This is a genomic window from Kaistia algarum (assembly GCF_026343945.1).
GTDB lineage: Bacteria > Pseudomonadota > Alphaproteobacteria > Rhizobiales > Kaistiaceae > Kaistia > Kaistia algarum.
This window is the reverse complement of record NZ_JAPKNJ010000001.1, coordinates 1,792,979-1,850,428: the sequence shown is the minus strand read 5'-3', so window position 1 is coordinate 1,850,428 and position 57,450 is coordinate 1,792,979. Positions and strand designations below refer to the sequence as shown.

50 protein-coding genes (2 of these 50 only partly in view) are annotated in these 57,450 nt (G+C 65.2%); 33 read left to right on the top strand and 17 right to left on the bottom strand.

The features are described from left to right. Positions 1–68 carry the final stretch of a DUF3833 family protein gene (locus OSH05_RS08980; RefSeq protein WP_104219522.1) on the top strand. 436 nt of this gene lie to the left of the window's left edge, so the window shows 68 of its 504 coding nt (coding positions 437–504); the start codon falls outside the window, past its left edge; its stop codon occupies positions 66–68. A 74-nt stretch (positions 69–142) separates the two neighbouring features. Here the strand turns inward: OSH05_RS08980 and OSH05_RS08975 are convergent, their stop codons facing one another. The 5 genes from OSH05_RS08975 to OSH05_RS08955 form a co-directional block, all read right to left on the bottom strand. After that, a complete protein-coding gene (locus tag OSH05_RS08975) occupies positions 143–1,153 on the bottom strand; it encodes an ABC transporter permease (protein ID WP_104219523.1) in 1,011 nt (336 codons plus the stop codon). After that, complete coding sequence (locus OSH05_RS08970; RefSeq protein WP_104219524.1) at positions 1,150–1,947, bottom strand: ATP-binding cassette domain-containing protein; 798 nt, start codon at positions 1,945–1,947, stop codon at positions 1,150–1,152. Before OSH05_RS08970 ends, OSH05_RS08975 begins: the two co-directional genes overlap by 4 nt. Before the next feature lie 72 nt (positions 1,948–2,019). Continuing rightward, on the bottom strand, positions 2,020–2,967 hold the full coding sequence (locus tag OSH05_RS08965; protein WP_323181447.1) for a substrate-binding domain-containing protein: 948 nt from the start codon (positions 2,965–2,967) through the stop codon (positions 2,020–2,022). Positions 2,968–3,217: 250 nt separating this feature from the next. Next, complete coding sequence (locus OSH05_RS08960) at positions 3,218–4,087, bottom strand: sugar phosphate isomerase/epimerase family protein (RefSeq protein ID WP_104219593.1); 870 nt, start codon at positions 4,085–4,087, stop codon at positions 3,218–3,220. Between the two features lie 47 nt (positions 4,088–4,134). Further along, a complete protein-coding gene (locus OSH05_RS08955; protein ID WP_104219526.1) occupies positions 4,135–5,160 on the bottom strand; it encodes a Gfo/Idh/MocA family protein in 1,026 nt (341 codons plus the stop codon). 234 nt (positions 5,161–5,394) lie between these two features. On the opposite strand from OSH05_RS08955, the gene OSH05_RS08950 reads away from it, so the two are divergent. From OSH05_RS08950 to OSH05_RS08885, 14 genes are all read left to right on the top strand, one after another. Next, on the top strand, positions 5,395–6,429 hold the full coding sequence (locus OSH05_RS08950) for a substrate-binding domain-containing protein (RefSeq protein ID WP_266352126.1): 1,035 nt from the start codon (positions 5,395–5,397) through the stop codon (positions 6,427–6,429). A 315-nt stretch (positions 6,430–6,744) separates the two neighbouring features. After that, positions 6,745–7,749, top strand: a complete 1,005-nt coding sequence (locus tag OSH05_RS08945) for a LacI family DNA-binding transcriptional regulator (RefSeq protein WP_266352125.1) — start codon at positions 6,745–6,747, stop codon at positions 7,747–7,749. Beyond that, on the top strand, positions 7,746–8,756 hold the full coding sequence (locus OSH05_RS08940) for a Gfo/Idh/MocA family protein (RefSeq protein WP_104219529.1): 1,011 nt from the start codon (positions 7,746–7,748) through the stop codon (positions 8,754–8,756). Before OSH05_RS08945 ends, OSH05_RS08940 begins: the two co-directional genes overlap by 4 nt. Beyond that, positions 8,757–10,349 (top strand): acyl CoA:acetate/3-ketoacid CoA transferase, encoded by a 1,593-nt coding sequence (locus OSH05_RS08935; RefSeq protein WP_104219530.1) that lies wholly within the window; start codon positions 8,757–8,759, stop codon positions 10,347–10,349. Positions 10,350–10,359: 10 nt separating this feature from the next. Continuing rightward, positions 10,360–11,139 (top strand): enoyl-CoA hydratase/isomerase family protein, encoded by a 780-nt coding sequence (locus OSH05_RS08930; protein ID WP_104219594.1) that lies wholly within the window; start codon positions 10,360–10,362, stop codon positions 11,137–11,139. 1 nt (position 11,140) lies between these two features. Next, positions 11,141–12,655, top strand: coding sequence for an aldehyde dehydrogenase family protein (locus OSH05_RS08925; protein ID WP_104219531.1), 1,515 nt, complete (start codon positions 11,141–11,143; stop codon positions 12,653–12,655). A 55-nt stretch (positions 12,656–12,710) separates the two neighbouring features. Continuing rightward, positions 12,711–13,961 (top strand): ABC transporter substrate-binding protein, encoded by a 1,251-nt coding sequence (locus OSH05_RS08920; protein ID WP_104219532.1) that lies wholly within the window; start codon positions 12,711–12,713, stop codon positions 13,959–13,961. 196 nt (positions 13,962–14,157) lie between these two features. Continuing rightward, a complete protein-coding gene (locus OSH05_RS08915) occupies positions 14,158–15,120 on the top strand; it encodes a carbohydrate ABC transporter permease (RefSeq protein ID WP_104219533.1) in 963 nt (320 codons plus the stop codon). After that, positions 15,117–16,052: a carbohydrate ABC transporter permease gene (locus OSH05_RS08910; protein ID WP_104219534.1), complete on the top strand. Its 936-nt coding sequence runs from the start codon at positions 15,117–15,119 to the stop codon at positions 16,050–16,052. Before OSH05_RS08915 ends, OSH05_RS08910 begins: the two co-directional genes overlap by 4 nt. Before the next feature lie 25 nt (positions 16,053–16,077). Further along, positions 16,078–17,193 (top strand): ABC transporter ATP-binding protein, encoded by a 1,116-nt coding sequence (locus OSH05_RS08905; protein ID WP_104219535.1) that lies wholly within the window; start codon positions 16,078–16,080, stop codon positions 17,191–17,193. Positions 17,194–17,653: 460 nt separating this feature from the next. After that, the gene (locus OSH05_RS08900; protein WP_104219536.1) at positions 17,654–19,162 is read left to right on the top strand and encodes a GMC oxidoreductase; all 1,509 of its coding nucleotides are present in this window, start codon (positions 17,654–17,656) and stop codon (positions 19,160–19,162) included. Further along, on the top strand, positions 19,159–19,926 hold the full coding sequence (locus tag OSH05_RS08895; protein ID WP_104219537.1) for a 3-ketoacyl-ACP reductase: 768 nt from the start codon (positions 19,159–19,161) through the stop codon (positions 19,924–19,926). Before OSH05_RS08900 ends, OSH05_RS08895 begins: the two co-directional genes overlap by 4 nt. A gap of 67 nt (positions 19,927–19,993) precedes the next feature. After that, a complete protein-coding gene (locus OSH05_RS08890; protein ID WP_104219538.1) occupies positions 19,994–21,649 on the top strand; it encodes a GMC family oxidoreductase in 1,656 nt (551 codons plus the stop codon). Beyond that, positions 21,646–21,954, top strand: a complete 309-nt coding sequence (locus tag OSH05_RS08885; protein WP_104219539.1) for a Dabb family protein — start codon at positions 21,646–21,648, stop codon at positions 21,952–21,954. The genes OSH05_RS08890 and OSH05_RS08885 overlap by 4 nt, the downstream gene beginning before the upstream one ends. 13 nt (positions 21,955–21,967) lie before the next feature. On the opposite strand, the gene OSH05_RS08880 is transcribed toward OSH05_RS08885, so the two are convergent. The 3 genes from OSH05_RS08880 to OSH05_RS08870 are packed head-to-tail and all read right to left on the bottom strand — an operon-like array spanning position 21,968 to position 27,502. After that, positions 21,968–25,249: an error-prone DNA polymerase gene (locus OSH05_RS08880; protein WP_104219540.1), complete on the bottom strand. Its 3,282-nt coding sequence runs from the start codon at positions 25,247–25,249 to the stop codon at positions 21,968–21,970. Beyond that, positions 25,246–26,658: a Y-family DNA polymerase gene (locus tag OSH05_RS08875; protein ID WP_104219541.1), complete on the bottom strand. Its 1,413-nt coding sequence runs from the start codon at positions 26,656–26,658 to the stop codon at positions 25,246–25,248. The genes OSH05_RS08880 and OSH05_RS08875 overlap by 4 nt, the downstream gene beginning before the upstream one ends. After that, positions 26,624–27,502 (bottom strand): ImuA family protein, encoded by an 879-nt coding sequence (locus tag OSH05_RS08870; protein WP_407660356.1) that lies wholly within the window; start codon positions 27,500–27,502, stop codon positions 26,624–26,626. The genes OSH05_RS08875 and OSH05_RS08870 overlap by 35 nt, the downstream gene beginning before the upstream one ends. Positions 27,503–27,692: 190 nt before the next feature. On the opposite strand from OSH05_RS08870, the gene OSH05_RS08865 reads away from it, so the two are divergent. Continuing rightward, positions 27,693–28,526: a sugar phosphate isomerase/epimerase family protein gene (locus OSH05_RS08865; RefSeq protein ID WP_266352124.1), complete on the top strand. Its 834-nt coding sequence runs from the start codon at positions 27,693–27,695 to the stop codon at positions 28,524–28,526. Here OSH05_RS08865 and OSH05_RS08860 read toward each other — a convergent pair. Continuing rightward, positions 28,514–29,173: a DnaJ domain-containing protein gene (locus OSH05_RS08860; RefSeq protein WP_165801606.1), complete on the bottom strand. Its 660-nt coding sequence runs from the start codon at positions 29,171–29,173 to the stop codon at positions 28,514–28,516. The two genes, OSH05_RS08865 and OSH05_RS08860, sit on opposite strands and share 13 nt — an antisense overlap. Before the next feature lie 101 nt (positions 29,174–29,274). After that, positions 29,275–31,725, bottom strand: a complete 2,451-nt coding sequence (locus OSH05_RS08855) for a transglycosylase domain-containing protein (RefSeq protein ID WP_207778759.1) — start codon at positions 31,723–31,725, stop codon at positions 29,275–29,277. A 198-nt stretch (positions 31,726–31,923) separates the two neighbouring features. Between OSH05_RS08855 and OSH05_RS08850 the strand changes: the two genes are divergently transcribed. From OSH05_RS08850 to OSH05_RS08840, 3 genes are all read left to right on the top strand, one after another. Then, a complete protein-coding gene (locus tag OSH05_RS08850; protein WP_104219596.1) occupies positions 31,924–34,131 on the top strand; it encodes a primosomal protein N' in 2,208 nt (735 codons plus the stop codon). 88 nt (positions 34,132–34,219) lie between these two features. Then, on the top strand, positions 34,220–35,197 hold the full coding sequence (locus OSH05_RS08845; RefSeq protein WP_104219544.1) for a nucleoside hydrolase: 978 nt from the start codon (positions 34,220–34,222) through the stop codon (positions 35,195–35,197). A 42-nt stretch (positions 35,198–35,239) separates the two neighbouring features. Next, entirely contained in the window at positions 35,240–36,289 is a 1,050-nt protein-coding gene (locus OSH05_RS08840) for a hypothetical protein (RefSeq protein WP_104219545.1), read from the top strand. Positions 36,290–36,302: 13 nt separating this feature from the next. Here the strand turns inward: OSH05_RS08840 and OSH05_RS08835 are convergent, their stop codons facing one another. Further along, complete coding sequence (locus tag OSH05_RS08835) at positions 36,303–37,196, bottom strand: carbohydrate kinase family protein (protein ID WP_104219546.1); 894 nt, start codon at positions 37,194–37,196, stop codon at positions 36,303–36,305. A gap of 141 nt (positions 37,197–37,337) precedes the next feature. On the opposite strand from OSH05_RS08835, the gene OSH05_RS08830 reads away from it, so the two are divergent. The 4 genes from OSH05_RS08830 (at position 37,338) to OSH05_RS08815 (ending at position 41,149) form a co-directional block, all read left to right on the top strand. Continuing rightward, on the top strand, positions 37,338–39,404 hold the full coding sequence (locus OSH05_RS08830) for a M3 family metallopeptidase (RefSeq protein WP_104219547.1): 2,067 nt from the start codon (positions 37,338–37,340) through the stop codon (positions 39,402–39,404). 86 nt (positions 39,405–39,490) lie between these two features. Then, positions 39,491–39,694, top strand: coding sequence for a hypothetical protein (locus OSH05_RS08825; RefSeq protein WP_104219548.1), 204 nt, complete (start codon positions 39,491–39,493; stop codon positions 39,692–39,694). A gap of 64 nt (positions 39,695–39,758) precedes the next feature. Next, complete coding sequence (locus tag OSH05_RS08820; protein ID WP_104219549.1) at positions 39,759–40,079, top strand: hypothetical protein; 321 nt, start codon at positions 39,759–39,761, stop codon at positions 40,077–40,079. Between the two features lie 101 nt (positions 40,080–40,180). Continuing rightward, on the top strand, positions 40,181–41,149 hold the full coding sequence (locus OSH05_RS08815; protein ID WP_104219550.1) for a YihY/virulence factor BrkB family protein: 969 nt from the start codon (positions 40,181–40,183) through the stop codon (positions 41,147–41,149). A 24-nt stretch (positions 41,150–41,173) separates the two neighbouring features. Here OSH05_RS08815 and OSH05_RS08810 read toward each other — a convergent pair whose 3' ends face one another. Together OSH05_RS08810 and OSH05_RS08805 are read right to left on the bottom strand one after the other, a co-directional pair. Then, positions 41,174–41,314 (bottom strand): hypothetical protein, encoded by a 141-nt coding sequence (locus OSH05_RS08810; protein ID WP_165801607.1) that lies wholly within the window; start codon positions 41,312–41,314, stop codon positions 41,174–41,176. A 24-nt stretch (positions 41,315–41,338) separates the two neighbouring features. After that, a complete protein-coding gene (locus OSH05_RS08805; protein WP_104219551.1) occupies positions 41,339–41,611 on the bottom strand; it encodes a helix-turn-helix domain-containing protein in 273 nt (90 codons plus the stop codon). Positions 41,612–41,762: 151 nt separating this feature from the next. Here OSH05_RS08805 and OSH05_RS08800 point away from each other — a divergent pair, with 151 nt between their 5' ends. Further along, positions 41,763–42,629, top strand: a complete 867-nt coding sequence (locus OSH05_RS08800) for an NAD(P)-dependent oxidoreductase (protein WP_104219552.1) — start codon at positions 41,763–41,765, stop codon at positions 42,627–42,629. A 42-nt stretch (positions 42,630–42,671) separates the two neighbouring features. Here the strand turns inward: OSH05_RS08800 and OSH05_RS08795 are convergent, their stop codons facing one another. Then, positions 42,672–44,096: a mannose-1-phosphate guanylyltransferase/mannose-6-phosphate isomerase gene (locus OSH05_RS08795; RefSeq protein WP_104219553.1), complete on the bottom strand. Its 1,425-nt coding sequence runs from the start codon at positions 44,094–44,096 to the stop codon at positions 42,672–42,674. A 277-nt stretch (positions 44,097–44,373) separates the two neighbouring features. On the opposite strand from OSH05_RS08795, the gene OSH05_RS08790 reads away from it, so the two are divergent. The 3 genes from OSH05_RS08790 (at position 44,374) to OSH05_RS08780 (ending at position 48,416) form a co-directional block, all read left to right on the top strand. Next, positions 44,374–46,434 carry an ATP-dependent helicase gene (locus OSH05_RS08790; protein WP_104219554.1) on the top strand — a complete coding sequence of 687 codons (2,061 nt, stop codon included), beginning with the start codon at positions 44,374–44,376 and terminating at the stop codon, positions 46,432–46,434. Between the two features lie 64 nt (positions 46,435–46,498). After that, positions 46,499–47,482 (top strand): D-erythronate dehydrogenase, encoded by a 984-nt coding sequence (gene denD, locus OSH05_RS08785; protein WP_104219555.1) that lies wholly within the window; start codon positions 46,499–46,501, stop codon positions 47,480–47,482. A gap of 157 nt (positions 47,483–47,639) precedes the next feature. Further along, positions 47,640–48,416, top strand: coding sequence for a hydroxypyruvate isomerase family protein (locus OSH05_RS08780; protein ID WP_104219556.1), 777 nt, complete (start codon positions 47,640–47,642; stop codon positions 48,414–48,416). On the opposite strand, the gene OSH05_RS08775 is transcribed toward OSH05_RS08780, so the two are convergent. Genes OSH05_RS08775 through OSH05_RS08765 form a run of 3 tightly spaced genes read right to left on the bottom strand, consistent with a single transcriptional unit; the run spans position 48,406 to position 49,967 of the window. After that, the gene (locus OSH05_RS08775) at positions 48,406–48,846 is read right to left on the bottom strand and encodes an EVE domain-containing protein (RefSeq protein WP_104219557.1); all 441 of its coding nucleotides are present in this window, start codon (positions 48,844–48,846) and stop codon (positions 48,406–48,408) included. The genes OSH05_RS08780 and OSH05_RS08775 overlap by 11 nt on opposite strands. A 5-nt stretch (positions 48,847–48,851) precedes the next feature. After that, positions 48,852–49,220, bottom strand: a complete 369-nt coding sequence (locus OSH05_RS08770; RefSeq protein ID WP_104219558.1) for a VOC family protein — start codon at positions 49,218–49,220, stop codon at positions 48,852–48,854. A 48-nt stretch (positions 49,221–49,268) separates the two neighbouring features. Further along, positions 49,269–49,967, bottom strand: coding sequence for a helix-turn-helix transcriptional regulator (locus tag OSH05_RS08765; RefSeq protein ID WP_104219559.1), 699 nt, complete (start codon positions 49,965–49,967; stop codon positions 49,269–49,271). A 139-nt stretch (positions 49,968–50,106) separates the two neighbouring features. Here OSH05_RS08765 and OSH05_RS25250 point away from each other — a divergent pair, with 139 nt between their 5' ends. The 6 genes from OSH05_RS25250 to OSH05_RS08730 all read left to right on the top strand — a co-directional run. After that, positions 50,107–52,059, top strand: coding sequence for a DUF924 family protein (locus tag OSH05_RS25250; protein ID WP_104219560.1), 1,953 nt, complete (start codon positions 50,107–50,109; stop codon positions 52,057–52,059). Positions 52,060–52,240: 181 nt separating this feature from the next. Further along, a complete protein-coding gene (locus tag OSH05_RS08750) occupies positions 52,241–53,593 on the top strand; it encodes an extracellular solute-binding protein (RefSeq protein ID WP_104219561.1) in 1,353 nt (450 codons plus the stop codon). A gap of 62 nt (positions 53,594–53,655) precedes the next feature. Further along, the gene (locus tag OSH05_RS08745; RefSeq protein ID WP_104219562.1) at positions 53,656–54,540 is read left to right on the top strand and encodes a carbohydrate ABC transporter permease; all 885 of its coding nucleotides are present in this window, start codon (positions 53,656–53,658) and stop codon (positions 54,538–54,540) included. A gap of 7 nt (positions 54,541–54,547) precedes the next feature. Then, positions 54,548–55,462, top strand: a complete 915-nt coding sequence (locus OSH05_RS08740) for an ABC transporter permease subunit (protein WP_104219563.1) — start codon at positions 54,548–54,550, stop codon at positions 55,460–55,462. Positions 55,463–55,477: 15 nt separating this feature from the next. Then, positions 55,478–56,581: a sn-glycerol-3-phosphate import ATP-binding protein UgpC gene (locus OSH05_RS08735; RefSeq protein ID WP_104219564.1), complete on the top strand. Its 1,104-nt coding sequence runs from the start codon at positions 55,478–55,480 to the stop codon at positions 56,579–56,581. 20 nt (positions 56,582–56,601) lie between these two features. Then, a protein-coding gene (locus OSH05_RS08730) for a sugar phosphate isomerase/epimerase family protein (RefSeq protein WP_104219565.1) crosses the window boundary here: on the top strand, positions 56,602–57,450 show its 5' portion. It continues 69 nt past the right edge of the window; 849 of the gene's 918 nt are visible here — the first part of the coding sequence; it begins with the start codon at positions 56,602–56,604; the stop codon falls past the right edge of the window.

Here is a 57,450-nt window from a genome sequence, read left to right as displayed (position 1 = left end):
ACAAGGCGGTGATCTACACGCTCGGCATTCCGGTCGGAAGCGTCGAGGCGAAGCTCGTCCGCCGCTGAGTCCGGCTCTATTCACGGATGGGATTGGGAGCCCGGCGACCCGTCAGGCGACAAGGCTCCCGTCCGATAAACGTTCACCGATACCGGATCTGATTCCAACGATGCCCGATGAGGGAGAGGATGATGATCAGGCCATTGAAGAACTGCACGTAGAAGCCAGAGAGGCCGCCGGCGACAATACCTGTCTGGATGAAGGACACGATGAGGGCGCCGATCGCACCGCCCGCGACGGTTCCAACGCCGCCCCAGGTGGGGGTTCCGCCGACAAAGACGGCCGCCAGGGTCGGCAGCAGATAGGCGTCGCCCGCCGAGGGCCACCAGGTGAAATTGATCATGGTGGAGAAGATGCCGGCGAGCGAAGCGCCGAGACCCATGAAGGCGAAGGACGCGACGCGCACGCGCTTGGTGTCGATGCCCATCTGCGCGGCGCTGTCGGGATTGTCCCCGACGACCCGGATGCGGGCGCCGAAGCGGTGGCGGTTGAACAGGAGGATGGAGAGCGCGACGAAGAGGAGCGCCCACACCATCTGGATCGGGAAGCCGGCCACCTGGCTGGAGAAGATCCTGAATGCCCAGCTGCTCGACAACGTCGGCATGGCGATCGACTTGCCCTCGGTCAGGATCATGATCAGGCCGCGCAAGAGGAAGTTCATCCCGAGCGTGGCGACCAGCGAGGAGAGGCCGGCATAGACGACCACGGCCCCGACGCCGAAGCCGAGACCCATGCCGACGATGATGGCGCCGATGATGCCGAGGAACGGATCGAAGCCGGCCTGGACGAGAAGCGCGAAGATCCAGGCGGAGAAGCCCATGGTTGCGGGGAACGAAAGGTCGATCTCGCCGACGGTGACGATGAAAACCATCGGCACGACCAGGAACAGGGCGACCGGCAAGGTGAGCAGGACGGAGTTATAGATCGGCCAGGAGGAGAAGATCTTCGGCGAGAAGGCGAAGAAGATCGCCATCATGACGACGAAGACGCCGAGCGTGCCGAGCCAGGCCCGGTTGCGGGAGAAGAACAGCTGCAGCGGCGTGTCGCGCCGCGATGCCGGGGCCTGTCGGCCCACTTCGGAAATGTGGGTCATGCGGCGGCTCCGTCATGGAGAGCGAGATGGGCGAGCGGGTTGATGCCGATCGGATGGGCGATGTGCTCCATGAAGCCGATCAGCTTCTCGGCACTCTCGACTTCGGCCTTGGTGGCGGAAAGGGCGACTCTGCCGCGATCCATGACGATGAAGCGCTCGGCGATGTCGTAGACGTGGTGGATGTTGTGGCCGATGAACAGGATCGAGCGGCCGCTTTCGCGCACGGTGCGCACGAAGCGGAAAACCTTTTCGGTCTCGGTGAGGGAGAGAGCGGTGGTGGGCTCGTCGAGGATGATCAACTCTGCCTTGTTGTAGATCGCACGGGCAATGGCAACGCCCTGGCGCTCGCCGCCGGAAAGCTGGCCCACGATCGAATCGGGCGAGAACACCTTGGAGGTGAAGCCAATCTCGCGCATGAGGCGCTCGGCCTCGGAATATTCCTTGGCGACCCTCAGTACCCCGAGCGGGCCGGTGATCTCGCGGCCCATGAAGATGTTGCGCACGATCGTCTGCTGCACGGCCAGCGCGCGGTCCTGGAACACCGTCTCGATGCCGGCATCGCGCGACTTGGCCGGGCTCCAGCCGGGGACGGGCTTGCCGCGAACGAGGATATCGCCGCTGGAGGGGCGCACGGCGCCAGCCAGGATCTTGATGAGGGTGGATTTGCCGGCGCCATTGTCGCCCAGCAGTCCGACCACTTCGCCGCGATCGACATGGAGGCTGACGCCGCCGACCGCGAAGACGTTGCCATAGGATTTCTTGATGTCGCGGAGCTCGATCAGCCGCTCGACCATGGGGTGCTCCCGCTCAGGAAGGGAAGGGTCGGCGAGGCGGCATGAAGCCGCCCCGCTTTTCGGTCGGCGCGACTAGCGCAGGCCTTCTGTGGCGAGGTCGGCGACCGCCTTGTAATTGTCGGGCGTGACGAAGCCGGCGCCGGTATCGACATTGAGCGGCCCGAGGCCATAGGCGACCTGACCGCAAAGGCTCAGGATCGGCAGATAACCCTGCAGGAAGGGCTGCTGGTCGGACGTGAGCTGGACCCAGCCATCCTTGAAGGCGGAGACGATCTGCGGCGAGGTGTCGAAGCCGATATTGGCGATCTCGCCCGGCTTCTTGCCGACGGTCTGCATGTAGACCGGGGCGTTGCCCAGCATCTGGCCGCCCGGATAGGCGATGAGCTTCGTCTCCGGATTGGCGAGCAGGCCGGCGCTGATCACCGGAATCGCGAGGTTGGGATCGCCGGCCATTTCGGGGGTCGCGTTGAGCTTGACGACCTTGAGGCCGGCATCCTCGAGCGCCTTGGCGGTCGCCGCTTCGCGGATGACGCGGTTTTCCTGCGACCAGTCGGCGATGATCAGGGCCGTGTCGCCGGATTTGAGGCCGAACTGCTTGACCGCCTGCTCACCGAGCGCGCGTCCCTGCGGATCGAGATTGGCGCCGACATAGCCGCCGCCGAACTTCGCACGCACGTCCGGAACGTCGACGTTCTGGTATTCCATCTTGATGCCGGCCTTGGCGGCCTCCTCGGCCAGCGGCTGGATCGAGGCCGAACCGGGATGGCCCATCATCGCGATGCCGTTCGGCGCCGCCGCGATTGCCTCGCGCAGCTGCTGCACCATCTTCTCGATCTGCCAGCCGGAGAAGATGTAGTCGACCTGCGCGCCCGTATCCGCCGCCGCCTGCTTCGCCCCATTATAGACGATCGAACCGAAGGCATCGCCCTCGGCGCCGCCGACGAAGAAGCGGATGTGAACGTCCTTGCACCACTTGTCCCGCAAGGCTTCCGCCGATGCCGGGACCGTGGAGAGCGCCATCAGGACGCCGATCGAGACCGCACTCAGAAGCCCGCCGAAGCGCGCGCCACGCCTATCGAATTTCATGGTTCTTCCTCCCTCTGGATCGCCTGCCGGCCGTCATGGTTGCGGCAGCCTTCGATGATCTCGAGGCGCCTCTACGCCTCGAAATCCACGCGCTTCGGACATGCGCACCACGCTTTTGCGTGGCGCCTCCTCCCATGTCCGCCTTCCGCTGCGGCCTGGCGCCTCTTCGCCCGGCCGTCGCGGTTCAGGCCGGGTCGGCGACGAAGACTGCGCCGCCCCGCGCCTCTTTCAGATGGTTCAGCGACCGGACCTGGCCGGTCATCTCCAGCGCATCGCGGTAGACCGGATCATGCCAGCCCTCGATGTCGATGGTGCCCTTGTATCCGGCGAGGCGCAATTCGCTGATGATCCGCGTCCAGTCGCTGTCGCCGAAACCGGGCGAGCGCATCTGGACGAACGGATATTTGCCGAACACGCCATGCTCGCGGATCACGTCCCAGCGGATCGTCGCGTCCTTGCCGTGGACATGGAAAAACTTCGGCGCCCATTTGCGGATCTGCGGCACCGGATCGATCAGATAGACCATCTGGTGGCACGGCTCCCATTCGAGACCGATATTGTCGTCCGGCGTCTCGTTGAAGAGCAGTTCCCAGGCGTCGGGATTATGGGCGAGGTTCCAGTCGCCCGTGGCCCAGTTGCCGTCCATGGCGCAGTTTTCGAAGGCGAGGCGCACACCCTTGTCCGCGGCGCGCTTGGCGAGATCGCTCCACACTTCCCTATAGCGCGGGAGGCTCGCCTCGATCGGCTGGCCGCGCAGGCGACCGGTGAAACCGGCGATCGTCTTCGCGCCGAAGAGATGGGCGTTGTCGATCAGTGTCTTCCAGCCGGCAAGCGTCTGCTGATCGATATCTGTCGTCTCGAGCGGATTGCCGAACATGCCGAGCGTGTCGATGACGACGTCCTGATCGCCGATGGCTTCCTTCAGCTCATTGGCAAGCGTCGGAATGTCCTTGTCGCCGATCGTCTGCCAGAAGAACGGCTCGATCGATTCAAAGCCGAGCGGCAGGATCTGCCGGACATAGGCGGCCGGATCGGGCGCGTTGCCCTTGATCATGGTGCCGATGCGGATGTCGAGGAGCGGATTGGTCACGAGGCGGTCCTTCAGATCGAAATGTCGACGCGGCGCCCGGTCTCGGCGCTCTCGATCGCGCCGAAGACCATGGCCAGGCTTTTGATGTTTTCCGTGCCGACCGTCTCGGGCAAAGGCCCGCCACGGGTCGCCGCGATGAAATCCTGGAGAACTCCGAGATGGCCGCCGGTCCGGTCGGACGCGTCGAGAGGAGGAAGCTCGGCGGCGGCCACCTCGGAGAAGAACTGACCCGGGCCCGCGGGCTTGGCGATCTCGATCTTCACGCCGTCATGGCCGTCCCAGAGCAGAGTTCCCTTGGTGCCGATGAGGCGCCATTGGCTCTCCCAGCTCGTCATCAGCCCGTCGGCGCACCAGCTGCCGCGATAAGTGAAGACGGCGCCGCTATCGAGTTCGAAGATCGCCGCGGCGGAGGAGCCTTCGGCGTACCATGAGCTTTTCGGGTTCCACTCGTGGCAATAGACGGAAACGGGCGTCGCGCCCGACATCAACCGCGCCGCATCGAAGGTGTGGATGGCCATGTCGAGCAGGAGGACATGCGCCATCTCCTCCCGAAACCCGCCGAAATGCGGGGCGAGGAAGAAATCGCAATGAAGGCTGGTGATGTCGCCGATCACGCCTTCGGTGACGGCACGGCGGATGCGGCGGACGCCTTCGAGATAGCGGCGGTTCTGCACCACGACATAGAGCTTGCCGATGGCCTCGGCGCGCGCCACCAGATCGCGGGCCTCGTCGAGGCTGGCCGCCATCGGCTTTTCGGAGAGCACGTCGCAGCCGGCAGCGAGCGCCGTGGCCACGATGTCGTGGCGCGCACCGGGGACGGTGACGTCGAATACGATGTCGGGATGCTCCGTCGTGAGCAGCGCGTCCAGGCTGTCTGCGATGCGGGCGCCTGTCAGGCCGAACTCGGCCGCACGCGCGGATGCCCGCTCCGTGTCGATATCGGCGAGGCCGACGATCTCGAGCCCCTCGATCGTCTGCGCGGCCTCCAGCCAGGCGCGGCTCATCGCGCCGCAGCCGACGAGAACAGCACGTTGCATCTTGCGGTCTCCTCCCGCCGGCACCCTCCCTCTTTGCTGCGCCGCAAACGTTTTCGGTGCGCTGCAAGAGTGCCGTAAACGTTTACGATGAGACATCTGGATGCCGCTCTTGTCAAGAGGACGAATGTGGGGAGGATGGGCGCGCCGCGTGCCGGGTGGGAATTGCCTGCTGGCGTCGCGGGGGCACGGTCGCCTATATGCAGGGTTGGAAGCGGGGCTGGGAGACGGGAACGCGTGAGCATTCGAGAGCTGGCGCAGCATCTGAATATCTCGATCGGCACGGTGTCGCGGGCGCTGAACGGGCGTTCGGACGTCAATGCCGAGACGCGCAAACGCGTGTTCGAGGCGGCGGCGAAGCTCGGCTATGTCCCGAACCAGTCCGGCCGTAGCCTGCGCCAGGGCACGACCAACGCCGTCGGCTTCATGATCGAGATGAACAGCGAGACCAGCCTGCATGGCGACACGTTCTTCATGAGCGTCTTTGCTGGCGTGCAGGCGGTGTTCAAGCCGCTCCACCTCGATCTCGTCGTTCTGCTCTGCCCCTTCGACGATGATCCCTACGAACATCTGCGCCGCGTCGTGTCGCGCCGCTTTGTCGACGGGCTGTTCATCTCGGCCACCCAACGCCGCGACAGGCGTATCGATTATCTGATTGAGCGCGAAATTCCGTTCATCGCGCTGGGCCGCAGCCTGTCGGGTGGCTCGCATCCCTGGATCGATCTCGATTTCGAGGGCGTTGCCAAAGCCTCCGTCGACCGGCTGGTCGCGCGGGGCCACTCTCGCATCGGTCTCGTCAAGCCGGCCAGCGAGCTCAATCTCGGATATGTCTTCGCCGAGGCCTATTACGAGGCCTTGGCCCGTCACGGCATTCGGCCGGATCCCGAACTTGTCGTCCGTGCCGAACAAACCAGCGAGGAGGGCGGCTATGGCGGAATGGGCCAGCTGCTCGCCCTGCGAGAGCGACCCAGCGCGGTTTTGCTCGTCAACGAGATCATGGCCATCGGTGCCTATCGGCGGCTGCATGACGCCGGCTTGCAGGCGGGGCGCGATGTCGCCGTCGTCGGCTTCCGCCAATCGCCGCAGGCGCGCTTCCTGTCGCCGACGCTGACCTGCTTCGACGTATCGCTTCACGATCTCGGCCGCCGCCTCGCCGAGGGCCTGCTGGCGACCATGCCGGCCTATCGCGATCTCTATCCCGTCGGCCTCGTGCAGGACATCTGGCCGATGTCCCTCGTTCCGGGTGAGAGCGACCCGCCCCACGCCATCTGAAAGTAGCGTCGTTGGCGTGGGTTAGTTCTGCTCACTAGTTGGAACGTTCCATATTCTATTGGATTTTGGAAGGTTGGCGCTCCATCCTGCGTTCGCGGCCATGCCCGATGCGGAATAGAGAAAATTCAGTTATATCAATGTAATATAAGAAAATCCGCTGCGGTGGTCCGCTGAATTCAAGGGCCTCTCGCCGGCCATTGATGCCCTTGACGCTTCCGAAGGGCGGTACTATGAACTGGAACGTTCCAATTATAGAGTGCCGTCAGGGGCCAGATGAACGCCAGGGAAACTCCAGGATCCGCCTCGCGAGTGACGATGATCGACATCGCCCGTCATGCCGGCGTGTCGAAATCGACTGTCTCGCTGGTGCTGCAGGCGTCAACCCAGGTCAAGACGGAGACGCGGGAGAAGGTCCTCGCGACCATCGACAAGCTCGGCTATGTCTACAACCGCGGCGCCGCCAATCTCCGCTCTTCCCGCTCCAACATCGTCGGCATGGTCATCAACGACCTCGCCAACCCCTTCTTCGCCGAGCTTGCCGTCGGCATTGAGCGGGTGTTTCACGGCGCCGGCTATATTCCGTTCATCGCCAATACGATCGAGAATCCGAAGCGCCAAGCGGAAGTGCTGCGCTCCATGTCGGAGCATGACATTGCCGGGCTGATCATCTGCCCGGCGCGCGGCACACGGCCGGCCGATATCGCGACCCTGGGCGGGCTCGGCTTCCCGACCGTGCTCGCCATGCGCCGCCTCGCGGGCCAGAAATTCTCCTCCGTGACGCCCGATAATCGGCGCGGCGCGCAGCGCGCAACCGAGCATCTGATCGCCCTCGGCCATCGCCGCATCGCCTTCTTCGGCGGCTATGCCGACATGATTGCGCAAAATGAGCGCTGCGGCGGCTATCGCGCGGCGATGGACGCCGCCGGCCTTCCGATCGATCCCGGCTGGATCATCGAGGGACCGCCCAACCGCGACTGCGGCGCCAGCGCCATCGGGCGCGTGCTCGACATGGAAAACGCACCGACTGCGGCGCTCTGCTTCAACGATGTCGTCGCTTTCGGCGTGCTGTCCGGCCTGGAGCGCCGTGGCCTCGTGGCTGGCCGCGACTTCGCGCTGGTCGGCTTCGACGACGTCGCCGAGGCGCGCCACACCAATCCGCCGCTTACCACCGTCCATGTCGACACCGCGGCGCTCGGCGAGCGGGCCGCCCACATGGTGCTGCGCATGATCGGCGGCGATACGCGGCCGGAAGAATTCGTGAGCGATGTCGACCTCGTCGTCCGGGCGAGCAGCGGCGGCTCCATCGGGAGGGGATCATGAGCGGAACCATCGGCTGGGGCCTTGTCGGCGCCTCGACCATCGCCAGGCAGTTCGTCATTCATGCGATCCGCCAGAATGGCGGCGAGCCGCTCGCAGTAATGAGCACGGATGCGGCGCGCGGCGCGGCCTATGCGGCCGAGAACGGCATCCCGGCCTCGACGACCGATCTGCACGAATTGCTGGCGACGCCAGGTATCGACGCCGTCTATATTTCGACGACGAACGAACTGCACCGCGACCAGGCGATCGCCGCGGCGCGCGCCGGCAAGCATGTGCTCTGCGAGAAGCCGCTGGCGCTGACGCTGGATGACGCCAAGGCGGCTGTCGATGCGGCCAAGGCGGCCGGCGTCGTCTTCGCCACCAACCATCATTTGAGGAATGCCGGCGCTCACCGGGCGATGCGGCAGGCGATCATCGAGGGCAAGATCGGCCGCCCGCTCGCCGCCCGCGTCTTCCACGCCGTCTACCTGCCGCCGAACCTGCAGGGCTGGCGCATCAACGCGCCGGATGCCGGCGGCGGCGTCATCCTCGACATTGCCGTCCATGACGCAGACACGCTGCGCTTCGTGCTGAACGACGAGCCGGAAAGCGTCGTTGCGGTGACGCAGTCCTCCGGCATGGCAACAGCCGGCCTTGCCGACGCTGTGATGACCACGGTGACCTTTCGCTCCGGGCTGATCGCACAGACCCATGACGCCTTCACCTCGAAATTTGCCGGCACCGGCTTCGAGGTGCATGGCACCGAGGGCTCACTGATCGCACGCGATGTGATGACCCAGAAGCCGATCGGCTCGCTGGTGCTGCGCAATGAGAGCGGCGAGCACGCGATCGAGTTCGATCGCACCGATCTCTATGTCCGTGCGCTCGGCGCCTTCCACGCTGCCATTCGCGGCGAGGGCCAGCCGGCCGTGACCGGCGAGGATGGCATCCGCTCCCTCGCCTTCGGCCTCGCGGTTGCGGAAGCGGCGAAGACGGGCGGTGCGGTGAAGGTGGAGACGGGTCTCTAGATGAAATCCAAGATCATCACCGCCGCCGAGGCCGCCGCCCTCATTCCCGACAATGCCGTCGTCACCGTCTCCTCGGCGAGCGCGCTCGGCTGTCCGGACGCGACACTGGCCGGCATCGGCGCGCATTTTGAAGCGACCGGTCATCCCAAGAACCTGACGATGCTGCATCCGATCGCGGCCGGCGACATGTATGGCGTCAAGGGCATCGACCATATCGCAAGACCCGGCCTGCTTGGGCGGATCATCGCGGGGTCCTATCCCTCCGGCCCGTCGTCGGCCGAGCCGCCGGCGATCTGGAAGATGGTCGGCGACAATGCGATCCCCGCCTATAATGTGCCGTCCGGAATTCTGTTCGACCTCCACCGCGAGGCAGCGGCGAAGCGTCCGGGCGTCATTACCAAGGTCGGGCTCGACACCTTCGCCGATCCGCGCCGCCAGGGCTGCGCCATGAACGCGGCGGCCGAAGCCGAGCCGATCGTCGAGCTCATCGATTTCCGCGGCGAGGAATGGCTGTTCTTCCCGGTGATCGTACCGAATGTCGCGATCATCCGCGCCACCACGGCCGACGAGCGCGGCAATCTGACCTTCGAGCATGAGGGCGCCTATCTCGGCCCGCTCGACCAGGCGCTCGCCGTGCGCAACCATGGCGGCATCGTCATCGCGCAGGTGAAGCGCCTCACCCAGTCGGGTACCCTCAAGCCGCTCAACGTGCACGTGCCGGGCATCCTCGTCGATCACATCGTGGTCGCGCCGGACCAGTGGCAGACCTGCCAGACGCCTTATGAGCCGGCGATTTCCGGTGAGATCTCGCGGCCGCTGTCGAGCTTCGAGGTTCCCGCATTCGATATCGCCAAGGTGATCGCGCGCCGCGTCGCGCTGGAGCTTCGCCAGGGCTGGGCGGTCAATATCGGCTTCGGCATCTCCGCCAACGTGCCGCGCATCCTGATTGAGGAAGGCCGGCACGGCGAGGTCACCTGGGTGATCGAGCAGGGCGCGGTGGGCGGCGTGCCGCTCCTCGATTTCCAGTTTGGCTGCGCCTCCAATGCCGAGGCGATCGTGCCGAGCCCGCAGCAATTCGTCTATTTCCAGGGCGGCGGCTTCGATTGCTCGCTGCTCTCCTTTCTGCAGATCGACCGCTTCGGCTCGGTCAATGTCTCGCGCCTCGCCGCCCGTCCGCATGTGACGGCCGGCGCCGGCGGCTTCGTCGACATCACGGCGCGGGCGAAGCGCATCATCTTCTCCGGCTATTTCAACGCCGGCGCGAAGTTCTCGGTCGAGGACGGCTCGGTGCGGATCCTGAAAGAAGGCAAGGTCAAGAAGCTGGTGCCGGAGGTCGAGCACGTTTCCTTCTCCGGCCGCCGGGCGATCGAGCAGGACCAGGAGATTCTCTACGTCACCGAACGCTGCGTGATGAAGCTGACGAAGGACGGCGTGATGGTCACTGAGATCGCGCCGGGCTTCCATCTGGAGCGAGACATCCTCGCGCAATCGGAATTCCCGCTGCTCGTTTCCGACGATCTGAGAATAGCCCCCGACCGGCTCTATCGGCCGGAGCCGATCGGCCTCGCGCTGGATGGAGTGGTCCATGGCTGAGGCACAGACGATGGCTGACGACCGCATCCGATCCACCATCGAAGGCCCGGTCGCGATCCTGACGCTCGACCGCCCGGCGAAGCTGAACGCGCTCGACCAGTCGATGATCGCGGCGATCGAAGACTGGATCGAAGCGACCGAAGCCAATCGCGACATCCGCGTCGCGATCCTGACCGGTAGCGGCGAGAAGGTCTTCTCCGCCGGCGGCGACATCGCCGCCTGGGCCGGCCTCGATCCGCTGACCTTCATGCGCGATTGGGTCCGCAACGGCCACCGCGTCTTTGATCGTCTCGCCCGCCTCCGCCAGCCGCTGATCGCGGTGCTGAATGGCCATGCCTTCGGCGGCGGGCTGGAACTCGCGGCGACGGCGGATCTGATCATCCTGGAAGAGCATGGCCGCATCGGCCTGCCCGAGACCGGCCTCGGCATGGTGCCGGGCTGGTCAGGCACGCAGCGCCTGGTGCGCCGCTTCGGTCCGCGCATCGTCCGCCGGATGACGCTGGCAGGAGAGATGTTTGCCGCCGAAGCAGCCCTGGCGCATGGGCTGGTGGATCAGGTCGTGCCGAAGGGCGACGGCCTTGCCGCCGGGCTGAAGCTGGCGGGCGACATCGCAGCGCGCGGCCCGGTCGCGGTCCAAATTGCCAAGCAGCTCATCAACGCCGCCGAAGGCGAAGAACAGGGCGCGCCGATCGAGACCATAGCCGGTGCGCTCGTCGCCTATACGCAGGATCTGAAGGAGGGCGCTGCAAGCTTCCGCGAGAAGCGTGCGCCCCGTTTCGAGGACCAATGACATGACGCTCACCATCGATTCCGCCTCGCTGATCGAGGCGAAGAGCGGTCCGAGGCGCTGGCAGATGCTGATCGACGGCAAGTGGACCGATGGCGAGGTCGGGCTCGAGGGCGAGCGTGTCTCGCCCGGCCATGGCATCGTCGTCAGCCGCTATGCCTTCGGCTCGGAGGCCGACGTCAACCGGGCGGCGATCGCGGCGCGCCGTGCCTTTCATCGCGGTCCCTGGCCGAGGATGAAGGCGAGCGAGCGGGCCGCCGTTCTCCTGAAGACGGCCGACCTGATCGATTCCCGCCGCGAGGAGATCGCCCGCCTCGACGCGATCGAGAGCGGCAAGCCGATCCGCCAGGCCCGCGGCGAGATCGCGGGCGCCGCCGATATCTGGCGCTATGCCGCCTCGCTTGCCCGCACGCTGCATGGCGAGAGCTATGCCAATCTCGGCGATCATATGCTCGGCGTAGTGCTGCGCGAGCCGGTCGGCGTCGTCTCGATCATCACGCCGTGGAATTTTCCGTTCCTGATCGTGGCGCAGAAGCTGCCCTTTGCGCTCGCAGCCGGCTGTACGGCGATCGTCAAGCCGAGCGAGATGACATCGGCCTCCACGGTTCTCCTCGGCGAATTGCTGATGCAGGCCGGCCTTCCCGACGGCGTCTGCAACATCGTGCTCGGCACCGGTCCTGAGGTCGGCCAGCATATGGTCCAGCACCCATCCGTCGACATGATCTCCTTCACCGGCTCGACCCGCGTCGGCAAGGCGACGGTCGCGGCCGCCGCGCAGACGCTGAAGAAAGTGTCGATGGAGCTTGGCGGCAAGAATGCCCAGATCGTCTTTCCGGACGCCGATCTGGAGGCCGCCGTCGACGCGGCCGTGTTCGGCGCCTTCTTCAATGCCGGAGAGTGCTGCAATGCCGGCAGCCGGCTCATCATTCACGAGGCCATCGCCAAGGACTTCCTCGCCGCCTTCGCCGAACGCGCCGCGAAGGTCAGGGTCGGGGATCCGCTGGACGAGGCCAGCGACGTCGGCGCGATCATCACACCGGCGCATCTGGCGAAGATCGGGAATGCCGTCACCGACGCCGCGGCGGATGGTGCATCGGTCTTCCTCGGCGGCGCCGAGATCCAATCGGGCGCCGGCCAGTACATGGCGCCGACGGTCATGAGCGGTGTGAAGCCGGAGATGGCGATAGCTCGCGACGAAGTCTTCGGCCCGGTGCTGTCGGTGCTGGAGTTCGATCGTATCGAGGAGGCGATTCACCTCGCGGAGTCGACCGATTACGGCCTCTCGGCCGGCGTCTGGAGCCGCGACCTCGATACGGCCGTCACGGTCGCCCGCGCGGTGAGGACCGGCACCGTCTGGGTCAACACTTTCATGGATGGCTATCCGGAGCTTCCCTTCGGCGGGATGAAGCAATCGGGTCTCGGCCGGGAACTCGGCAAGAATGCCGTCGAAGATTATTCGGAAGCCAAGACCATTCAGTTCCATCGAGGCCCGCGCACCGCCTGGTGGGTGGGCAACTGAGGAGGAGACGATCGTCCGCCCGGACGGTCGGGTTATTGAATCGGGAGGATTCTCAATGCGTAAGATGCTGATCGCGACCGCTCTGCTGGCGGCTACGGCGTTCACGGCCCATGCCGAGGACGTCAAGGAAGTACAGATGCTGCATTGGTGGACGTCGGGCGGCGAAGCGGCCGCTCTCAACGTCCTCAAGCAGGATCTGGCCAAGGAAGGCTATGCCTGGAAGGATGTTCCGGTGGCCGGCGGCGGCGGCGACGCGGCCATGACGGCGCTGAAGGCGATGGTCGCGGCCGGCAATCCGCCGACCGCCTCGCAGATGCTCGGCTACACGGTGCTCGACTATGCCGAGGCCGGCAAGATGGGCGATTTGACCGAGACGGCGATCGCCGAGGGCTGGGACAAGGCCGTCCCGGCTGCTCTGCAGAAATTTTCGGTCTATGACGGCAAATGGGTCGCGGCGCCGGTCAATGTTCATTCGGTGAACTGGCTCTGGATCAACAAGGCCGTGATGGACAAGATCGGCGGCACCGAGCCCAAGACCTTCGACGACTTTATCGTCCTGCTCGACAAGGCCAAGGCGGCCGGCGTCACCCCGCTCGCCCTCGGCGGCCAGAACTGGCAGGAAGCGACGATGTTCGACAGCGTCGTGCTGTCGACCGGCGGTCCGGAATTCTACAAGAAGGCCTTCAACGACCTCGACGAGGAAGCGCTGAAGTCCGACACGATGAAGAAGTCGTTCGATAACCTCGCCAAGCTCAAGGAATATGTCGACCCGAACTTCTCGGGCCGCGACTGGAACCTCGCCACCGCCATGGTGATCAAGGGCGACGCACTGGTCCAGGTGATGGGCGACTGGGCCAAGGGCGAGTTCAAGGCGGCCGGCAAGGAGCCGGGTACCGATTATCTCTGCTACCGCTTCCCCGGCACCGATGGTTCGGTGATCTATAATTCGGACATGTTCGGCATGTTCGACGTGCCGGAAAACCAGAAGGCCGCGCAGATTGCGCTCGCCAAGGCGACGCTCTCCAAGAGCTTCCAGTCTGCCTTCAATGTCGTCAAGGGCTCGGTTCCTGCCCGCACCGACGTTCCCGATACCGCCTTCGACGCCTGCGGCAAGAAGGGCATTGCCGATCTGAAGGCGGCCAACGATGGCGGTACGCTGTTCGGCTCGCTGGCCCAGGGCTATGGCGCCCCGCCGGCTGTCGCCAACGCTTATAAGGACGTCGTCTCGAAGTTCGTCCACGGCCAGATCACGACCTCCGACGAGGCGGTGAACCAGCTCGTCCAGGCGATCGACGACGCGAAATAGGCGACGCATCCTGCTTCTTCCCCGCGCCCTGAGCGGGGAAGAAGCACCCTGTCATTGCCGGGCTTGACCCGCAATCCAGACTTCCCTTGGACGCTAGTCTCTGGCCCGACGCAGCAAGCGAGGCTGGATTGTCGGGTGAAGCCCGGCAATGACGGGCGTTCGGGGGATCCGTCGATCGTTGATCCGGAGTCCGCCCATGGCGCTCACAAGTGCAACCCAACGCGACAGGCCATCGGCAAGCGCGCAGACCCCCTTGCGCAAGTCGCTGCGCGCCCATCTCCAGGAATGGCTGCCGAAGATCGTTCTGGCGCCGAGCTTCGCCATCACGCTGTTCTTCGTCTACGGCTTCATCCTCTGGACGATCTATCTGTCCTTCACCAATTCCAAGGCGTTCCCGAACTACACGCTCACCGGCCCGCGCGCCTATCAGCGACTCTGGCGCTGGACCTTCGAGAGCAACCCGCCCTCGTCCTGGTACACGTCGATCACCAATATGGCGATCTTCGGCCTGCTCTACATCGTGATCTGCCTGGCCCTTGGCCTGCTGCTCGCCATCCTGCTCGACCAGAAGATCCGCGGCGAAGGCCTGCTGCGCCCGATCTATCTCTATCCGATGGCGCTCTCGTTCATCGTTACCGGCGTCGCGTGGAAATGGTTTCTCGATCCCGGCCTCGGGCTGGAGCAGACGCTGCACCAATGGGGCTGGACCTCGTTCCATTTCGATTGGATCAAGAACAAGGACTACGTGATCTATACGGTGGTGATCGCTGGCGTCTGGCAGGCGTCGGGCTTCATCATGGCGATGTTCCTGGCAGGTCTACGCGGTATCGACAGCGAAATCGTCAAGGCCTCGCAGATCGACGGCGCCTCGCCGTTCCAGCTCTATCGCCGCATCATCATCCCGCTGCTGCGGCCCGTCTTCCTGTCGGCGCTGATCGTGCTCGCCCATATGGCGATCAAATCCTACGACCTTGTGGTCGCGCTGACGAGCGGGGGTCCCGGCGGATCGGCCTGGCTGCCCTCGAACTTCATGTATGAATACACCTTCAAGCGCAACGAGATGGCCGTTGGCTCGGCCAGCGCCGTGATCATGCTGATGACGATCTCGGCGATCATTGTCCCCTATCTCTATTCCGAGCTTCGGGAGAAGACGAGATGAGTGCCGCCGCCATCGCCGCGCCGCGCGCCTCGCGCACGACGATCGTCAACCGCATCGTCATCTACGGGCTGCTGGCCTTCTTCGCAGTCGTCTACCTGATCCCGTTCTTCGTGATGCTGGTGACGTCGCTGAAGACCATGCCGGAGATCCAGAACGGCAACATGCTCGCTTTGCCGAAGGATCCGACGATCGAGCCCTGGATCAAGGCCTGGGGAGCGTCCTGCGTCGGCCTCACCTGCGAGGGCATCCACGGCTATTTCTGGAACTCGATCAAGATGGTCGTGCCGGCCGTTGCGATCTCGACCCTGCTCGGCGCGCTCAACGGCTATGTGCTGACCAAATGGCAGTTCAAGGGCCACCGCCTAGTCTTCGGACTGATGCTGTTCGCCTGCTTCATCCCGTTCCAGTCGGTCCTGCTGCCGATGGCGACGGTGCTCGGCCAGTTCGGCCAGCTCGGCAAGTTCCTGACCAACAGCTTCGGCACCAATCTGGGTTTCGGAAATTCGACGGCTAATCTCGTCTTCGTGCACGTCGTCTACGGCCTCGGCTTCACGACCTTGTTCTTCCGCAATTATTACGAGGCGTTCCCGACCGAACTGGTCAAGGCGGCAATGGTCGACGGGGCCGGCTTCTTCCAGATCTTCCGTCGCGTGCTGCTGCCGAACTCGCTGCCGATCATCGTCGTGACGGTGATCTACCAGTTCACCAATATCTGGAACGACTTCCTCTTCGCCTCGTCCTATGCCGGGTCGGGCGACGTAATGCCGATGACGGTAGCGCTCAACAACGTGGTCAATACGTCGACCGGCGTCGTCGAATATAATGTCAACATGGCGGCGGCGATGATCGCGGCCCTCCCAACCCTCCTCGTCTACATCCTCGCCGGCCGCTACTTCGTTCGCGGCCTCATGGCGGGTGCGGTCAAGGGATAGCAACGTCTTGGCTGAGGTATAGGATATGGCGTTTCTCGAAATCGATCGTCTCGTGAAGCGCTATGGCGCGACCGACATCCTGAAGGGCATCTCGCTCCAGGTGGAGGAGGGCGGGTTCCTGGTGCTGGTCGGGCCGTCCGGCTGCGGCAAGTCGACCCTGCTCTCCATGATCGCCGGCCTCGATTCCATTTCCGAAGGCGAGGTGCGGATCGCCGGCAAGCGCATGAACGAGCTGCATCCCTCGCAGCGCGACATCGCCATGGTGTTCCAGTCCTATGCGCTCTATCCGAACATGAGCGTCGCGGAGAACATCGCCTTCGGCCTCGAGATGCGGAAGGTGCCGAAGGCCGAGCGCGACAAGGCGGTCGCCGAGGTCGCCGAGATCCTGCAGATGGGGCACCTGCTGAAGCGCAAGCCGAGCCAGCTTTCGGGCGGCCAGCGCCAGCGCGTCGCCATGGGCCGGGCGCTGGTCCGCAATCCGCAGGTCTTCCTGTTCGACGAGCCGCTCTCCAATCTCGATGCGAAGCTGCGCGTCGACATGCGCACCGAGATCAAGCGGCTGCATCAGCGCATGAAGACGACGATCGTCTATGTGACGCATGACCAGATCGAGGCCATGACGCTCGCCACCCAGATCGCCGTGCTGCGCGACGGCGTGCTGCAGCAGTTCGGCACTCCGGCCGAGGTCTACAACAACCCGGCCAATGTCTTCGTAGCCGATTTCATGGGTTCGCCGTCCATGAACCTGATCCCGGCGGAGATCCGCGCCGAGGCCGGCAAGACCGTCGTGGCGCTGAAGCGCGAGGGCGAGGGCGATCTGGTGCTCGATCCGGGCCAGGCGAGCGATAAGCTTTCCGCCGCGCTCGGCAAGACCGTGCTGTTCGGCATCCGGCCGGAGGCGATCACCGACCATGACGGCGCGGATCGCAATGCCCGCACGCTGGTCGACGCCGAATGCCATGTCGAGGTCGTCGAGCCGGCCGGCTCCGACACCTTCGTCGTCGCGCATCTCGGCGGCAAGCACGTGATCGCGCGCATGCGCTCCGATGTGCCGGTCCGCGCCGGCCACCGCGCGCCGTTCACCTTCAACATGGACAAGGCCGTGTTCTTCGACCCGCAGACCGAGCAGCGGGTGGCGTGAGGATCATGGCGGGTACTGGCGCATCGAAGGTCGTGGTGGCTTCGGGAAGGCAGCAAGGCCCTCACCCCAGCCCTCTCCCGCGCACGGGAGAGGGGGCGGCAACCTCTAGCGGTGAGCTTTATGAAGTCCTCCGTCAGGACTCCCTCGCCCGCGTAGCGGGAGAGGGCTGGGGTGAGGGTCTTCCTTTCCCTCTCCCCCCTTGTGGGGGAGAGCTGGAAAGGGGGGTACTGCCCCGCCCTATCCTTGGAACTCGCATGCTTCCCCGGCACACCCCTCTCCCGGCCTCCCCCACAAGGGGGGAGGAGCAGAACGGGGCTCACCCTCTCCCCCCTTGTGGGGGAGAGTTGGAGAGGGGGGTCTTTGCCGGGCGTAATGCGTCACCAGCGCCGGTTTTCGCGCGGATAGCGGGTTCCCCCTCCCTGGCCCTCCCCCGCAAGGGGCGAGGGGATAAGCCCGAGGCTTGCTCATGACCCCCGACATCGTCATCATTGGCTCCGGTATGGGCGGTGCGAGCCTGGCGGCAGGGCTGGCCGGATCGGGCGCCAAGGTGCTGATCCTCGAAAAGGGCGAGCGGCTTGCCGATACGCCGGAGACGCGCGATCCGCGCGCGATCTTCCAGCGCGGTTTCTTCCGCCCGAAGGAGGTCTGGTACGACGCTGCCGACGGTTCGGCGTTCAATCCCGGCAATTATTACTATGTCGGCGGCAATTCGAAATTCTATGGCGCCGTGCTGATCCGCTACCGCGCCGAGGATTTCGGCGTGCTGGAGCATGAGGGCGGCATTTCACCAGCCTGGCCCTTCGGCTATGACGCGATCGAGCCCTATTACAGCCGCGCCGAACAGCTCTACCGCGTCCGCGGCGAACTCGGAGGCGATCCGACCGAGCCCTATCATTCCGTGCCTTACGATTTTGCGCCCGTTCCCGACGAGCGGCCGCTCGCCGAAGTGCGCGCGCGGCTGGCCGCTACCGGGCTGCACCCGGCGTCGCTGCCGCTCGGCGTCGATATTGAGGCTTGGCTAAAGCGCGCCCAGACGCCGTGGGATGCCTTTCCCGACACCCGCGCGGGCAAGATGGACGCCGAGACCTGCGGCCTCGCCAGCGCCCTAGAGGACCCGGACATCACCATAGAGACCGGCGCCGAGGTGCAGTGTCTCGTTGCCGGCGCTGACGGACGGATCGACCATATCGTCTATTCTCAGGGTGGGGAGACGAAGACGCTGTCGCCGAAGATCGTCGTGCTCTCCGCCGGAGCGGTGAAATCGGCGGCGATGCTGCTCGCCTCGAAGGACGAGCGTCATCCGAACGGGCTCGCTAACGCTTCCGATGTCGTCGGCCGCTATTTCATGAACCACAATACGACGGCGATGATCGCCGTCGATCCGCGCTTCCGCAATGACGCGGTCCACCAGAAGACCTTCGGCCTCAACGACTTCTACCTGTCTGACGGCAAGGGTGGCCGGCCGCTCGGCAATATCCAGCTGCTCGGCCGCGTCTCCGGGCCGGTGATGAAGGCTGGCGTGCCTCTCGCGCCGGAATGGTCGCTGTCCTGGCTCGCCAGCCACGCCGTCGATTTCCTCGCCATGAACGAGGATCTGCCCGATCCGGAAAGCCGCATCTTCGTCGATGGCGAGCGCGTCGTCCTGCAATGGAAGCGCTCCAACATGGTCGCGCACCAGAAGCTCATCGATGCGATGAAGGAGCGGCTCCGAGCCGCCGGTTTCCCGATTGTTCTGACCAAGCCCTTCGATCGCCGCACGCCCTCGCATCAATGCGGCACCGTCCGCTTCGGCAGCGATCCGGCGACGTCGGCGCTCGATACGAATTGCCGCGCCCACGACCACTCAAACCTTTTCGTTGTCGACGCGTCCTTCCTGCCGACTTCGGCTGCGGTCAATCCGGCGCTCACCATCGCGGCGCAGGCGCTGCGCACCGCCGACCACATGATCGCGACAGGGTTCGCCGCATGACAACGCGACGTCCCATCGCCCTAGTCACCGGCGCCGCCCGTGGCATCGGCCGCGCGGTCGCCTTGGCACTGGCCGAGGCGGGTTATGAGGTGGCGGTCGCGGATCGTGCTGAGTCCGACCCGCACGAGACGCTTGCTGGGATTGAGAAGGCGGGTGGGAAGGGGTATTTCGCCGGATTCGATCTCGCCGATCTCGCCTCGCATGGCCCGATGCTGGCCCAAATCGAGCAAGCGCTCGGGCCGGTGGATCTCCTCGTCAACAATGCCGGCATCGGCGCGGTGGTACGCGGCGATCTGCTCGACATGAAGGCGGAGAATTTCGACCGCGTCCTCGACGTCAACCTTCGCGGCACGCTGTTTCTGACCCAGCGCGTCGTCCAGGCGATGCTGGCCAGCGCCTTGATCCATCCCCGCGCCGTAATCACGGTCACCTCGGTCTCCGCGACCCATGCCTCGCCGGAGCGAACCGAATATTGCGTCTCCAAGGCGGGACTTGCGATGTTCGTCCAGAATTTGGCGCTGCGCCTCGCGCCCACTGGCATCGGCGTCTTCGAAGTTCGACCCGGCATCATCCGCTCTGACATGACGGCGGCCGTCGCGGAGAAATATGACCGGCTCATCGAGGGCGGGCTGGTTCCGGCCGGCCGCTGGGGCGAGGGCTCCGACATTGCCCGTGCCGTCGTCGCGCTCGCCTCGGGCGCCTTCGCCTTCTCGACCGGCGCCGTCATCGGCGTCGATGGCGGTCTCGGTGTAGCGAGGCTGTGATGCAGAATTGGAACGTTCCAGTTTCGCCACCGGTAGTGTGCGGGCGAAATGGGCCAAGAGGTTTGAGATGACCGATTACATCATCGTCGGCGGTGGCCCGGCTGGCTGTGCCATTGCGGCGCGGCTGTCGGAAGATCCATCGGTCCAGGTTCTCCTGCTGGAAGCGGGGCCGAAGGATACGAGCCCGCTCTACCACTGGCCGGCGGGATTCGCCAAGATGACCAAGGGGATAGGCTCCTGGGGCTGGTCGACCGTGCCGCAGCGCCACATGAATGGCCGCGTGCTGCGCTATACGCAGGCCAAGGTCATCGGCGGCGGCTCGACCATCAACGCCCAGCTCTATACGCGCGGCAACCGCCTCGACTATGAGGAGTGGGCGCAGGCCGGCTGCCGAGGCTGGTCCTATGAAGAGGTGCTGCCCTATTTCAAGAGAGCAGAGGATAACCAACGCTTTAGCGATGATTTCCACGCCTCGGGCGGCCCGATCGGCGTCTCCATGCCGGTTGCCCCGCTGCCGATCTGCGACGCCTATATGCGCGCTGCCCAGGAAATGGGCATCCCCTACAACCATGATTTCAACGGCGCCCGCCAGGCTGGCGTCGGCTTCTATCAATTGTCGCAGAAGAACGCCCGCCGCTCCTCCGCCGTTGGCTATCTACGCGCCGCGGCATCGCGTCCCAACCTCTCGGTGCGCACTGGAGTTCAGGTGCTGCGCATCCTTGTCGAGAAGGGCCGGGCCGTCGGCGTCGAGATCGCTGAAAATGGCGTGAAGTCAAGGATTTCGGCGAATAGCGAAATCATCGTTTCCTCCGGCGCGATCGGCTCGCCGAAGCTTCTGCTGCAATCGGGCATCGGCCCGGCCGATCATTTGCGCGCGGTCGGGGTCGATGTGGTCCACGACCTCGCGGGCGTCGGCGGCAATCTGCAGGATCATCTCGATCTGTTCGCCATCTGCGAATGCACCGGCGACCACACCTATGATTCCTATGCCAAATGGTACCGCTCGGCCTGGGCCGGAGTTCAATATCTCCTGTTCAAACAAGGTCCTGTAGCCTCCTCTCTCTTCGAAACCGGAGGTTTCTGGTATGCCGATCCGGAAGCGCGCTCGCCCGATATCCAGTTTCATCTCGGCCTCGGCTCCGGCATCGAGGCCGGCGTCGCGAAACTGAAGAATGCCGGCGTCACGCTGAACTCGGCTTTCCTGCGCCCCCGCTCTCGCGGAACGGTGCGGCTCGCGTCCGCCGATCCAGCCGCCGCGCCGCTGATCGATCCGAATTATTGGGAAGACCCCTATGACCGCGAAATGTCGCTGGAAGGCTTGAAGCTCGCCCGTGGGATCTTCCGCCAGAAAGCATTCGCGCCGTTCATCATGGCTGAGAGACTGCCTGGCGACGGCATCCGGACCGACCAGGAACTTTTCGACTATGGCTGTCGTCACGCCAAGACCGACCACCACCCGGCCGGCACCTGCAAGATGGGCATCGACGAGCACGCCGTCGTCGATCCGGAATTGAAGGTTCGCGGCATCGAGGGACTGCGCGTTGCCGATTCCTCGATCATGCCGCAGGTGAATTCATCCAACACCAATGCGCCGACCATCATGATCGGAGAAAAGGCGGCTGATCTTATTCGTGGCGTTTCGCCGCTGCCACGGGCTAGAATCGCGGCAATCGAAGAAGTGCGGCCGCGAGTCGCCGATGCAAAAAGGGTGGAAAGCCGATGATCAGCCACTGCGTCTTCATTCGTTACCGCAAGGACGCCACGGATGCCATGCGCGACGATATCTATAAGGGACTTCAAGCGCTTAAGCCGCGCATTCCCGGGCTGACCCAGATCATCATCGGCGCCAATTCGAGCCCCGAAGGCCTCGACAAGGGCTTCTCCGAAGGGTTCATCGTGACCTTTCGCAGCACCGAAGCCCGCGACCAATATCTCGCCGACGAGGCCCATGCCAAGGTCGGCGCGAAGATCGTGGCGGCGGCCGAGGGCGGTGTGGACGGCATTCTCGTCTACGATCTTTCTTATTGAAGCCTGATCTTTCCTAGTGAAAATCCCGTGATTTCGGGATGATGCGGACGTCGCGCGGGTGCTGGCCGCCGGGGCGGCGTTTCGGGCCGCGCGGCGCTTGCGGATGCAGGAATTCGTCGGCCCGAGAGGGATCGAGCTTCGGTTGGCGATCCTCCGACAGATGGCGCAGATCGTCTGTCCGGTCGACGAGGTTCGTCGCGACCAGATGCACGACATTCTCCGGGCTGCGCTGGATATTGCCCTCGACGAGGACCAGCTTCGCGCCAAGGATCGTGCGGCGGAATTTTTCGAAGAGCCGGGTCCAGACGACGACATTGACGATTCCGGTCTCGTCCTCCAGCGTCATGAACACGACATTGCCTTTGCCGGGCCGCTGGCGCACTAGCACGACGCCGGCCATCCGCGCGGCTGCCCCGTCGGCAAGCGCCGTCGTCTCCTGCGCCGAAAGGATGCGTTCCCCGGCGAGGCGCGCGCGCAGGAAGCTCATCGGATGGGCCTTCAGCGACAGGCGCAGCGTCTGATAGTCGGCGATGACATGCTCGGAAAGCGGCATTTCCGGTAGCGGCACGTCGGTCTCTGCAGCCAGTTCGGCCGCATCCGCCGCCGCGAACAGCGGTAGAAGCCGCGAATCTGGCAGGCGGCGGACCTGCCACAGACCCTCGCGACGGTCGAGGTCCATCGAGCGCAGGGCGTCCGCATCGGCGAGCTTTTCATAAGCCCGGCGTTCGAGCCCGGTATGGCGGACGAAGTCGTCCATGGAACCAAAGCCCCGGCCGCGCGCCGCCGCGATCCTCAACGCCCAGTCCTCGCGAAAGCCGTCGATCTGGCGGAAGCCGAGCCGCAGCGCGAGACCTTTTTCCGTGGGTTCGAGCGTGTTGTCCCAGAAGCTCGAATTGACGTCGACCGGATGCACCGGCACGCCATGCTCGGCCGCATCGCGCACGATCTGTGCTGGCGCATAAAATCCCATCGGCTGTGAATTGAGCAGCGCCGCGGCGAAGGCGGCGGGATGGTGGCATTTGAGCCAGGCCGAGACATAGACCAGCTTGGCGAAGCTCGCCGCATGGCTTTCGGGAAAGCCATATTCGCCGAAGCCTTCGATCTGGGCGAAGCAGGCCTCGGCAAAGCTCTGCTCATAGCCGCGCTCGATCATCCGCCCGACCATCTTCTCCTTGTAGGATCCGATCGTTCCATTGCGCCGGAAGGTCGCCATCGCCTTGCGCAGGCCGTTGGCCTCGTCGCCGGAGAATTTTGCTGCGACCATCGCGAGCTTCATGGCCTGCTCCTGGAAAATCGGCACGCCTTCGGTGCGCCTGAGGACATCCTCCAATTCGTTCGCGGGACCATGCTGCGGCGAAGGCGAAGGATAATGGGGCTTCTCGAGACCCATGCGCCGCTTCAGATAGGGGTGGACCATATTGCCCTGGATCGGGCCAGGGCGGACGATCGCGACCTGGATGACGAGATCATAGAGCTTTCGCGGCTTGAGGCGTGGCAGCATGTTCATTTGCGCCCGGCTCTCGACCTGGAAGACGCCGATCGAATCGCCCGTGCAGAGCATGTCGTAGACGGCCGGATCCTCGGACGGGACGGTGTGCAGCTCGTAAGACACGCCGCCAGCGCCCTCGATCAGGTCGAAGGCCTTGCGGATGCAGGTCAGTATGCCGAGACCGAGGATATCGACCTTCATCATCTGGACGGTGTCGATGTCATCCTTGTCCCATTCGATGAAGGAGCGATCCTCCATCGCGGCCGGTCCGCTCGGCACCAGGTCGTTAAGAAGGGCTCGCGTCAGCACGAAGCCGCCGACATGCTGGGAGAGGTGTCGGGGAAAACCACGCAGTTCCATGGCAAGGTCGATAGCGCGGCGGATGGTCGGATTGGCGGGGTCGAGACCGGCCTCGGCCACGAATTTCTCCTGGATGCCCGAACCCCAGCCGCCCCCCCAGATCGTGCCGCCCAGCGCCAGGATCACATCCTCGGAGAGCCCGAGCGCCTTGCCGACTTCGCGGATGGCACTCTTGGACCGATAGGAGATCACGGTAGCGCAGATCGATGCGCGCAAGCGGCCATAGCGGCGGTAGATATATTGGATCACCTCCTCGCGCCGCTCATGCTCGAAATCGACGTCGATGTCGGGCGGTTCTTTGCGCTCGGCCGACAGGAAGCGCTCGAAGAGCAGCTTGTGCCGCATCGGGTCGACAGAGGTGACGCCCAAGCAGAAGCAAATGACTGAATTGGCCGCCGATCCTCGTCCCTGGCAGAGGATGCCGATCTCGCGCGCATACTCAACGATGTCATGGACGGTAATGAAATAGGCCGGATAATCGAGCCGGCGCACCATCAGCAGTTCATGCTTGATCTGCTTGCGCACGGCAGGCGGTATCCGGAGCGGATAGCGCTTCTTGGCGCCCTGGAAGACGAGCGCCTGCAGATAGCGGTGCGGCGTCGTACCGAGCGGCACCGGCTCGCGCGGATATTGATATTCGATCTCGTCGAGCGTGAAGGTGATGCGCCGCATAAAGAGCATCGTCTCGGCAATGGCCTCCGGCCGGTCGCGGAACAGTCGCGCCATCTCGGCAGGCGGCTTCAGATGCCGTTCGGCATTCATCTCCAGCCGGCGGCCGGCCTTTTCGATCGTCGTCTTTTCCCGAATGCACGCGAGCACGTCCTGGAGGGGGCGACGCTCCGGCGCGTGATAGAGCACGTCATTGACGGCAATCAGGGGAACGTCGGTCTTGCGAGCGATCTGCGCCAGAGCGGCAAGGCGGCGGCGGTCGTCGCCGCGGCGATAAAAGGCGGCGCCCAGCCAGCTTCGCCCCGGCGCCAGAGCCGCGAGCGCTTTCAGGGGAGCGCCGATACCGTCCGTGGAACCACGGGGCGGCATCAGAATGAAGAGCGAATCCTCCTGAAAGGTGCGGAGATCCTCAAAACGGATCTCGCATTCGCCCTTCGACGTGCGCCCCTTGCCGAGGCTCAGCAGATGCGAGAGCCGGCTATAGGCCGGCCGGTCGGTCGGATAGGCGAGGATGTCGGGCGTGCCATCGGCAAAGACGAGGCGAACGCCGACGAGGAGCTTCAACCCCTTCCGCCAAGTCTCGCCATGCATCTTGCTCTTCCAAGCCTCATGGGCCCGAACGATGCCGGCGAACGTGTTCCGATCCGCGATGGCGATACCAGAGAGGCCAAGCGCATGGGCTTGCGTAACGAGCTCATGGGCATGCGACCCGCCTTCCAGGAAGGAAAAATTGCTGAGGCAGGCCAGTTCGGCATAAAGCGGAGTTGCAATGCTCATGCGAACAGTCCGTGCATGAACCAGAGCGGGTGGGGCTCCCCGCCTTCATAGAGGCCTTGGCGATAGAGCCAGAAGCGGCGGCCTTCGCTGTCCTCGACGCGATAATAATCGCGCGTCTTCGGTGCCTTTTCCTCGCGCCACCATTCCGGCGCGATGCGCTCGGGCCCCTCGGCATGGGCTACGGCGTGCAGCACGCGGCGCCAGCGGAAGCGCAGTGGCGGGCCGTCGGGCACTTCGGCGAGGGCTTCGATCCGCTCCGGTGGATCGAGGAGGGAGAGCGGGCGCAGCGGCGGTTCTCCGGGCTGAGCCTCGATCGCAGGGAGGGCGCCGCTGGATTGGATCGCCGGCAAGAGGCGCGAGCGGCGCTCGGGAATATGCGTGTCCTCCGACGCAAAGCGCAGCACATGGGCGGTGCCGAAGCGAGCGCCGAGCTGGTCGACGAGATCGAAGACGGCGCCTTCATCCTGCTTATTGCCGTCAAGGGTCGCCTGAGCCTCTGTCATCGATTCGGTTCGGAAGGCGCCGAGGCGGATCAGGTCGAAGCCGAAGCCGGCATCGAGCGGATCGGAAAGAGCGTCCAGCCGCTCACCGAAGAGACGTTGCAGCATTCGCGGATCGCGGTTCGGCCGGGCGGTCGCGACCGCGATGCGCCGCACGGCCCCGTCGACACGGTAGAAGCACGCCTCGAAGCCACGACCGCCCTCGCCGCGCGCCTCCAGTTCCCGCGCGAGTTGGCTGGCGAGAATTTTGAGCGTCGCGCTGATGTCTTCCTCGCGCACGACCGGCTCGAAGAAGATCCGCTCCGTCACCAGGACCGGCATCGGCCGGCGCGGCGAGATCGGGTGCTCGGCCCGCCCCGTCAGTCTTTCGAGCCGTTCGACGATGGTTGCGCCAAAGCGGGCGGCGAGCGGGGCGCGCGGCCGGTCGACAAGGTCGGCGATGGTTTTCAGTCCGGCGCGGGATAGCGCCAGCGTTTCGGCCTCGCCGAGGTCGAGTGCCGCCACCGGGAGCGGCCGGACGGCTTGCGCCTCGTGTCCCGGTTTGATGATACGAGAGCGGCCGGTACGGGCCAGCGCGCGGGCTGCCTCGCTCGCACCGGCGATGGCGCCATGGGCGGTGAGGCCGGATGCGGCCAGGCGGCGCAGCAGATCGCGGAACAGCGCCGCCTCGCCCTTGAAGATCGGCGCCACGCCGGTGATGTCGAGGATGAGTTCGTTGCCATCCTGGCGGGCGACCAGCGGCGTATAGCGCTCGCAGCCATCGGCGAGGCGCTCCATCAGCGCGTCGTCGGCCGCGCTATCGATATCGGCGACGTCCGGATCGGCGATGCGAGCCCGTGCCTCGGCGAGCGCGAGGCCGGGGCCGAGGCCGAGCCTAAGGGCCGCCGGATCCGGCGCGGCGATGCGCATGGCGCCCTTGACCTTCTCGACGATCAGCAGCGGCTTTTCCGGCGAAAGGCGGGAGAAGGAGCCCCTCGGCAGGCGGCGCAGCCGGTCGGAGGCGAGGAAGGGCAGCCGGATCGCGCAGAAGCGGCGGGGGTACGAAGCGTCCATCGTCGCGGTTCCATTCAAGGCGCCACGGACCGCCGGCCGGTCCGTGGCGATGGCGCAATAGGGTCAGATCGAAGGTCGGATGGCCCGGCGCATCGAGGGCGAGTGGCTGCGCGGGAGCGGAGCGGACTTCCCAGCGAGTCTCGGCGCTGCCGGGCATCGGCCGGGCGCCTGGTCGCAGCAGGAACAGCGTGACGCCGGACGCCTCCGCCGCGAGGACGAGCCGGCGCTGCGTCGTCAGGTCCAGCTCCTTGGGCTCGCCGAAGGGCTCGATGAGGACAGCGCCGATGGCGGTGCTGCGTGCCGCCTCGATGCCCGCCCGCAGCACGCAGACGGCATGGGAGAGACGCACAAGCACGAGTCGCGCGGGGTCGAGCCCGAGCGCGCTAAGCCCGTCGACATGGAGTTCGCCGCCCTCGCGCGCCGCATGATCCTGCCTTATCCAGACGATCGGGCGCTTAGCCGGCGCGCTGGCGAAGGCAAGCAGAGCGGCAAATCCGTTCGTCGCGACCTGGTCGCCGGCGGAGGCGGGATGGAATTCGTGCAGCGCGCCGCAGGCGAGCCCCCCGCCGAGATGGGCGTCGACCTCGCCGCGATCGATCGGGACGAGCCGGGACGCCGCCGGACGCGCAATCTCGCCCGCCGTCTCGATCGCCGCGATGCGCTGCCGCAATGCGGAAAGGGTCGACGCTTCCAAGCCCATCCTCGCCACCCGTTCTCCATCGTCGCTGTATGTTCATGATTTGTTCTATAACGACTCCGGATGAGGAAAGAGTCAACGTGGCTCATTGCGCGCCAAGCGGCGCTCGCTCAATATCGGCGGCCCATGAGGCCACTGAGCGATAATCCGCCTTGCCGCGTTCGACGCCCCAACCCCGTCCGAAAGAATGCCGATGACGGCTCCTTCGCCACCCCTCGCCGTTTCCAGCTGGAGCCTGCACCGGACGCTCGGCCTCACCTTTCCGAACCGTCCCGATCACGATGTCGCGACGCCGACGCCGCAGCCGACCTATGGCGAAGGGCGGATCTCCCTGCTTGACATGCCCGAATTGGTGCGCGGCCTCGGCATCGATCGCGTCGAGATATGCTCGTTCCATATCGCCAACCGCGATCCCGTCTATCTTGCGGAGTTACGGGCCGCGCTCGCGGCCAGCGGCATCACGCTGCAGACGCTGCTGGTCGAATATGGCGACATCACCAATCCAGCGACCGCCGAGCGCGATCTCGCCTGGATCGGCAGATGGATCGAGACGGCCGCCGAACTCGGCGCCGAGCAGGCGCGGGTGATTGCCGGTAAGGCTAAGCATTCCGCGGAGACGCTGGGGCGCAGTGTCGTAGGTCTCAGGCGGCTGGCGCGGCAGGGCGAGACGCTCGGCGTTCGGATCGTGACCGAGAACTGGTTCGATTTTCTTTCGACCCCGGCCGAGGTCCATAGCTTGTTCTATAGGCTGGACGGCGCCGTCGGGCTCAACGGCGATTTCGGCAATTGGTCCGGTCCCGGCAAATATGAGGATCTGAAAGCGATCTTCCGAATCGCCATCTGTTGTCACGCCAAGGGCGATTTCAGCGACGGCCAACTCGATGAGGAAGACTATGCAAACTGCCTCGCCGCCGCGACGGCGGCTGGCTTCCGGGGCCCTTACACCTTGATCTATGACGGCAGCGATCCGGACGAGATCGCCAATCTGGCGATCGAACGGGATTTTATCCGCAACTATTTCGCCTGAGACCCGGCCGCCGGGTGCTCGCCGGCTCTGGACAGTGCCGGCCGGGGGGCAGCCGCATCGGTCGGCCGTTTCGCAGGCTTCTCGTGTTCGAAGGAATAATCGGCCAAAAGCTCGATCGCCTTGGCGAAGACGGCCTCCTCGTGCCGGGTCTTCTCCGCGCTCTGCCTTGTGTCGGCGGCGCGCCGCTCCAGCAGGCCGCGGATGAAATTGTCGCCGGAATTCTTGCGGAAGCGCGCCGCCATCAATTCGGCCCGCTTCGCCTGCCGTTCCAGCTTCTTCACGCCGACGGCGATCTCCGCCTTCTGCTTGGTGAGCGTGTCGCGGATGGCGGCGACGAGGTCGACGGATTCAAACGGTAACTCGCTGTCGAGGACGGAGGCGACCAGTTCATGGATGCGCTCCATCGCGCGGGCGGCGATGTTCTCCGCGATCAGTTCGCCCTCATAGCCCGTCTCGTCATAGGCCTTGCGGCGATCGGGGTCGGAGAGAACGTCATAGGCGTGAGCGAGCGTATGGAAGGCCGCGGAACTGCCGCCGGTATCGGGATGGGCCTTGCGAGCCTTCTGGCGATAGGCCTTGTCAATCTCGGCCGCGCTGGTGTCGGGATCGACCCCGAGTTCGACATAAAGGCTGCGTTTTTCGCCCAAGGACGGCTCCGCGGTCAGGCGGCGCCGCAAGCCGGCGCCCGGAATCGATGACGCGCGCAGAAAGTCATGCTAGCGCCAGAAAGTCCACTCTTGGCGTTCGACTAGCCGCCGCCGAACAGGCGGCGCAGGAACCCACCCTGGCGTGGCGGCGCTTCGTAATAGCCGTCATTGCCACCCTGGCCGACATTGGCGGGAGGCACGGGGCCGCCGGCATTGTCGCCATCGAAGATCGATTCGCGGTGGATCGGCGGCGAGCCATTGGCGAGATAATTGGGATCGTTCGCGACCGAGGGCGCGACCGGGCCGTCACCCGACTCCGGATCATTCCCATAGACGGGCTGCGTGCTGCCCGTGGTCTGCGTATCCGGCGGGACGAGGCCACCGGTGCCGGGTTGCGGCATGTCCGAAAGACCCTCCTGGCCACCCTGCTGGTCGTCGCCGAAGGTCTGGTAATGGCTGGCATTCTGGTAGCTATAGTCGCCGGGAAGATTCGCGACCGCGACGCCCTGATGCGCCTCGACCATGAAGCGGTTCCATATCTGCGCCGGCAAGCTGCCGCCCGTCATGCGCTTGGTCGGCTTGAAATCGTCATTGCCGAGCCATACGCCGGCCGTGAGGTTCGCGGTGTAGCCGACGAACCAGGCGTCGCGCGAATCGTTCGTCGTGCCGGTCTTGCCCGCCGCCGGCCAGCCGGCGATCGCGGCCTTGCGGCCGGTTCCGCGCGAGAGCGTATCGGAAAGCATGGTGTTCATCATGCCGACATTGGTCGGGTCGATGACCTGCGTCGCCTTGTAGGCCGGCCGCTGGTAGAGGACCTTGCCGTCGACGCTCGTCACCGTCGTGATGACATGCGGCGGCACGGCGAAGCCGCCATTGGCGAAGGGCGCATAGGCGTCGGTCAGTTCAAGCAGGCTCACCTCGGACGTGCCGAGCGCGATCGAGGGATTGGGCTGCAATTGCGAGGTGATGCCGAGCCGGTGCGCCGTGGCGACGACCGTGTCGGGACCGACCTCGTTGGCGAGCTGGACGGCGATCGTGTTGATCGAGAGCGCCAGCGCGGTTTGCAGCGTGACCGGGCCGCGATAGGTCTTTTCGTAGTTCTTCGGCTCCCATTTGCCGATGCGCGTCGGCTGGTCGACGCGGACGGTGTCCGGGGTCAGACCGAATTCAAGCGCCGTCAGATAGACAAAGGGCTTGAAGGCCGATCCCGGCTGACGCTTCGCCTCGACCGCGCGGTTGAACTGGCTCTTCTGGTAGTCGCGCCCACCGACCATGGCGCGGACCGCGCCGGTGCCGTCGAGCGCGACCAATGCGCCCTGGCTGACACCATAGGTCTTGCCGCTCTTGTCGAGCGATTCGGTGATCGCTCGTCCGGCCGCATCCTGGAGATGCGAGTCGATCGTCGTCTCGACGACGACGTCCTGATCAAGGGCGCCGACGACGTCGGGGACGAGATCCGCCACCCAGTCGGCGACATAGCGGCCGCCGCCGCCTTCGCCCTCGGCCTGAGCAACGACCGCGACGGTGGCTGCCTGCTTTTCCTGGTCGGCCGTGATGAAGCCCTGATCCTGCATGGCTTCCAGAACGAGCTTGGCGCGGGCATCGGCCGCGTCGGGATCGCTGGTTGGGGCATAACGCGACGGCGCCTTCAGGAGCGCGGCCAGCACCGCCGCCTCCTTCAGGGTGACGTCGCGGGCCGATTTGCCGAAATAACGCCGCGCCGCCGCGTCGACGCCGTAAGCCCCGGCGCCGAGATAGACGCGATTCAGATAGGCTTCGAGGATCTGCTGCTTGGAATATTTGGCGTCAAGCCACAGCGCCATCATCGCTTCCTGCAGCTTGCGCTCGAAGGTGCGCTCCGGCTTCAGGAACAAATTCTTGGCGAGCTGCTGGGTCAGCGTCGAGCCGCCCTGGACGACGCCGCCGGCGCGGGCATTGGTATAGAAGGCGCGAGCAAGGCCGATCGGATCGACACCGAAATGGCTGTAGAAGCGGCGATCCTCGATCGCGATTACGGCCTCCGGCAGATAGGGCGGCAGATCCTCGATGCGCACGAACTCGCCGCCCGTATCGCCGCGATTGGCGATGAGCGAGCCGTCATTGGCGAGGATCTTGATGTTCGGCGGCCGCTTCGGCAGCACCGACCAATCGGCCGACGACGGCATCTGGCTCGCATAATAGGCGAGTGCGCCGACGACGAGCACGGTTCCCCAGACACCGAGGATGATGCCCCATTTCACCGTGCGTCGGAAAAGACGGAAGAGCGAAAAACCGCCGCCGCCGGAACCACGCCGCCGCCGTTCTGGCTTCGGCTTGCGGCGTTCGCGGGCGCGGCGCGGCGCTACTTCCTCGATGTCGTAAAACTCCGCGTCCTCGATGTCGTCGGCGACGCGCCGTGCGCCTCCCCGGCGCGATCGCTTCTCTCGCCCGCCCGAGCTGCCCGCCGGCCGGTCGTCCTCGCTGAGGCCGATATCGAGATCCTCGTCCGAACTCTCGCGGGGCCTGTCCATCACAGGCTCGATGCGGTCTCGGCGCGTGAGCGGTCTCGCCATGCTCGTCCTGGTATCCCTTGATAACGGCCGGCCGGAACGTCCGGCCCCTTGCGAGCGAGTGACCGACGAATGCGGCGATTTCACGGGAAATCGCTGATTCGCTTTCTAAAATACCATGAGAACTCTGCGTTGTTCCTTAAGAAGGGAGGGCTGGGTTCGCTGGGTCGTTCGCCCTTTCCTTTCGGCTCCGGCGGGGCCATGTTCCGCAACTCTGCTGAAAGGATGCGCCCCGTGGATGTCGGCCGTACGGTCTCGGTTCTGCTGCCGGTCGCGGTCGACGGACCCTATACCTACCGCGTGCAGAATGGCCTGGAGCTTGCCCCCGGCGACATCGTCCGTGTGCCGCTGGGCCCGCGCGAGATCGTCGGAGCCGTATGGGATGATGTGCCGGATGGCTCGGTCGGCCATAACCGCCTGCGTCCGGTCGCCCATCGCTATGACGCGCCGCCGCTCGATCCGACCATCCGCAAATTCGTCGACTGGGTCGCGAACTACACGCTGACCCCCCGCGGCATGGTCCTGCGCATGGTGCTGCGCGCGCCGGGGGCGCTGGAGCCCGAGCGCGCTGTCGAGGCGGTCCGCATCGCCGGTCCGCCGCCGGAGCGCCTGACGCCGGCTCGCCGCCGCGTGCTCGACATCGCCGCTGATGGCGCGCCATGGTCGCGCCCGGCCCTCGCGGCCGCGGCGGGCGTCTCGTCGGGCGTCGTCTCCGGCCTTATCGAGGCGGGCAGCCTCGCCGTCCTGCATCTGCCGCCGCCGCCGGCGACCCTTCCACCCGATCCCGACCACGCCCGGCCGCGTTTCGACGACGGCCAGAGCGAGGCGGCTGAGGCGCTGCGAAAGATGGCCGCCGAGGGCGGATATGGCGTGACCCTGCTCGACGGCATCACCGGTTCGGGCAAGACCGAGATCTATTTCGAGGCCGTGGCAGAAACACTGCGCCGCGGTCGGCAGACGCTGATCCTGCTGCCCGAGATCGCGCTCACCACGGATTTTCTCGATCGGTTCGCCCGCCGCTTCGGCGAGCGGCCGGCGGAATGGCATTCGGAGGTATCCCCGCGCCAGCGTGAACGCGTCTGGCGGGCGGTGGCGAGCGGCGAGGCGAAGGCGGTCGTCGGCGCGCGTTCGGCGCTCTTCCTGCCTTTCCCGAAGCTCGGCCTCGTCATCGTCGACGAGGAACATGACGGCGCCTACAAGCAGGAGGAAGGCGTCACCTATAATGCCCGAGACATGGCGGTGGTGCGTGGCCATATCGGCGGATTTCCCGTGGTTCTGTCCTCGGCGACGCCCTCGATTGAGAGCCGCGTCAATGCCGATCAGGGCCGCTATCGCCGCATCGAGCTGACGACGCGATTTGCCGCCGCGAAGCTGCCGGAAATCCGTGCGCTCGACATGCGTCTCCATCCGCCCGAGAAGGGTTCGTTCCTGTCACCTGTGCTGGTTCAGGCGATGGAGGCGACGCTGGCGGCGAAGTCGCAGACGTTGCTGTTCCTGAACCGACGCGGCTATGCGCCGCTGACGCTCTGCCGCCATTGTGGCCATCGCTTCCAATGCCCCAATTGCTCCACCTGGCTGGTCGAGCACCGCTTCCGCGGCCAGCTCGTCTGTCATCATTGCGGTCACAGCGAAGCACGGCCGGACCGTTGCCCGGTCTGCGACGCCGAGGACAGCCTCGTTGCCTGCGGTCCCGGCGTCGAGCGCATCGCCGAGGAGGTGGCAGCCCGCTTTCCCGAGGCGCGGCGGATCGTGCTCTCCAGTGATCTTCTCGGCGGCGTCCAGCGCATGCGAGATGAGCTGGAAGCGATCCGGCGCGGCGAGGCCGACATCGTCATCGGCACCCAGCTCGTCGCCAAGGGGCATAATTTCCCGCTGCTCGCCCTTGTCGGCGTGGTCGATGCCGATCTCGGCCTCGCCCAGGGCGATCCGCGCGCGGCGGAGCGTACCTTCCAGCTGCTCGCGCAAGTGACGGGACGTGCCGGACGGGCTGGCGGCGACAGCCATGCCTATCTCCAGACCTATGCTCCCGAACACCCCGTGATCGCGGCGATCGCGTCTGGCAATCGCGAGGCCTTCTATGCGCGGGAGATCGAGGCGCGCCGTGTCTCGGGTCTGCCGCCGTTCGGCCGCCTCGCCGGCATCATCGTCTCGGCCGCCGACCGGGCCGGGGCTCATGCCTATGCCGGAACGCTGCGACGCGCCGCCCCGATCGACACGATCGCCATGGTGCTGGGCCCGTCGGAGGCGCCGCTGGCCGTGCTGCGTGGCCGCCACCGCTTCCGCCTGCTGGTCCAGGCGCCGCGCGGCTTCGACCTGCAGGACTTCCTGCGCGGCTGGCTCGCAGCGGCGCCACCGCCTCGCGGCAGCGTCAAGGTTCAGGTCGATATCGATCCGCAGAGCTTTCTTTAAAAGTTCTAAGGGTTGCGGAACGGGGCCGGGCGGGTTAGCCCATGGGCTTCCCGCCGGTCAAACGGCGCCCCACGCAAAGCAGGCAAACATGGCACCGAAGAAGGTCATTTACGATACGGATCCCGGCGTTGACGACGCCATGGCGCTGCTGTTCCTGGAATATTCACCCGACGTCGATCTCGTCGGCATAACCACCGTGCTGGGCAATGCGACGATCGAGACGACGACCCGCAATGGGCTGTTCCTGAAGGACTATTTTGATATCGCAGCGCCCGTCGTTCAGGGCGCCGGCCGTCCGGTCGTCATGGAGCCGACCGCGCCGCCGACCTATGTCCATGGCGAAAACGGCCTTGGTGATATCCCGCTTCCGGATGTGATCCGTTCGAAGGTTCACGAGCTGCCGGCCCATGAATTCATCATCAAGACCGTACGCGACAATCCGGGCGAGATCTCCATCGTCGCCGTCGGGCGCATGACCAACCTCGCGCTCGCGCTGCGGCAGGATCCGGGCATCGTTCCGCTGGTCCGCGAGATCGTCATCATGGGCGGCGCCTTCGGCTACAAGGGCCATTCCGGCAATGTGACGCCGGTCGCCGAAGCCAACATCATCGGCGATCCGCACGCCGCCGACGAGATCTTCGGCGCCGCCTGGCCGATCACCGTGGTCGGGCTCGACGTGACGCAGGAAGCGGTCATGAGCGTTGCCTATCTAGAAGCGCTACGCGATGCGGGCGGCAAGGCCGGACAGTTCATCTGGGACATCACCCGCTTCTACGCCAACTTCTACAGCTCAACGACAGGGCTCGAAGGCATCCCGGTGCATGATTCCTCCGCCGTCGCCTATCTGCTCGATCCGACCCTGTTCACGACGCGCTTGGGTCCGCTGCGCGTGGTGACCGAGGGTATTGCGATCGGCCAGACGATCCAGCAGCCCAACAGCCGCAAGTTCCATGAGAATGCCTGGAGCGGCCGCCCGGATCACGCGATCTGCATCGACGGCGACGCCGAGCGCTTCCTGAAGCTCTATTTCGATACGATCGTCGCCGGGGCCGCGGCACGAGCCTGAGGCGCATCGCGGGCGCGGCGCGCGCTCTTGGGGGCAGATTTGATGACGAGCGACACAATCGTCCTCGTGACCTCGATCCCGCCGCGCTTCGGTGGCGATGACGAAGCACGCCAACTCTCCCGCGTCGGCCTGACCATTGCCGACGCGGTTCAATCCTTCGAGGCGAACGGCTTCCGCGTCGTCTCGATCAATCGTGAGGGCGAAGCGGCCGGGATCAAGGGCTATCCGACTGTCGAGATCCGCGAAGTGCCGCCCGGCGGGGTCTATCCGAACAAATACGGCCCGAATTTCGAGCCCCTCTTCGCCTATTTCGGCGATGCGCCTGGTGCGATCGTCAATGCCGACATCTTCATGCTCCGCTGCGACGCCGCCTCGGTGATCCTCAACCAGCCGGGCAAGGTGCTGCTGGCCCGCCGCCTCGACGTCTCCTCCTCGGGGTCGAGCGTCATCGGCAGCTATAATCGCGGCATCGACGGTCTCTTCTTCTCGGCCGGCGCCCTCGCCGAGCTTGCTGCCGATCCCGATGTCTGCGCCTTCCAGCTTGGAACGCCCTATTGGGATGTTCTGATCCCGGTCGTCGCCTCGCTTCACCGCGAGGTGGAATTCGTGCCGGCGCCCTTCCTGCTGCATGAGATCCATCCGGCGCGCTGGAACAAGGTCGAGTATCAGGGGCTGCGTGAAAAGGCGGTGTTTGCCGCCATTGCCCATGCGACGCGCTGGAGGGCCAGCCGGCCGCGCGCGGATGCGTTCCTCAAGGGCCTCGAAGGCTATCTGGGCGGCCCGTTCCAGCCGGCGAGCGAGCGCAGCATCAAGGATGCCGCCGTCTATATGAGCCTCTGGCTTACCAAGATCGAGACCAAGCCCTCCGATGCGGTGAAGGTCGATCTGAACGATCCCGTCATCGCGCGTTTCGTGCGCCAGATCTTCTCGCACACGGCCGAAGCGCTCACGATCGCCAAATGGCTGGATGCACGCGAAGACGATAGCGAGCTGCCGCTTTTCCAGAAGGTGCGCCGCTTTGTGAAGATGATGCTGAAGACCCGCAAGACCCAGCGGCGCGCCGCGCGCGTCCGGGCGCTCTTCCCCGATTGACGCAGACGAGCGGTTACGGCCGCCCGCCCAACCTCGTCGTCGCCCTGGCGCCGGCATCGACCGCCTTGGCAAGGCAAGCTTCCAGACCAGCGCCGGCGAGGCGGGCCGCCAGGAAGCCGGCGAGGAACGCGTCGCCGGCTCCCGTGGTGTCCACGACCTCGACCGTGGGCGGCGCGGCGCGAAGCCGCACGGCAGACGTTGCCACCTCCGCGCCCTCGGCACCGCGCTTGATCGCGACGACGCCGTAGCGATCGGTCAAGAATCGGATCTGCTCCATCGGATCGCGCCGGCCGGATAGACAGGCGGCCTCCTCGGCATTGGGGAACAGGATCGTCGCGTCATGGGTCCAGCCGAGGAAATTGTCGGGTCCGACCTCCTCGAGGAAGCCGACCGAAGCTGGATCGACGGTGACGGTGATGCCGCGCGATCGGGCCACGGCGATAAAGGACATCACCGCCGCGCGCGGTCCGGGCGCGAACAGCGCATAGCCCGAGACATGGACGAGATCGAGACCGGCCAGCAGCGACAGCGGCAGGTCGCGGCCGGAGAAGGCCAAGTTGGCGCCCCGATCGGTCAGGAAGGAGCGTTCGCCATCCGGCGAGATGATGTTGATCAGCATGCCGGTGCCGCGCGTCTCGTCGCCGGAGAGCAGCGGCGTGATGCCGACGGCGCGGAACTGTGCCTCCTGCTGGGCGAGATCGCTCTGGCCGACGCGGCCGACCAGCGCGACCGGCACGCCGAAATGCGCCAGCCAGGCCGCCTGGTTGGAGGCGGAGCCGCCCGGGTGGAGGTCGATCTTCGCGCGGCGGTCCGAGCCGAGCACAATCGGTCCCTCAGGCCGGACGATGACGTCGGTCATGACGTCGCCGATGACGAGGACACGCGGCTTGGCTTCGGAGGAAGGCATGGGTTGGCTCGATTCGTACTGCGGTGGCGTCATCCTATAGGGCCGATTATGACGGGCGATAAGCGGCGCCGTGTGCAATTGCCTTGAACGCGCCATCGCTTCGCGCCATCTCTCGCTTCGACGCCCCGCCCGGAGATACGCATGACCGCCGCCAATCCGCCGATCGAGACCAATCCCCTGCTCGATTCCTGGACGACCCCATTCGGCGTGCCGCCTTTCGCGCAAATCGCCAATGCGCATTACCGGCCGGCTTTCGAGGCGGCGCTTGCCGAGCACAGCCGCGACATCGCGGCGATCATCGAAAATCCCGAGCCGCCGACCTTCGCCAATACGATCGACGCGTTTGAACTCTCCGGCCGTTCGCTCGACCGCGTCGCTTCTGTGTTCTTCAACCTGACCGGTGCGAACACCAATGACGAGCTGGATGCGATCGAGACCGAGATCGCGCCGAAACTCTCCCGCCACTACAGCGCGATCTATCTCGACGACGCGCTCTTCGCCCGGATCGATACCCTGTTCAAGGCGGGCTTCGCCGGCTTGAGCGAGGAGCAGGCGCGCGTCCTCGACCGCTACCACACTGCCTTCGTCCGCTCCGGCGCCGGCCTGCCCGCGGAAACGAAGTCCCGCATCGCCGCCATATCCGAGCGCCTTGCCACGATCGGCACGAGTTTCGGTCAAAACGTGCTGGCCGATGAGAAAAGCTGGAAGCTGGTGCTGGAGGCGGGGGAGGACCTGGCCGGCCTGCCGGACTTCCTGATAGCCTCGGCCGCCCAGGCCGCGAAGGACCGCGACCTTCCCGGAAAATACGTCATCACCCTCTCTCGTTCCTCGATCGAGCCGTTCCTGCAATTCTCGGCGCGGCGCGACCTGCGCGAAAAGGCCTTTGCCGCCTGGACGTCGCGGGGCGAGGCCGGTGCAACCGACAATCGCGGCATCATCGCCGAGACGATCGCGCTGCGCGCCGAAATGGCCCGCCTCCTCGGCTATCCGACCTTTGCCCATTTCCGCCTCGACGATTCGATGGCGAAGACGCCCGATGCGGCGATGGGACTGCTTCGATCGGTCTGGACACCGGCCCGCGAGCGGGCGATTACTGAGCGCGAAGCACTGCAGGCGCTCGCGAAAGCCGAGGGGGCGGATTTCGACATCGCCGCCTGGGACTGGCGCTATTATTCCGAGCGCCGCCGCAAGGCCGAGTTCGATTTGGACGAGAGCGGCCTGAAGCCCTATTTGCAGCTCGGCAAGGTGATCGAGGCGGCCTTCGATACGGCAACGCGGCTTTTCGGCGTCACCTTCACCGAGCGCTTCGATATCCCGGCCTATCACCCCGATGTGCGCGTCTTCGAGGTTCGCGACCGCGACGGCTCGCTCACCGGCATTTTCCTCGGCGACTATTTCGCCCGGTCCTCGAAGCGCAGCGGCGCCTGGATGAGCGGTTATCGCGGCCAGGAAAAGCTCGCCGGCGACATCCGGCCGATCATCGTCAATGTGATGAACTTCGCCAAGGGAGCCGATGGCGAGCCCACGCTGCTCTCCTTCGACGATGCCCGCACCCTGTTCCACGAATTCGGCCACGGGCTGCACGGCCTCTTGTCCAACGTCACCTATCCGCTGCTCGGCGGCACCAGCGTCAGCCGCGATTTTGTCGAGTTTCCCTCGCAGCTCTATGAGCACTGGTTCGAGCGGCCGGAAATCCTGGAGCGCTTCGCCGTCCACTATCGTACCGGCGAACCGATGCCGGCCGAACTTCTCGGCCGCCTGAAGGCCAGCCGTACCTTCAACCAGGGCTTCGCGACCGTCGAATATGTCGCCTCGGCGCTGGTCGATCTGGAAATGCATCTGCTGCCGGATGGCGGCAATCTGGATGCCGTCGCCTTCGAGAAGAAGGTACTGGACGAGATCGGCATGCCCGCGGCGATGGCGATGCGCCACCGCACGCCGCATTTCCAGCATGTCTTCGCCGGAGACGGCTATTCCTCCGCCTATTACAGCTATCTCTGGTCCGAAACGCTCGACGCCGATGGGTTCAAGGCCTTCGAGGAGGTGGGCGACGTGTTCGATCCGGAAGTCGCCGGCCGTCTCAAGGAATTCGTCTATTCAGCCGGCAATCGCCGCCGGCCCGACGAAGCCTATCGCGCCTTCCGCGGCCGTGACCCCGACCCGGAGGCGCTGCTCGAAAAGCGTGGCCTGATGGAGACCGCCGTCTGAGCGCGGGGCCGTGGAATATGCTTTCCGCTTGACCCCGTGGCCAGAAGGGCCATCTTGCGCGGCTTTCAACGAAAGGAAACGCCGACATGACCGATGCCAAGCCCGCCCTCACCAAGGCCGATCTCTCGGCGATCGAACTGAAGATGCTGGTCCGCGTCTCGCGTCCCGGCCCCTATGTCGGGCTGAACGGCAAGGCCGTGCAGCGTCTTATCGAGCTCGGCCTCGTCAAGACCCGCGTCGCTGGCTACACGCTGACCGACGAAGGCATGAGTCTGCTCCGCGCTGAATAGGGGAGCGCAACCCTTTCCGGTCCGCCGCGTTGTTTCGTCGACACAACGTTTGGAGGTTCCGACCATGGCACGCACCGCAACGCTCGATTCCGCTGCCGAGGCGGTCAAGTCCGCGGCTAGCACCGCCTCGACCCGCGCCAGGCGCGCGGCACATGAGGGCGTAAGGCAGGCCAGCGAGGCCGGCGAAACTTATCGCAGCGTCTTCCACGATCTGGCGGATGAGGCCGAGCGCCGGTTCAAGCAGGGCGAGCGCGACGCGGGCGCCTTCGGCAAGGCGATCGCGCGCGAGGCGACGGCGCGTCCGGGTCTCGCCATCGCTCTGGTGGCCGCGACAGCCCTCGTCGGTGGATCGCTGCTGGGCTGGGCGCTCTCGCGCCGCCGCTGATCGGCACGGCCGGACGGTGAAACTTGCTCTTCGAGCCGGAAGCCGGCTAGTAGGCAATAAGAGACCGACAAGCGCGTCGCGACGATCGATCGGGGTGGTGAATGAAGGACGCGAACCTGAGTTCAAGCGCCTCCCATCAGCGCGCCGCGTCGGAGCCCGGCACTTCGAAGCTGGACGCTCCGTTCGGGGCCCTTACGCGGACCAGCCGCCCCCCTCATCTCACAGCCTGGAAGCTGTTCACGACCGTGGTGAAGCGCTTCATCGCCCATGATGACGCGCTGATCGCCGCTGGCGTCGCCTTCTATGGCTTTCTCGCGGTCTTTCCCGCGCTAGCGATCTTCATTTCCATCTATGGCATGCTGTTCGACCTGACCGGTGTGTCGCAGCGCGCCAGCCAGATCGCATCGGTCCTTCCCGAAGAAGCGCGTCCGATCGTTCTGGACATGCTGACGGAACTTGCCGGAAAAGAGCCGGCAAAGCTCAATGCCGGCCTTCTGATCGGCTTCGCGATAGCGCTGTGGAGTTCCCGCGCCGGGATCGCGGCGCTGATGAGCGGCGTGAACTTTGCCTATGAGGTCAAGGACGATCGGAACATTCTCGTCTCGATCGGCATCTCCCTGGCGCTCACCCTTGGTGCCGTCATCTTCGCCGTCCTGGCGCTGACGGCGATCGCGGCCCTGCCGGTTGCCCTGTCCTTGCTCGACATCCGCCATGCCAGCGCGACGGCCTTCCTCCTGGTGCGATGGCCGATCCTGGCGCTCCTGGCATTCTGCTCGATCTCGACGATCTACTTCTTCGTGCCGCACAGAAAGCCGGGCGGACCCTGGCGCCGCGCGCGCCGGATGCTTCCCGGCGCGCTGGCGGCGACCCTGATCTGGCTTCCGGGCTGCTCGCTGTTCTCGTTCTACGTGACGCGGATCGCAATCTACGACGCCACCTACGGCTCCCTCGGCGGCGCGGTGATCTTCCTGCTCTGGCTCTGGTTCACCGCCCTCGTCATTCTCGTCGGCGCCGAGATCAACGCCGCCTGGTCGGGATTGCGAACCCCCAAGATTCGCCACGGAAACTAGCGACCTCGCTTCGACAAGGATCGGTCACACCTCGACGCCCTGCTCCGCCAATTGCTCGCCGAGCGCATGCAAATCCGCAGCCAACGCGCTGATATCCGTCTCCTGCATGAAGTCGAGGATATTGCTCGCCTGGCCCTTGGGGAATAGCAACGGCCCGGCAGGCAAGCATGGTCCCCCTTATCCTTGCTCTCAATCCACCAGCATGTCGGCGGGCACGTCGAGCGCGGCGGCGATCGCGTGGAGTTCCATCGCGCCGAGCGGCTTGCCGCTCTCGAATGCGATGATCTCGTCATGGGAAAGGCCCGCAAGCCGGGCGAGATCGGTGGCGGAAAGTGAACGTTCCTCGCGCAACGTGGCAAGGCGGCTGGAGCCGTTCAGGCGGCCAGCTTCCATCTTGTCGGCAAGCGCCGGATCGATCTCGCGTTCGATGACGGTTGTCGTGGGTACATCGACGAAACTCATGACACCCTCCTTCTGTTGTCCGCATCGCGGGTGATGATCCAACGCACGATCCGGCAAATCGATCCTTTGGACCCCACTCACCGCTTGCCGAGGACGGGTGCGGCCGCTACTGCCTCGATTTCAAACGGAACGAGGCGACGGAGCGGATCCTATGGCGAAAGTGGCGTTTCTCGGGCTTGGCGTGATGGGTTATCCCATGGCTAGGCACCTGAAGGCGGCGGGTCACGAGGTGACCGTCTATAACCGGACCTTGGCCAAGGCTGAGCGTTGGGTCGGCGAGCATGGCGGTCGCTTTGCCGCCACGCCGCGCGAGGCGGCGCTCGGACAGGAAATCGTCTTTTGCTGTGTCGGCAATGACGATGATCTGCGCCAGGTGACGATCGGGCCGGATGGGGCCTTCGCGGGTCTCGCCAAGGGCGCGGTTTTCGTCGATCACACGACGGCTTCTGCCGATGTTGCGCGCGAACTCCATGCCGCGGCCCTGGCAATCGGCGCCGGCTTTGTCGATGCGCCGGTCTCGGGCGGCCAGGCGGGCGCCGAGAATGGCGCGCTGACGGTGATGTGCGGCGGCGAGGCGGGATATTTCGCGGCCGTGGAGCCTGTCATCCGCAGCTATGCCCGCGCCTGCAGTCTCCTGGGTCCGGTCGGATCAGGCCAGCTCGCCAAGATGATGAACCAGATCTGCATTGCCGGCGTCGTGCAGGGTCTCGCCGAGGCGCTGCATTTTGGCAAGCGCGCCGGGCTTGACGTCGAGGCGGTGGTCGAGGTGATCTCCAAGGGCGCGGCCCAGTCCTGGCAGATGGAGAACCGCTACAAGACGATGAATGCCGGCAAGTTCGACTTCGGTTTCGCCGTCGACTGGATGCGCAAGGATCTCGGCATCTGCCTCGACGAGGCGCGGACCAACGGCGCCAAGCTGCCGATGACGGCGCTGGTCGACCAGTTCTATGCCGATGTGCAGGCGATGGGCGGGAAGCGTTGGGATACGTCGAGCCTCATTGCCCGACTGGAGAAATGATCGTGAAAGCGGCCGGCGCAGCAGCGCCGGCCGCTTCTCGCGCTAGGCGCGGTTATAGACGTCCTCGTAGCGGACGATGTCGTCCTCGCCGAGATAGGAGCCGGTCTGGACCTCGATGAGTTCCAGCGGGATCTTGCCCGGATTGGCGACACGGTGGATCTCGCCGATCGGGTGATAGGTCGACTGATTCTCGTTGACGATATAGGTCCGGTCGCCCTGCGTGACCTCGGCCGTCCCCTTGACGATCACCCAATGCTCGGCACGGTGATGGTGCTTCTGCAGCGACAGGATCGCGCCCGGCTCGACGACGATCTTCTTCACATGGAAGCGCTCGCCCCGGCAGATCGTCTCATAGGTGCCCCACGGGCGATGGATGCGGATGTGCTCGTTGGCCTCGTTGCGCTTCTCGGCCTTCAGCCCGGCGACCAGATCCTTGACGTCCTGGCTGCGGTTCGACGGCATGACGAGGATGGCGTCGTCCGAGGCGACGACGGTGATCCCCTCGAGGCCGATGCCGGTGACGAGCGGACCCTCCGAATGGATGAAGACGTCATGGCTGTCGAGCAGCGACACCGGACCATGCGTGACGTTACCGCCGTCGAGAACGGGGCCGAGTTCGCGTACCGCGTCCCAGGAACCGATATCCGACCAGGCGAAGCGTCCCTCGATCACCGCGGCCTTATCGGTCCGCTCCAGCACCGCATAATCGATGGACTTGGCGGGGATGGTGGCAAAGGCGGCCTTGTCGAGGCGGATGAAGCCGATGTCCTCCTTGGCAGCCTCGATCGCGGCCGTGGTACCGGCAAGGATCGCAGGCTCGAAGCGTTCGGCTTCAGCCAGCATCAGCGACGCCGGGAAGATGAAATTGCCAGAATTCCAGAGATAGCCTTCGGCGAGATAGCGTTCGGCCGTCTCCCTATCCGGCTTCTCGACGAAAGAGGCGACGCGGGAGGCGCCGGCGGTGCCGAGCGCTGCACCCGGCTTGATGTAGCCATAGCTGGTGCGCGGCTCGGTCGGCTTGATGCCGAAGGTGACGATGTACCCGTCCTGCGCCACCTCGGCGGCTGCGAGCAGCGCATTGCGGAAGAGCTCCACATCGGGAACCAGGTGATCGGCGGCGAGCGCCAGGACCAGGCAATCTTCGCCATAGAGGTTGGCGGCGATTTGGGCGGCCGTGAAGATCGCGGCTGCGGAATCCCGCCGTGCTGGCTCCAGCACGATCGTCGCGTCGATGCCGAGTTCCGCCGCCTGGCGGCGCGCGAAGAAGCGGAAATCCTCGCTGGTGACGATGATCGGCGCCGCGACGGTGTCGCTGGCTCCTGGAACGCGGAGCAGGGTCTGCTGATAGAAGGTGTGCTTTCCGCCGAGAGCCAGGAACTGCTTCGGCATGCTGTCGCGCGAGACCGGCCAGAGCCGCGTTCCGGAACCACCAGCCAGAATGACCGGGACGATCTTTGCGTTCGCCATGAAATCCTCTTTATGCCCCGCGACTTGCCTGTCCGGCCGGAGGCCCTGAAAACGCGCGGATGGTGGCATGCTGCGCCGCGAAGTTCAATGTGCACTGCCGTTGAAGGTGAATGACCGCTTCAGTTCGGACATTCATATCGGAACCAATGTCTACTGCCCACGCTGCTCCAGCACTGCAACAATGCAGCATAGCCCGATCGTCGATTGCGAACAAAACACGAAACGTGTTCCATTCTGAGCATCCGACCGCCGATTCGCGCAAGGTTTTCTCCCGGACATGTCCGCTCCCCATCTCGCCCGGCTCAACGACGAACAGCGCCGCGCGGTGGAGTTCGGCGTGAGCGAGCCGGGGGCGGGGCCGTTGCTGGTTATCGCTGGCGCCGGCTCTGGCAAGACCAACACCCTGGCCCACCGCGTTGCCCATCTCATCGTCAGCGGCGCCGATCCGCGCCGCATCCTGCTCATGACCTTTTCCCGCCGCGCCGCCGCCGAAATGGCGCGGCGCGTCGAGCGCATCGCCGCCCATGTCCTTGCCGACAAGGCGGCGGCAATGACCGACGCGCTCGCCTGGTCGGGTACCTTCCACGGCATCGGCGCGCGGCTGCTGCGCGACTATGCCCCTTCGATCGGCCTCGATCCGGCCTTCACGATCCATGATCGCGAGGATTCGTCCGATCTGATGAACCTCGTCCGTCATGAACTCGGGCTCTCCGCCAAGGCGAGCCGTTTTCCATCCAAGGGTACCTGCCTCGCCATCTACTCGCGCGTGGTCAATGCGGGCATGGAACTCGACAACGCGCTCACCGAGGTGTTTCCGTGGTGCGCCATGTGGAAGGACGAGTTGAAGGGGCTCTTCGCTGCCTATGTCGAAGCGAAGCAGAGCCAGAACGTGCTCGATTATGATGATCTGCTGCTCTACTGGGCCGCGCTGATGGGCGAGGCGGAAGTCGCCGCCTCGGTTGCGGGGCGCTTCGATCATGTGCTGGTGGACGAATATCAGGACACCAACCGCCTGCAGGCTTCGATCCTGATGGCCCTGAAGCCGGACGGAGCCGGTCTGACCGTTGTCGGCGACGATGCGCAGTCGATCTATTCCTTTCGCGCCGCCACAGTCCGCAACATTCTCGATTTTCCGGGGAGTTTCACGCCGCCCGCGACGGTGATGACGCTGGAGCGGAACTATCGATCGACGGCGTCGATCCTCGCCGCCTCGAACGGCGTCATCGCGCTGGCCGGCGAGCGCTACACCAAGAATCTCTGGACCGACCGGCAATCGGGAGGCAGGCCACGCCTTGTGACGGTCCGCGATGAAGCCGATCAGGCACTCTATATCGTCAGCGAAGTTCTTGAGGCGCGCGAACGCGGCCTGACGCTGAAAGATCAATCGGTGCTGTTCCGCGCTTCGCATCATTCCGGCCCGCTCGAGGTCGAACTGACGCGGCGCAACATCCCCTTCGTCAAGTTCGGCGGCCTCAAATTCCTCGATGCGGCGCATGTGAAGGATTGCCTCGCACTGCTGCGCCTCGCGGAGAACCCGCGCGACCGCGTCGCGGCATTCCGCGTCCTGCTGCTGCTGCCGGGCATTGGTCCGGCGACGGCAGGCCGGCTGCTCGACCAGATGGCGGCGAGCGCCGACCCCTTTACCGAGCTGGCGAATTTCGAACCGCCAGCGCGCGCGGCCGCCGATTGGCATGCCTTCGCCGAACTCTTCGGGGCGCTGCGCCATCGGGGCGCCGGCTGGCCGGCCGAGATGGAGGCGGTGCGGAACTGGTATCAGCCGCATCTGGAGCGGGCCCATGAGGACGCGGCAGTTCGCCTCGCCGATCTGGTCCAGCTTGAGCAGATCGCGGCCGGCTACCCCTCGCGGGAGCGTTTCCTGACGGAGTTGACGCTCGATCCTCCGGCGGCGACCAGCGACCAGGCCGGCGTGCCGTATCTCGACGAGGACTATCTCATCCTCTCGACGATCCATTCGGCCAAGGGCCAGGAATGGCGGCAGGTCTTCGTGCTCAACGTCGTCGACGGCTGCATTCCCTCCGATCTAGGCACCGGGACGTCGGCCGAGATCGATGAGGAAAGGCGGCTGCTCTATGTCGCGATGACCCGCGCCAAGGACGATCTTCATCTCGTCGTGCCGCAGCGCTTCTATGTGACCCAGCAGAGAAGCGGTGGCGACCGCCACCTTTACGCAAGCCGCACGCGATTCATTCCGCCTCCGCTGGTCGGCCTGTTCGAGCCCGTGATGTGGCCGGCGGCGACGGCGTCCATCGCGCCGGCCGGGGCCACCCGGACCGATCCGGTGGATCTCAAGGCGCGCATGCGCGGCATGTGGCGCTGAAGGCCGCTTGCATCGGCGGCCGGGCTGTGATCAAGCGGAAGGAAAATATGGCGGAGGAACGAAAATGCATGTCCTGATCATCGGCGCGGCCGGAATGGTGGGGCGCAAGCTCACCGATGCGATCGTCGCCGACGGCGGTATCGGCGGCAAGCCGGTCGACCGGCTGTCGCTGGTCGATGTCGTCGAGCCCTCCGCTCCCGCCGGCTTTTCCGGGACGGTCGACCGCCTCGCCGCCGATTTGTCGTCGCCCGGCACGGCGGCCAAGCTCGTCGCTGACCGGCCGGATATGATCTTCCATCTTGCCGCGATCGTCTCCGGCGAGGCCGAGGCCGATTTCGACAAGGGCTACCGCATCAATCTCGACGGCACGCGCGATCTGTTCGATGCGATCCGTCTGATCGGCGACGGCTATAAGCCACGCATCGTCTTCACCTCGTCGATCGCCGTGTTCGGGTCGCCGTTCCCGCAGACGATCCCCGACGAGTTCTTCACGACGCCGTTGACGAGCTATGGCACGCAGAAGGCGATCGGCGAGCTGCTGCTCTCCGACTATTCGCGCCGTGGCTTCTTCGATGGCGTCGCGATCCGCCTGCCGACGATCTGCGTTCGGCCGGGCAAGCCGAACAAGGCGGCGTCGGGCTTCTTCTCCAATATCATCCGCGAGCCGCTGAACGGCGAAGAGGCCGTTCTGCCGGTCTCCGAGAGCGTGCGCCACTGGTTCGCATCGCCGCGCGCCGCCGTCGGCTTCCTGAAGCATGCCGCGACGCTGTCCGGCGAGGCGATCGGCCCGCGCCGCGCCATCTCGATGCCCGGTCTTTCCTGCACGGTCGGTGACGAAATCGAGGCGCTGACCCGCATTGCCGGCGCGAACGTCGCGGCGCGCATCAAGCGCGTGCCTGATCCGGTCATCATCAAGATCGTCGATGGCTGGGCGACGAATTTCGACACGCGCCGCGCCCATGAGCTCGGTTTCCGCGCGGAGAAGAACTTCGACGAGATCATCCGCGCCCATATCGAAGACGAACTCGGCGGAAGCTTCGTCGCCTGAGGTCCATTCCGCCGTCATCCCGGCGAAAGCCGGGATCCATTTAGCCTGAGGTGTCTGATCGTATCGCACCTCGGCTGTACGGATCCCGGGTCAAGCCCGGGATGACGCCGCAGCGTGGGGCGAGGCTGGCGAAACGATCAATCAAAAGGGGTATGCGATGAAGGGCTTCAGCGCCAATCTCGGCTTCCTCTTTCCCGAGCTGCCGCTGCTCGGCCGGATCGAGGCGGCTGGCCGCGCGGGTTTCCGCGCGATCGAGCTGCACTGGCCCTATGACGTACCGGCCGAGGCGCTCGCGCAGGCATGCGAGGCGGCGGACGTCGTGCTCACCGGCATCAACACGTCGCCGGGCGACCGCGCGGCGGGCGATTTCGGCCTCGGCGCGTTGCCGGGCCGGGAGGCTGGGTTCGAAGCGGCGGTCGCGCAATCGCTCGCCTATTGCGCGGCGACCGGCGCGACCATGGTGCATGCCATGGCGGGTGCCGTGCCCGTGAGTTCCCAATCCCGCGCGACGCTGGTCGCCAATCTGAAGCGGGCGGCCGAGGAGGCGCGGCGTTTCGGCGTGACGCTGCTGCTCGAACCGCTCAATCCACGCGACGCGCCGGGCTATTTCTATTCGACCGTCGAGGAGGCGGCCGAGATCATCGACAGCGTCGGCGCGCCGAATGTGCGGTTGATGTTCGACGTCTATCATGTCGGCGTCGCGAGCGGCGATGTGATCATGCGGCTGCGCCGCTTCTTCCCGCTGATCGGCCATGTGCAGATCGCCGCGGTGCCGAGCCGCAACGAGCCGGACGAGGGCGAGATATCCTATCCCGCCATCCTCCTGGAGCTCGAGGCGCTCGGCTATGCCGGCTGGGTCGGCTGCGAATACAAGCCGCGCGGCGACACGCTCGAAGGGCTCGTGTGGACGGAGCGGCTCGGCGTCACGCTTTGAGCGTATCGCCGGGCCAGTTCGCCGCCATCGCTTCCGCGATGAGGCGGAAATCCGCCTCGTCGATCTCGACCAGCCCGAAGCGGAAGGCATAGCCCCAGTTCCGCTTGCCCCTGGTGAGGGTGAGCCTGTCGAGCAGCGGCGCGATCGGCGCGTCCCGGCCCGCCAGCCAGTCGATATCGCGGCGGGAACAGACGAAGTCCTCGCCCAGCACCGCCGGATAGATCTCGCCGGGCCGCACGATGCCGATGGCCGTGAAGGCCTGGACCCGCTCGGCACCACCGAGCTTTCGCACCGGCGAATAATAGGCGATGCCGTCGCCGGGCCGCAGGCGCTTCAGCGGCGCCGCCTTTCCATGGCCGAGCTGCGCGAAGCCGCCGGCCCGGCCGATGGCGACATGATCCGCCGAAGCGACGCCGATCCAGAAGCGCATGGCGCTTAGTTGTCGAACAGGCAGACGCGGATGCGGTGACCATCCGGATCGCGCGCGACGAAGGTGGGCCCGAAATCCAGCGTAGCCAGTTCCTGCTCGATATCGATGCCGGCTGCGACCCAGCTCTGATAGCAGGCGGTTATGGCGTCGGCGTCCGACAGCATGATGCCGATCTCGTTGGCGGCGCCCGATCCGACCGGCTCTGGCTTGACGTGGCTCTTGCGCCAGAGGCCGAGCATGCCATTCCCCGCCATGGGGAAGGCATGGAAATTGGGCGACGTCACCAGCGGCGCGGCGCCGAGCAGCTTTTCATAGAACGCGGTGCTCACCGCGGGATCCTCGACATAGAGAACGATGAGATTGAGATTTGCCATGACCGGCCTCCGTCGTTGCTGACGGGGTGGATCTACGCGTTCATGCTGTCAGTTTCTGTCAGTATGATGCTGCAGCCCCTCCTTCTCGCGCCAGGTCTTGAGCAGCCCCGCGCGGCGGCTCGGATAGCGTTCGTCGAGGATGGCGATGCTCTCGATCCGGTCGGTGCGGAAGTGGCGGAAATCCTGGCGCAGTTCGCACCAGGCGACCAGAACGCGCACCTTCTCGAAAAAGCCGATCGCGAAAGGCCAGATCGTCCGCTCGCTGGCCTGCCCCGCGCCATCGGCATAAGCGATGATGGCCTTGTGCTCACTGCGGATCGCCTTGCGGACAAGGGCGAGATCGATACGCTCGCCGGCCTGTTTCATTCCGCTGGCCAGCAGCGTCGAACCGTCCAGCCCGGCCTTCAGATCGGCCGGCAGCACGGTCGCGACCTTGGCGAGGACGCCCTCCGCCGCGTGGCGCAGCGCCGGATCGCCATGGCTCGCCACGAAGCGCATGCCGAGCACGAAGGCCTCGATCTCCTCCTCCGAGAACATCAGCGGCGGCAGCATGAAGCCGGGCTTCAGCACATAGCCGATGCCCGCTTCGCCCTGGATGTCGGCGCCCTGCGCCTGCAGCGTCGCGACGTCCCGATAGAGCGTGCGCAGGCTGACATCGAGCTCCTCGGCCAGCGCGCGCCCGCTCACTGGCCGCCGATGGCGGCGCAAGGCCTGAAGCAAGGTGAGCAGGCGTTCGGAGCGTGACATGCCGCCATGATAGGGCGCCGACGGCCTTATGGGCATCGTCTTTGTGGGCCGCCAGCTGTCTGCCGCGGCCCTTTCGCCGCCACGAGATTCCTTCTAGCTTTCCAGCGGGCGGGAAGGCCCCAACAACGAGTTCGGTACGATGCAGACTGTCAATTTCAGGGCCGGGGACACGATCATCTCCGAAGGGGACGCCGGAGACACAGCCTATCTGATCGTCAGCGGATCCGCGGAAGTCAGCATCGGCAAGGGCGAGAAGCGGCGGATCGTCGGCAAGCTGGAGCCGGGCGACGTCTTTGGCGAGATGAGCCTGATCGATCCCGGTCCCCGATCGGCGAGCGTGCGGGCGCTCAGCGACACGCAATGCCTCCTCACCACCTATGCCGAGTTCCTGGCCGCGTCGCAGACCAATCCGGGCCTCGCCGGCACCTTCATGAAGACGCTGGTCCGCCGGTTGCGCCAGACGAATGACCGGTTTGCCGCCCTCAATCCCGGCGCCGGGCCGCTGATCCAGCAATTCCTCAAGGTGATCCTCGCGGGACTCGACGAGCGCGAGGCGCTGTCCGGAGCCGATCTCGAAACATTGCAGCGCGAATTGCGCATCCTGCTGCAGAACGAGCGCCTCGAGCTGGACACCCCCGAACTCGACAAGGCCGAGGAGGTCCTGGCCTATATGCTGCGGCCGAGCATCGAGGACTGCCTGAACCTGTGGTTCGGAAAGTCCGAACAGACGGACCAGGAGATCTGGAGCCGCTTCGGCGCCGACGTCGCGCTCGCCTCGCGTGGCCATTATGACAACTGGGCGCTGAACGTCGATCATCCGCGCCTCCTGGTCGCCCTGGTCATCATGCTCGACCAGTTCCCGCGCAACATGTATCGCGACACGGCGCAGATGTATGCGACCGATGCGCGCTGCCTCACCCTGGTGAAGCGCGGGCTTCGGGTCGGCATCGCCGAGAAGCTGAAGCCGGTCGAGCGCGTCTTCCTCTGCCTCGTCCTCACCCATTCGGAGGCGCTGGAGGACCAGTATCTCTGCATGGAGGAGTGGGGCCGGGCAATGGAGCAACTGGCGTCCGACGACCCGCTCAACGCCTTCCACGAGATCTTTCACCGGCATGTCGCGGTCATCAAGCGCTTCGGCCGCTTTCCCCATCGCAACAAGCTGTTGCAGCGGCAGAACACGACGGCCGAAGAGGAGTTCCTCGGCGACAGCTCCTTCCGTTTCGACCTGCCGCTGGTGCGCGGACCCGATGGCGACTTCGTCTTTGCGGGAACGATCAAGGGCCGGACGGTCAAGCTGCTGGACCATGAATACCAGACGCTGCTTCCCGAAGCCGGCGAAGCATCGGGGCGGGCATTCGAATTCAGCTATGCCGGCCCCGACGCCGCCTTCCTTCGCACCGAGGAGCAGCTACGCAAGCAAGGCTATATCCGCATCGGCGACAGCGTTCCCGATTTCGTCGCCGATACCAGCCTCGGGCCGATCCGCTTCCACGAATTCATCGGCGATTCCTGGTGCATCCTGTTCTCGCACCCGTCGGATTTCACGCCGGTCTGCACGACCGAATTCGGTGCGACGGCGCGGCTCGGCGACGAATGGCGCAAGCGCTCCACCAAGGTCATCGGATTGAGCGTCGACGGCGAGGAGGAGCACGAACGCTGGATCGCCGACATCAACGAGACGCAGCATACCACGGTCGATTTCCCGATCATCGCCGACAAGGACCGCCGCGTGGCGATGCTGTTCGGCATGCTCGACGCGACGAATTTCCGCCACGGCGCCGCGCTCGGCCAGACCATGGCAGTCCGCAGCGTCTTCATCATCTCGCCCGCCAGGCGGGTGGAACTGATGCTGACCTATCCGGCCTCGGTGGGGCGCAGCTTCGACGAGATCCTGCGGGTGCTCGACGCGCTGCAGCTCTCGTCGAAATACCGTGTCGCGACGCCGGCGGATTGGCGTCCCGGCGACGATACCGTCGTGCTGCCCTTCATCTCGGACGAAGAAGCCGAGCGGATGTTCGCCGACCAGGGCGGCTTCCGGAAGGTACGCTCCTATCTTCGCTATGTACGCGATCCGTCCTTGCGGGTGCTCTGAGACCCGGCGTGCAGTCCCGTCACTCGCCGGAATTTCGGAGACAGGCCGGGTATGAGTTATTGGAGAGCTGGCTAACAATAAGCCGGCATGTCATTGAATCTTCATTACTATCAGGCGTCCTAATGAGCTAAGCGGTGGCCGTCGCGCCGGGAGCGGCGCTCCATCTCTTCGCGAGGTTCTCATGAACGCCAAGATTCTCGGCGCTGTCAGCGCGTTTGCGTTGGCCGCCTTCCTGGCCGGTCCGGCCGCCGCCGAAAAGCACAAGATCGATTTCTGGTTCGGCAATTCGGGCGATATCGCCAAGCGCGTCCAGGAGCAGTGCGACCGCTTCAACGCCTCGCAGTCTGACTATGAAGTCGTCTGCACCTCGCAGGGCTCCTACGACGCCTCGCTGCAGAATACGATCGCGGCCTTCCGCGCCGGCCAGCAGCCGACCATCGCGCAGGTCTCCGATGCCGGCACGCTGGACATCATGCTCTCGGGCGCCTTCTACCCGGCGAACAAGCTCATGAAGGACATGGGGTACGACGTCGACTGGAACGACTATTTCGCCGGCATCAAGTCGTATTACGCGACCTCGAAGGGCGAGATGTACTCGTTCCCCTTCAATTCCTCGACGGCGCTGTTCTACTGGAACAAGGACGCCTTCGCCAAGATCGGCAAGGATCACGCGCCGGCGACATGGGAAGAAGCCGCGGCCGACTTCAAGGCGCTGAAGGAAGCGGGCTATACCTGCCCGCTCGGCTTCAACATCTCGCGCGACGAAGTCTGGCAGTTCGAGGAGCAGTTCAACGCTGTTCACGGCGAGCCGATCGCCACCAAGAAGAACGGCTATGAGGGCCTCGACGCCGAGCTGGTCTTCAACAAGGGCAAGTGGGTTCAGTTCGTCAAGGACTGGAAGGGCTGGTACGACAACGGCTACGCCGTCATCAAGTCGAAGGAGACGGGGCAGACCTTCGTCGAGGCCTTCGCCGCCGGTGATTGCCAGGCCATCCTGACCTCGGTCGGCGACCATGGCAATATCGGCCGCACCGCCAAGGAAGGCCTGAACTGGGGCGTCGCGATGCTGCCGGTCTATGAAGGCACGCAGCGCAAACATTCCTTCGTCGGCGGCGCCTCGCTCTGGGTGCTTTCCGGCAAGCAGGACGCGGACTACAAGGCCGCGGCCGCCTTCTTCAACTTCATCGCCAAGCCGGAAGAAGCGCTGACCTGGTCGACCGTGACCGGCTATATCCCGGTCCGCAATTCGGGCTACGACTACCTCGTCAAGCAGGGCTTCTACGACAAGGCCCCCTATGCCGGCCGCGAGCTGGCGATCCAGAGCCTGACGGCGTCGACGCCCGACGATGCGAATTCCTATCCGGGCATCCGCCTCGGCGGCCTGCTGCAGATCCGCCAGGAAATCTCCAACGGCCTGCAGGCGATCTTCATCAAGAACGAAGACGTCCAGGCCTCGCTCGACCAGGCGGCCGCCCGCGGCAACGACATCCTGCGCCGCTTCCAGCAAACCTATGAAGGCAAAGAGCTGCCGTAGAGCTGGCCCGACTTCGCGTCTCCCTCTCCCGTCACCGGGGGAGGGCTTTTGGCGAGATTCCCATGGAAAAGCGCGTCACCTTCTCGTCGACCACCATCGGCCTGCTCTTCGCCCTGCCGATGCTGCTGCTGGTCTTCGTGTTCTTCTACTGGCCCGGCGGCCAGGCGCTCTTCTGGGCCTTCACGCTGGAGCAGCCCTGGGGTGGCGGCAATAAATGGGTCGGCTTCCAGAACTTCGCCCATCTGCTGAAGGACCCGATCTACTGGAATTCGATCACGCGCAGCCTCGTCTTCGGCCTGGGCTCGACGGCGATCGCCATGGTTGTGGCGCTGGTTCTCGCCCTGTTGACCGATCGCGAGATGAAGGGTCACAGTCTCTATCGCTCGGTCTTCGTCTGGCCCTATGCCATCGCCGCGCCGGCGCTCGGCCTCGCCTTCCGCTTCATCCTGGCGCCGGAAGCCGGCCTTCTCTCCATCGTCAACCATCTCTGGCCGAACGTCTGGAATCCGGCGCTCGACGGCAATGACGCGATGATCGCCATCATCGTCGCCTTCTCGTGGAAATATATCGGCTACAATTTCATCTTCTTCCTCTCGGCGCTGCAGGGCGTTCCCCGCTCGATGATCGAGGCGGCGGCCATGGACGGCTCCGGCCCGCTGCGCCGCGTCTTCGACATCCAATTGCCGCTGCTGACGCCGACGCTGTTCTTCCTGCTCGTCATCAACATCACCGAGAGCTTCCAAGACAGTTTCGGCATCGTCGACATCATGACCCAGGGCGGTCCGGCCCGCGCCACCGAACTCATGGTCTACAAGATCTATTTCGACGGCTTCAAAGGCCTCGACTATTCCGGCGCCGCCGCCCAGTCGATCATCCTGATGGTGCTGGTCATCCTGCTTACCATCGTGCAGTTCCGCTTCATCGAGCGGCGCATCCACTACAAGTGAGGCGGCCATGGTTGAGCGCACCCCGATCTTCAACGTCGTCTGCCATTTGATCCTGCTGGTCGGGCTGCTGACGGCGCTGCTGCCGTTTGCGATCGTCATCATCGCGGCGACGCACGACATCAAGACCGTCAACATCGTGCCGATGCCGCTGATGCCTGGCCATGATTTCATGGCCAATATCCACGAGGCGTGGGTCCGGGCCGATCTCGGCCGCAAGCTGTTCAACTCGGTCATCTTCGCGACGGCGGTCGCCTGCGGCAAGGTGATCCTGTCGGCGATGGCGGCGTTCTCGATCGTCTATTTCCGCTTCCCCGGCCGCTCGCTGATCTTCTGGGCCATCTTCGTCACGCTGATGCTGCCGCTCGAAGTGCGCATCGTGCCGACTTATGCCGTGGCCGCCAATGCGCTGGCACCGTTCCAGGCGATCCTCGACGTCACCGGCGTCACCTGGCTCGCCGCCCATCTGGCCGGCGTGCAGATCAAGCTGCAATGGGGCCTGCTCAATTCTTATCCGGGCCTCGTGCTGCCGCTGGTCGCGACCGCCACCGGCACCTTCCTCTATCGCCAGTTCTATCTGACGATCCCCGAGGAACTCGCCGAGGCCGCCAAGATGGACGGTTCGGGGCCGCTGCGCTTCTTCTGGGACGTGCTGGTGCCGCTGTCGCGCTCCAACATGATCGCGCTGTTCACCATCATGTTCGTCTGGGCGTGGAACCAGTATCTCTGGCCCCTCCTCGTCACGACCGATCCGAATTTCGGCATCGCCGTCACCGAGCTCAGGACGCTGATCCCGTCCGAATTCGGCCTTCCCGACTGGAACGTCGCCATGGCCGGGACGCTGCTCATCATGACGCCGCCGCTCATCGTCGTGATCCTGATGCAGCGCTGGTTCGTGCGCGGCCTCATCTCGACCGAAAAATAGACGAAAGGAACGAAGATGGGTTCGATCGCGATCCGGAACGTCAGGAAGGCCTATGCGAAGAACACCGTCGTCCATGGCGTCGATCTCGACATCGCCTCGGGCGAGTTCATCGTCATTCTCGGCCCGTCGGGCTGTGGCAAGTCGACCCTCCTGCGCATGATCGCCGGGCTTGAGGAAATATCGTCCGGCGAGATCGCGATCGATGGCCGCGTCGTCAACCGACTGGAGCCGCGCGAGCGCGGCTGCGCGATGGTGTTCCAGAATTACGCGCTCTATCCGCATATGAGCGTGGCTGAGAATATCGGCTATGCGCTGAAAGTAGCCGGCGTGCCCAAGCCCGAGCGCCGGGCGCGCGTCGCGGCGACGGCCAAGATCGTCGGCCTCGAAGCCTTCCTCGATAGGAAGCCCGCCGCGCTTTCCGGCGGCCAGCGCCAGCGCGTCGCCATGGGCCGGGCGATCGTGCGCGAGCCCGGCGTCTTCCTGTTTGACGAGCCGCTCTCCAATCTCGACGCCAAGCTGCGCGTTGCCATGCGTGCCGAAATCCGCCGCCTGCATCGCCGGCTCGGCGCCACCTCGGTCTTCGTGACGCATGACCAGATCGAGGCGATGACGCTGGCCGACCGCCTCGTCGTCATGAATGGCGGCCGCGTCGAGCAGGTCGGCACGCCGGCCGACGTCTATAACCGTCCAGCCAGCCGGTTCGTCGCCGGCTTTGTCGGCTCGCCAGCGATGAACCTGCTCGAAGGCGTCGTCGATGCGCATGACGTGTTCCTCTATGACAGGGACCGCCGCGTCGCACTTTCACCAGGCCATGCGAAGGCGGGCGCTCGCGTCGCGCTCGGCGTTCGGCCGGAAGCGGCGCGCTTCGTCGAGCCGGGAACGCCGGGCTCCCTCGCCGCGACCGTCGATTTCGTCGAGGAACTGGGTGCCGGCCGTGTGGTGCATACCGATCTCGACGGACTATCCTTCGCGGTGGCGCTCGCTACGACCACGGCGCTGAAGCCGGGCGATAGCGTCGCCGTCGCCTTCGCGCCGGAAGACATTCATCTCTATTCTGCCGATACCGGTCTGCGGATCGAGCGCCCGGCCGAGATATTGGCGTCGGTTCGCGCCGATTGACGTTTCAAAGCGAGGTTTCCATGTCGAACATCATCTCCCATGTCGGCTTCTCGACCACGGCCAAGAACGGCGACCTCGGCCATCTTGAGGAATCGCTGCGCCGCATCGTCGATCTCGGCGCCGATGTCGCGGAACTCGCCCTTTTCGGCGAGGACCTGATCTCGGGCGGACGCGTCATCGAGGGCCGCGCCCGGCGCCTCGCCGAGATCTGCGCCAAGTTCGACATCCGCTATACGGTGCATGGCCTCATCGTCTCGAACTTCATGGACGAGACCCATCTCGCCTATCAGAAGGCCGCCGTACGGGCGATGCTGGAATTGTGCGAGCGCGTCGGTGCCGACGTCCTCGTCCATCATTGCGGCCAGGCGCCGATCGGCCCGCGGCCGTTGCTGGCCAAGTATGACGCGATGGAGCGCGACGCCCTGGCGGAAATGGCCGAAGCCGCGGCGAAGATCGGCGTTCGGATCGCGCTCGAAAACATCTTCGCCGTCGCCGACACCGAATATCGCCAGACGCCGTCCGAACTGGCCGAGACGATCCGCGCGGTCGATCATCCCTCCCTCGTCGGGCTGATCGATTTCAGCCATGCCTATATCGAGACGACGCGCATCGGCGCCGACTTCCGGGACGAGGTCCGCGCCATGGCGCCGGTCACCGGCCATTTGCACGTCCATGACAGCTTCGGCCGGCCTTATACGATGTCGAAATTCTACTATACGAGCGAGGCGATCGCGCTCGGCATCGGCGATCTGCACCTGCCGATCGGCTGGGGCGATATTCCGTGGGAGCCGATCTTCGACGAGATCGACGTGCTGCCGGGAACGGCGCTGATCATGGAGATCGGCGAGCGTTTTGAGGCCGAGCGCGCC

Bases quoted from the DNA above. Each gene is read 5' to 3' on its own strand.
- OSH05_RS08920 (WP_104219532.1), top strand. From the start codon at position 12,711: ATGCGTAAGATGCTGATCGCGACCGCTCTGCTGGCGGCTACGGCGTTC.
- OSH05_RS08935 (WP_104219530.1), top strand. From the start codon at position 8,757: ATGAAATCCAAGATCATCACCGCCGCCGAGGCCGCCGCCCTCATTCCC.
- denD (WP_104219555.1), top strand. From the start codon at position 46,499: ATGCATGTCCTGATCATCGGCGCGGCCGGAATGGTGGGGCGCAAGCTC.
- OSH05_RS08805 (WP_104219551.1), bottom strand. From the start codon at position 41,611: ATGAGTTTCGTCGATGTACCCACGACAACCGTCATCGAACGCGAGATC.
- OSH05_RS08890 (WP_104219538.1), top strand. From the start codon at position 19,994: ATGACCGATTACATCATCGTCGGCGGTGGCCCGGCTGGCTGTGCCATT.
- OSH05_RS08965 (WP_323181447.1), bottom strand. From the start codon at position 2,967: ATGGCGCTCTCCACGGTCCCGGCATCGGCGGAAGCCTTGCGGGACAAG.
- OSH05_RS08960 (WP_104219593.1), bottom strand. From the start codon at position 4,087: ATGATCAAGGGCAACGCGCCCGATCCGGCCGCCTATGTCCGGCAGATC.
- OSH05_RS08880 (WP_104219540.1), bottom strand. From the start codon at position 25,249: ATGAGCATTGCAACTCCGCTTTATGCCGAACTGGCCTGCCTCAGCAAT.
- OSH05_RS08895 (WP_104219537.1), top strand. From the start codon at position 19,159: ATGACAACGCGACGTCCCATCGCCCTAGTCACCGGCGCCGCCCGTGGC.
- OSH05_RS08740 (WP_104219563.1), top strand. From the start codon at position 54,548: ATGGTTGAGCGCACCCCGATCTTCAACGTCGTCTGCCATTTGATCCTG.
- OSH05_RS25250 (WP_104219560.1), top strand. From the start codon at position 50,107: ATGCAGACTGTCAATTTCAGGGCCGGGGACACGATCATCTCCGAAGGG.
- OSH05_RS08775 (WP_104219557.1), bottom strand. From the start codon at position 48,846: ATGCGCTTCTGGATCGGCGTCGCTTCGGCGGATCATGTCGCCATCGGC.
- OSH05_RS08885 (WP_104219539.1), top strand. From the start codon at position 21,646: ATGATCAGCCACTGCGTCTTCATTCGTTACCGCAAGGACGCCACGGAT.
- OSH05_RS08835 (WP_104219546.1), bottom strand. From the start codon at position 37,196: ATGCCTTCCTCCGAAGCCAAGCCGCGTGTCCTCGTCATCGGCGACGTC.
- OSH05_RS08945 (WP_266352125.1), top strand. From the start codon at position 6,745: ATGATCGACATCGCCCGTCATGCCGGCGTGTCGAAATCGACTGTCTCG.
- OSH05_RS08750 (WP_104219561.1), top strand. From the start codon at position 52,241: ATGAACGCCAAGATTCTCGGCGCTGTCAGCGCGTTTGCGTTGGCCGCC.
- OSH05_RS08930 (WP_104219594.1), top strand. From the start codon at position 10,360: ATGGCTGACGACCGCATCCGATCCACCATCGAAGGCCCGGTCGCGATC.
- OSH05_RS08840 (WP_104219545.1), top strand. From the start codon at position 35,240: ATGACGAGCGACACAATCGTCCTCGTGACCTCGATCCCGCCGCGCTTC.
- OSH05_RS08870 (WP_407660356.1), bottom strand. From the start codon at position 27,502: ATGGGCTTGGAAGCGTCGACCCTTTCCGCATTGCGGCAGCGCATCGCG.
- OSH05_RS08800 (WP_104219552.1), top strand. From the start codon at position 41,763: ATGGCGAAAGTGGCGTTTCTCGGGCTTGGCGTGATGGGTTATCCCATG.
- OSH05_RS08790 (WP_104219554.1), top strand. From the start codon at position 44,374: ATGTCCGCTCCCCATCTCGCCCGGCTCAACGACGAACAGCGCCGCGCG.
- OSH05_RS08850 (WP_104219596.1), top strand. From the start codon at position 31,924: ATGTTCCGCAACTCTGCTGAAAGGATGCGCCCCGTGGATGTCGGCCGT.
- OSH05_RS08780 (WP_104219556.1), top strand. From the start codon at position 47,640: ATGAAGGGCTTCAGCGCCAATCTCGGCTTCCTCTTTCCCGAGCTGCCG.
- OSH05_RS08955 (WP_104219526.1), bottom strand. From the start codon at position 5,160: ATGCAACGTGCTGTTCTCGTCGGCTGCGGCGCGATGAGCCGCGCCTGG.
- OSH05_RS08970 (WP_104219524.1), bottom strand. From the start codon at position 1,947: ATGGTCGAGCGGCTGATCGAGCTCCGCGACATCAAGAAATCCTATGGC.
- OSH05_RS08745 (WP_104219562.1), top strand. From the start codon at position 53,656: ATGGAAAAGCGCGTCACCTTCTCGTCGACCACCATCGGCCTGCTCTTC.
- OSH05_RS08875 (WP_104219541.1), bottom strand. From the start codon at position 26,658: ATGCGCATCGCCGCGCCGGATCCGGCGGCCCTTAGGCTCGGCCTCGGC.
- OSH05_RS08940 (WP_104219529.1), top strand. From the start codon at position 7,746: ATGAGCGGAACCATCGGCTGGGGCCTTGTCGGCGCCTCGACCATCGCC.
- OSH05_RS08830 (WP_104219547.1), top strand. From the start codon at position 37,338: ATGACCGCCGCCAATCCGCCGATCGAGACCAATCCCCTGCTCGATTCC.
- OSH05_RS08975 (WP_104219523.1), bottom strand. From the start codon at position 1,153: ATGACCCACATTTCCGAAGTGGGCCGACAGGCCCCGGCATCGCGGCGC.
- OSH05_RS08855 (WP_207778759.1), bottom strand. From the start codon at position 31,725: ATGGCGAGACCGCTCACGCGCCGAGACCGCATCGAGCCTGTGATGGAC.
- OSH05_RS08865 (WP_266352124.1), top strand. From the start codon at position 27,693: ATGACGGCTCCTTCGCCACCCCTCGCCGTTTCCAGCTGGAGCCTGCAC.
- OSH05_RS08925 (WP_104219531.1), top strand. From the start codon at position 11,141: ATGACGCTCACCATCGATTCCGCCTCGCTGATCGAGGCGAAGAGCGGT.
- OSH05_RS08815 (WP_104219550.1), top strand. From the start codon at position 40,181: ATGAAGGACGCGAACCTGAGTTCAAGCGCCTCCCATCAGCGCGCCGCG.
- OSH05_RS08845 (WP_104219544.1), top strand. From the start codon at position 34,220: ATGGCACCGAAGAAGGTCATTTACGATACGGATCCCGGCGTTGACGAC.
- OSH05_RS08735 (WP_104219564.1), top strand. From the start codon at position 55,478: ATGGGTTCGATCGCGATCCGGAACGTCAGGAAGGCCTATGCGAAGAAC.
- OSH05_RS08910 (WP_104219534.1), top strand. From the start codon at position 15,117: ATGAGTGCCGCCGCCATCGCCGCGCCGCGCGCCTCGCGCACGACGATC.
- OSH05_RS08905 (WP_104219535.1), top strand. From the start codon at position 16,078: ATGGCGTTTCTCGAAATCGATCGTCTCGTGAAGCGCTATGGCGCGACC.
- OSH05_RS08820 (WP_104219549.1), top strand. From the start codon at position 39,759: ATGGCACGCACCGCAACGCTCGATTCCGCTGCCGAGGCGGTCAAGTCC.
- OSH05_RS08770 (WP_104219558.1), bottom strand. From the start codon at position 49,220: ATGGCAAATCTCAATCTCATCGTTCTCTATGTCGAGGATCCCGCGGTG.
- OSH05_RS08765 (WP_104219559.1), bottom strand. From the start codon at position 49,967: ATGTCACGCTCCGAACGCCTGCTCACCTTGCTTCAGGCCTTGCGCCGC.
- OSH05_RS08795 (WP_104219553.1), bottom strand. From the start codon at position 44,096: ATGGCGAACGCAAAGATCGTCCCGGTCATTCTGGCTGGTGGTTCCGGA.
- OSH05_RS08825 (WP_104219548.1), top strand. From the start codon at position 39,491: ATGACCGATGCCAAGCCCGCCCTCACCAAGGCCGATCTCTCGGCGATC.
- OSH05_RS08915 (WP_104219533.1), top strand. From the start codon at position 14,158: ATGGCGCTCACAAGTGCAACCCAACGCGACAGGCCATCGGCAAGCGCG.